The following is a 57,671-nucleotide window of genomic DNA, read 5'->3' as shown; positions in this document are numbered from 1 at the left end:
ACCGCCCGGGTCGCCCCGAACTCCACCGTCAACTGCCGCAGTCCGAAGCGGCCGGCGGCTGGCGGCACGGGTGGCGCCGCGAGGTCCTCGGCGCCGGTCTTCGTGGTCATCGCGTCCGCCAAAGCCCTACTTGCCCAGGAATTCGGCCGCGTTCTCCTTGGTCACGTGCGTCACGCCCACCAAGGTCGACTCGGCCGACTTGAGGGTGCCTTCGGCCGCCCCGATCAGCAAGGCGGCGTTGGTCTCAGCCAGCTCCTTGGGCGAGAACACGTAGGCCTCGCGCAGCATGTCCGTGCCGGAGAGGATCAACTGGTACAGCTCCTCCGCGCTGTCTGACGCGCTGACGTAGTAGTTCGGGTCGTCCGGGGCGGCGCCCGCGTCGATCGCCGCCTGCCTGGCGCCTAGCACCATGTCAGCGCCTATGCCCAGCCAGACTTTGACGTCCGGATGCGCCACCAGGGTCGACTGGGCGCCCTGGTAGCCGTCGTCGCGGCTCGAGGCCTCGATGTCGTAGATCACCACGTTCGCCCCCGCCGTCGCCAGGCCCTCTTTGATGCCTTCCGCTTGGACTCTGCCCAGGTCGGCGGTGGTGTCCGCGATCAGTCCGACCTCGACTTGCGCGTCGCCGTAGGTCTCGATGATCCAGGCGCCCGCCGCCTCGCCCACCTTTTGTCCAGCGCCCAACAGGTCGAGGGCCAGGTAGTGGGAGGTGCCCTCCCAGCCGCCGGCGTAGCCGATCACAGGGATCCCGGCCGCTTCGGCCTGCGCCGTCACGCCGACCATCGAATCGGCTTGCACTGGGAAGCCCATGATGGCCTTCACATCCCCGCGCGCTATCCAGGCCTCCCAGTCCGACACCTGGGTCTGGATGTCCCAGGATGGGTTGTCGGTCAGGAATTCATAACCAGCCTCTTCGATCAGGGGCCGCATCAGCTCCATCTGGTCGTTCCAAACGGCCACGTCGTTGGTTGGAAAACTCATGGCCAAGGCGCCCTTGGAGCCGCCGCCGCTGCCGGACGAGTCCCCGGAGGGGCTGTCTTTGCTATTGGAGCAGCCGGCCGTCAGTAACGCGCCGATGATCGCCAAGGAGGCGGTGAGGGTAAGGCTCTTCTTGTTCACGATGAACTCCCGTGTCAATTGAAAGGTGAAGGGGATGATCCTCCAATTGGAGAATATAATAGGGCTGCAAAGTTGCCTTCGGCCGCGTATCAGCCCCCTCGCGAACATCGTTACCCAGTTATTACACCTAGGCAACACGGCGTCCGGTTGTCGGGGCCCACATTACAGGCGCGAAACGCAACCGATATGCGTCCGAACTATTTCCTCCAACTGGAGAAGTACGGGGTCGGCGCGGCACCGGCGGGCTTGGTTCGCCAGGACCGCCCGTGCGCTACCCTGGCTTGGAACGGCCGCCAGCCGATGGTGCCGTCCGGGCGTCCACCCCGATCACCAACGTGCCAGCCGGCGTCCTCAAATTGGGCTCCGGGGCAGAAGGGAGAGCCGCATGCCCAAGGCCGTCGACCGGGAACGGCGGATCGCCGAGGCGATCGACGCCACTTGGGCGCTGGTCGTGGCCGGCGGGCTCGGCGCGGTCACCCTGCGCTCGGTGGCGGCTCGGCTCGGCTACGCCAACGGGGCGCTCAAACCGTACTTCCGCTCCAAATCCGACCTGTTGAAAGCCGCCTACATTCACGCTTTTGAGTCCACCACCGCGCGTGCCACCGCCCGGATCGGCGATTCGAGCGGCCTGGTGGCCCTGCGTCGGCTGTGCCTTGAGATCATGCCGCTCGACAAGGAACGCCGCACGGAATCCAGGGTCGTGATGGCCTTCTGGGAACAAGCTGCGGGCGCGCCCGAACTGGCCCGCGTCTTCCGCGACCACACCCGCCAGTGGGGCACCTTGATGGCCGGTTATGTGGCCCAGGCGCGCGCCGCCGGCGAGATCACCACCGCCGCCGAAGACCAGGCGATTGTGGACCAGATGCTTTGGGCCATGATGGGCCTCCAGTCGATGACCTGGCTGGTCCCCGATTTGACCACGCGGCGGCGCCAAGTCGCCGCGCTGGACGCATTCTTGGCGGCCTTGGAACCCGATAAGGGCTGACGGCACCCGCCTTCCGCGTTACTTGGGTCAGCGCTACGCGCTGACCGCGTCACCACGGCTGGACGCCGGTTGCCCACCGACGCCCTGGCGGATGCTCAGGAATCCCGCGCCGGACGCGGGTCGGCCTCCGCCAACGGGGGCGTGGTCGAAACGGGGAGGGCATAGGCGCCCATTGACAGGTTCACAACCTCGCCGGTGAATTGGTCCACTCCGAATTGCAGGCCGACCGACCTCAAAGTGTTGAAATCCACAAGAACCATGCCCTCGACCCCGAGGACTTTCTCCAGCCAGGAAAACAACACCACGCCGTCCCTCAGCCGCCACATTTGGCATTTGTCCGTGTCCCCCTCCCCCGCCTCGGCGCCGCTGACGCAAAACCAGGTGTAGCGGTCGCGCGAAAGGTAAATATGGTCATAGACGTCGTCCGAGGAATACCGGTAACGGACGCGCCGGCCAACCATTTCATCGGTCCGGAGCGCCAACGGTCCGCCCGGAACCCGGCCGTGCACCCAAACTTGTTGAACATGCGCCGGGCTGGGAGCCACCCCCAGCGTGCCGAGGCTTCCGACCAAAAGGCCCTGGACGGCATCGTAGGCGAAAGACAGGATCTGGCGTTCGGCGACGGTCGCGTGAACGAAGAACAACCCGACCGCCGACTCATAGGCTCGGTAGACGGCGTCGATCCGCGCCGTCCCGTCCGGCAAGCCACCGGGCACGGTCAGACTCAGCGAAGCCTCGCCGAACCGCAACTCGCCGCCGGCCCAGTGCCCCTGGTCGCCTGAGAACTCAAGGATCTGGCGGTGGCCGTTCAGGCCATTGCTCCTAGGCGGGCAGAACTCGTCGAAGCCGTCCGCCATCTCCTTCAGCGCGACCCATTCGCGTGGGTCCCCGGCCTGCCCCGCAACGGGGGCTGTCATGCAATGGCCCCGTCCGGGCGCAAACGGGAAACCACGGAGGCGATCGCGGCCGCGATCTGGTCCGCCTCTTCGGCCTGAAGCACCAAAGGCGGCGACAACACGATCATGTGCGGCGCGGGAACCCGGACAATCACGCTGGTCTCGTCGCGGATGCGGCCGGCCACGTCATCCAGCATTGGCAGCGGTTGGCGCGACTCCTTGTCCGCCACCAATTCAATGCCCACGCCCAAGCCAGAGTGGCGGACCTCGCCGACGTGCGGCAGATGAGCCAATTGCCGCGTGAGTTGCTCGTGGAGGTAATCGCCCATCGTCCCGGCCCGTTCGACCAGGCCCTCTTCCTCGATGATGCGCAGATTCTCCAAGGCGACGGCGGCGGCCACCGGATGACCCGAATAGGTGTAGCCCACGGGATGGCCCTCGCGTTCGTTGACCACGTCAGCCACCTCCTTGGTCATCATCACCGCGCCGAGCGGCAGGTAGCCGGAGGTGATGCCCTTGGCGACGGAGATTATGTCCGGTGATACACCGTACTTCTCGGCCGCGAACAGCTTTCCCAGACGGCCAAAACCGGTCACCACCTCGTCGAAGATGAGCAAGATGCCGTGCCTGCGCAACACCTGCTCAACCCGAGGCCAGTAATCGTCCGGGGGCGCCACCATACCGCCCACCCCCAGAATCGGCTCGCCGATCATAGCCGCGATGTTCTCAGGCCCCAGTCTCGCGATGGTCGCCTCCAATTCGGCGACGCAGAAATCGGTCAAGTCCCCCGTGTATTCCCAGGTCCGGTATGGGTGGGGCGCGGTGAGGTGGTGGATGTCCGGCAGCAACGGCCCCAAGCCGGCGTTCATCCCGGCGAACCCTGTGGCCGAACCGCCGCCGTAAGCCGCCCCGTGATAGGCGTTCCGCCTTGACAGGATCCAAGTCCGGGAGGGTTCGCCCCGCTCGGCGTGGTAGTAGCGGGCGGTCTTGAGCGCGGCATCGTCCGATTCGGACCCGCCTGAGGTGAACAAGAACTTCTCAATCCCCGGCGGCGTGATTTGGGCCAATTTGGCGGCCAACTCGACCGCCCGGTCGTTGGTGAACTCCCAGAAACTGGTGAAGTACTCGAGTTTCTTGATTTGCGCCGCCGCGACCGCGGCGATTTCCTCGCGGCCGTGTCCAATCTGCGCCAGCCACAGGCCGCCGGTCGCGTCAAGGTACTCGCGGCCGTTGACGTCCCACAGCTTCGAGCCCTTTCCCCGGGCGAAGATCGCGCTTGTCGGCGTGGCGGTGGGCAAGTGCGGATGCACCAAGTGGGCGCGGTCCGCCGCGTACAAATCCGACACGGTCATGCTTGGCCTCCTTCTCCGGCGGGAGAATCCCGCGATCCTGCGGCGCGGGGCGCGCCGCTCGTTCAATGTTGCAGAAGGGCTATTTCGCCGGGGTTACAGACCGATGAAGCCTTGGGTTTTCTCCGATTGGAGATTTTTCGCGGAGGTGTCGCTTGGTTCGGCCCAACCGTTTGCGGCGCGGAAGGGGCGCGGGCGGGCGGGATGCCCGAACTCGGGATCCCCGCCGGGGGATGGGCTCGCGCTGGGCTGGCGCTCGCGGGCCGTCGCCCGCGTGCTCGGCGAGATGGGTTTGCGCTGGACTCGCGCTGGGCCTTCGCTGGGCTGGCGCCTGCCGGGCTGAAGGCGGCCGACCACCCGGCCTGTTAAGATTGGCGGGTTGAGAGATTGCGGCCGAGGTTAGGACCCCCATGAAAAACGGTGCCATTTTCTTCAAGACATTGCCATTCGTTTTCTTCCGCCTGCTCGCCTCGCTCACCCTGGTTTCGGCGCTGACGGCCTACGCGGCGCTGGTGCTCCTCGGGGTTGGGCTGCTGGTCGGCAGCGGCGCCGCGCCGTGGATCTACCTGATTATCCTGTTGGTCTTCGGCGGGTTTGGCATTGGCATCTACCGCTTCTTGTCTCGCTACATCGCCTACATGATCAAGGCGGCGCACGTGGCGGTCATAGCGGAACTGGCCGAGCACGGGCGCATCTCTTCCAACGACGGCCTGATCTCCTACGGCGCCGGCAAGGTGCGCCAACGCTTCGCCTCCGCCAACGTGTTCTTCATGCTGGACGCCTTGGTCGCGGGGGCTGTCAAACAGATTCAGAACGGCATTTCGGCGGTGGCGGGGTGGCTCTCGGCAGTGCCTGGCGCCAAACAGGTGGCCTCAATTCTCAAACTGTTCGTCGGGATAGTGCTGAACTACGTGGACGAGGCGGTACTCTCCCACATCTTCCGTTCCAACGACCACAACGCTTGGAAAGGCGCCGCCGACGGCATAGTGCTGTATTTCCAGAACTGGAAAGCGGTGATCAAGAACGCCGCCTGGATTGTGGTCTTCCTACTGATCTGGTACTTCGGCGCCGGAGTGGGGCTGTTCTTCGCCTTCAGCTTGGTGTTCAAGGCCCTGATCCCGACCACCCAAATCGCCGTCTTCGTCTCCATTGTGGCGGCCGTGGCCGTTGTGCTGCTAGTCAAGGCCGCGATCATTGATCCGCTGATCTTGATCTCCATCATAAACAACTACACCAAGGTCACCGCTGGCCAGCCGCCAGCCATTGACATCTACGAGAAAGCCCGCAAGTTCAGCTCCAAGTTCCGGAAGATCGAGCAGAACTCCGGCCAGCGCGGCCCGGCGACCAGGACGACTGCCGCCGCGGGAACCGTTGCCGCCGCCGGCCCTGTGGCGGCGTCAAGCATTGCGGTCGACTCCGGGAGCGGCGCCGCAGGCGGGGCCGTGGCCGTTCAAGCAAGCGGCCCGCCGCCGGCCCAGCCGGACGGGTTGGGCGGAGTGGCTGCCCACGTCGGCACAACGCTGCGCCGCACCCGATTCAGGCCGATGGTGAGACTCAGCGACCCGGTCGGGACGATCCTCCACACCGTCAGGACCGACCTGGTCAACCAGGGCCTTGACCACCTCGACCGCACCATCACCGAATCCAGCAAGCGGCGGCGGGAGGAGCAAGGCCAACAGCAACAAGCGCAGACTCAAGCCCCGGAACCGCAGTCGGCCCAACAGCCGGAGCAGCAGGCCCAGCAACCCGCTTACCCGCCGGCGCAACAAGACCTGTACCAACCGCCTTACCCGCAGCCCGGCTATCAGCCGGAGCAGCAGGCCCCGTACCCGCCGGCGCAACAAGACCCGTACCAACAGCAGCCGCCTTACCCTCAACCACCTGATCAGGCCGGATACCAAGACGGTTCGCAAGGAGGAGAACGATGAGCGACTCACAGCCGCCCCAAGGGGCCTCCGGACCGGCGAAGGGCGCGCCAAAAGCCTACAAACCGCTCAACGCGGGCAAGATCGCCATGGGATTGATTGTCACTTTGCTGGTCTCCTGGGGGGTGATCGGCGGAGTCGTGGCCTACGCGGTGAACACCGACCTGGTGGACAAGACCAAGCAGACCGTCTCCGACGCCCGCGACAAGGCGAAGAAGCCCACCAATAACCAGACCCAGGGCGGCGGGTCTTCGAACGCCCCGGCCGAAGGGTTCGGGCACTACGTCGCGACGGCCGAGGTGTCCCGGACCTCGGTCACGCTGGGGGATTACACGGTCAGCCTGACCGGCGCAGCGGCCGAAGAATGGGAGTTCATCGACCAGCGCGCCCGGGCCGGGGCCGATTGCGTCAACAAGAACAACCTCGCCATCCTGTGCCGTCTGGGAAACCTAACCCTGCGGGACAACGGCACCGACGCCTCCATGATGTTCTTCGGCATCATGAAGAGCATTTCTGAGGGCAAGACGCTGGCCAACTTCGGCACGGGCACGGAAATCGACATCCCGGGCGCCAACGTGGCCTACATTTACAACAGCGACAACCTCTCGGATTATTCGAGGTACATCCAAGGCCATTCGGCCATGATCGAGCTGGACAACGATTTGACCTTCTTCGTCCGCCAAATGGACGACACGCTGCTCTTCAAGACCCAAGAGGACTTTGACAAGTACACCAAGAGCGACAAGTACAAGCTACTGCTGTCGGACGTTGATGACATGATCACCAGCCTCAAAGTGTCCAAGTAGCCGCCCGGCGGGAACCCAAAAACGGGGACGGTACCGATTTCCAGCGCGAAACGGGGACGGTACCTATTTCCGGCGCGGGAAACCGGGCGGAACGCGGAGCGTGGGGCTGGGACCCGTAGCACGGCATCGTGCGCGGGCGAGAACCCTGGTCACCGGGAGGCGCGGCGCAGGTCGGGCTCCAGGTAGATGGTCTGGGCGAACGGGACGGCGGCGCGGGCGCGGGCCTCGGCGGCGTCGATGGCGGCCGCCAACTCGGGGACGTCAAGCGACGGGTCGGCTTCGACCTTCGCGGCCACCAGCAGCTCTTCCGGTCCGAGGTGCATCACCCGCAGGTGGATCACCGAGTTGACGCCCTCGCCGACCAGCGCATCCTCAATCGCCTTGAGGTTCTCCGGGGAGGGCGACTCGCCCAGGAGCAGCGACTTCATCTCGACGGCCAGGATGATCGCGACAACCACCAGCAGCACGCCGATCGCGGCCGAGCCGGCGGCGTCCCAACGGCCGTCGCCGGTGAACAGCGTCAACCCAATGCCGGCGCCCGCGAACACCAGGCCCAAGAGCGCGGCGGTGTCCTCCAACAGCACCACGGGCAACTCCGGCGACTTGGAGTTCCGGATGAACCGGAACCAGCCCTGGCGCCCCTTGACCGGGCGGGTCTCGCGGATGGCGGTCCGCAGCGAGAACGACTCCATGACGATCGCGGCCACCACCACGGCGACCGGCACCCACTGCCACGCCTCGATCGCTTCGGGGTGTTTGAGCTTCTCATACGCCTCATACAGGGCGAACAGGCCGCCCAGGGAGAACAGCACCAACGCGACAATGAAGGACCAGAAATAGCGGCCTCGGCCGTAGCCGAAGGGGTGCTTGGCGTCAGCTTTCCGGCGCGCCTCCTTCCCTCCCCAGAGAAGCAGGACCTGGTTGCCCGAATCGGCCACGGAGTGCACCGATTCGGCCAGCATGGAACTGGAGCCGGTCAAAGCGAACGCGACGAACTTGGTCACCGCAATGCCCAAGTTGGCGCTGAGCGCGGCGATGATGGCCTTGGTGCCGGAGTGTGAGCTCATGGGGCAGCCTTTCATGTCAGCGGCGGCGGCGTCAGCCCGATTGGCCGGGCTGGCCGATCCATTATCGGTTACGCGTGCGGCCCCGCTCGACAATCGGGACCCGCCCGGCTTGATCGCCTGGGGCCGCCAAGGACCAAACTCTTACGTGATTCCAACATGCGATCACCGAGTGCGCCGTGGCCAACGCGGCGCCAAGCTCCTGCCGTGTCTGGCACGCGAGAACCCCAAGGTTGGGGCGTCTGGGTGCACGGCACCCAGCCCGTCGCCAAACTCGTCGAACTGGCCGTTCACGCGGAAAAGCGCGGCGCGGTCGTCCTGTTCATTGCCGACGAGCTGGTTGATCGGGACATCTACGTCACCCTCGCGGCCATCGCCGCGGCCACCGATTCGATCTACTTGTCCCCTGGCATCACCCAGCCGTATTCGCGCCATCCCGTGGCCACCGCCGCGGCCCTGGCAACCCTGGAAGAACTCGCTCCGGGGCGGATCGTGGCCGGACTGGGCGCCGGCGGCTCGTTGGTGTTGGGGCCGTTGGGCCTGCGGCCAGCCAAGCCTTTCACGGCGCTGGCCGAAACGGCCGACGTGGTCACCCGCCTGCTGGACGGCCAAACCGTCACTCATCGTGGCGTGGTCACCGCGATATCCGCTCGCCTCTCCTTCCCCGCACGTCGGCTGCCGCTGGCCGTGGCGGGCCGGGGCCCCAGGGTCGAGCGGTTCGCCCGCGAGCAGGCCGACTGGTTCTTGATCGGGGGGAAACCCATCGACCAGGTCGCAGAGGCGATCGCCTTGACGCGCTCCAGCGCGCGGTCCGTTCCCGGATCGCCGCCGGCCTTGGTTGTTTGGCACCCGTTGATCGCTTTCACGCCCCAGGGGATCGCCGAGTTGCGGGCCGCTTTTGGGTACATGAGCCTTGACATCCCCGCAGACTGGAAGGACCGCTTCGGCGTCACCCCCGAGTTGGCGGAACAACTCCGGGCCGCCCTCGCCAACGGTGGCCCCGAAGAGGCCGGCAAGTTGGTGCCGGACGCCCTGTTGGACGGCCTGGCCGTGGTCGGCTCCCCAGGCCAGATCGCGGACCGCCTGCGCGGCGTGGTTCGAGCCGCTTCCCCGGAGATTGTCGCGTTCGGCTTGGCCGCCTACACAGTCGAGGAGGTTGACACCCTCGCGGAGATCGCCCTGCTCGCCGGCGCCGCGCGGGTGCCGGCGCCGCGAAACTCGGCCGCGGGGGGCCACCTATGACATTCGCGCCGCGGGCCGCAGGGCCGGAATCAGGCTGGCGAGGATGAGCCCGGCCGCCGCCAGTCCCCAGGCCGCCGGGGATTCCCCTTTGCCCGATGCCGTCCGGGAACGTCCCAGCCCCGCCTTCCGTGTCGGGATCATGCCGGTAGCGTCTTCCCGGCGGGGGTTTCTGCGCGTGGTCGATTCCGCCGTGGCCGGCGGGATCGACGTGTTGGCGCTGGGCGAGGGATACCTGGTCGACCCGAACTACCCGCTGTGGGCGGGCGGTCAGGAGCCGATCACGGAGCTGGCCTTCCTGGCGGGCCGCCACCCCGGGGTCCATTTGCTGGTGAGCGCATCGATCCTGCCACTGCGGGACGCGGTTTGGCTCGCCAAACAGGCGGCCACCCTGGACAACTTGACGAACGGCGCCGCCGTCTTCGCGTTGGCGCCGGGCTATTGGGACAAGGAGTTCGAGTTCGCGGGTCTTGATTTCAAAGCCCGCGGCCGGTTGTTCGACCGCAACCTGGACCGCCTGATCGCGGCTTTCGACGGCAGTCTGGGCGGCGGCCCGGACCGGTTGAGCCCGGTCCCCCACACCAAACCGCACCCGGAGTTGTGGTTGGCGGGCGGCCCGGCCACCATGGCGAAAGCGCTGCGGCGCGGCCTGGGCTTCATCTCGCAGGGCGCAACCCCCGCCGCGCTGGCCGACCGGGCGAACCGGTGGTTCGCGCAGGGCGGCGCCAAGCTGGCGGCCCACGGCCCCCTCTTCCCGCCGGGCGAGCCGGCCACCGCCGCTGGCGTGCTGGAACGCCTGCGGGGCTTCGAAGCCCTGGGCGTCTCGACTGTGATCCTGATCCCGCCGGAGGAGGACAACGCGGGCTTGGCCGCCGTCGAGTTGCTCACCACCGAGGTGCTGCCCGCCGTTGGCGGCGGGAGCGGTTAGGGCTGGCGGGGCGCGGAGTTGTCCGCCGGGGCGGCGCCCTGGCGGAAAAGGTCCAGTTCGGGAGGCATGCGCAGGGCCGCCGCGCCTGGCCCGTCCGCGTCGGTCACAACCCCCGGCAGGCCGCGGATCAGGGCGGCGGCCACGTTGCCCGCTTTGGCGCGCACCAGTTCGGAGGCGGCCGCCAATTCGTCGGCCACCGCCACCGAGGTGGAGGTGAGCAGCCGCCCGCCCGCGTCCGGCTGGCCGCGCAAGTCCAACAGCGGCTCAAGCCCGGCCGCGCCGATGGCCACGTCGGTGACCCCGCGCCGCCAGGGCCGTCCGGAGGTGTCCGCGATCACCACCGCCAACTTCAGGCCGGTCAGCGCCTTGAGGCCGGCCCGCAGTTCGCGGGCCGAGCGGTCGGGGTCGACCGGCAACGCCAAGGCCGTCCCCGGGTCGGTGTTGGACAGGTCCACCCCGGCTGAGGCCATCACGAAGCCTTGGCGGTTCTCCACGATCCGCAGTCTCCCGGCGGGTCCCTCGCGGGTCGCCACGGTGCGGACGGTCTCGGCGTCGATCAGCGCGTCCCGCTCCTCAGCCGGAAAGACCCGCCCCTCCGCCTTGGACACCACCTTCGAGGACACCACCAGCACGTCGCCCTCCCGCGCCCACGGCTTCAGCGCGGCGGCCAACAGCCCGGCCAGGTTGTCGCCGGGTTTGACTTGCGGGACCCCCCGCACCGGCAGGACCTGAACGGTCCCCAGCGGCAGCCCGCAATCTGACACCCCGCCGGCCATCGCCTCAGGCCGCCAACTTCGGGAGCACGGAACGGGCGAACTCGTCGACCCATTCGCGCTGGTTGCGGCCCACGTTGTGGATGAACAGGCGGGTGAAGCCCGCGTCCACGTAGCGCTGCAGGGCGGCCCGGTGCGCGTCCGGATCGGCCGAGACGACCATCCTGTCGGCGAAGTCTTCCGGCCGCACTTGACGGGCCAGCTGGGCGAATTCGTGGGGGGAGCGGATGTCTCCCTTGGGGAAGCGCATGCCGCCGTTGGGCCACTGGTCAAGGGCGTTCGCCATGGCCTCCTCGTCGGTTTGGGCCCAAGACAGGTGGACCTGGATCACTTTGGGCATGGCGTCCGGATCCCGGCCCGCTTCCCGTGCCCCGGCGGCGAAAGCCTCTGCCACCCGTCCCAGCTTTTCGAGCGGGGCTCCCACCGTGATCAGGCCGTCAACGGTTTTCCCGGCCCGCCTGGCCGTGACCGGCCCGGACGTCGCGACCAGGATGGGCGGCGGAGCGGCCGGCATGGTCCACAGGCGGGTCGACTCAAGCGTGAACCACTGGCCCTGGAATTTGGTGTCCTTGCCTGCGGCGGAAGCCGCGAAAAGCTTCTTGATCAGGTCGATCGCCTCAAACATCCGGTTGATCCGGGTTGGCGCCTCGGGCCAGTAGCCGCCCACCACATGCTCGTTGAGGGCCTCCCCCGACCCCAGGCCAAGCCAATGCCTGTCCGGGTACATGGCCCCCAATGTGGCGGAGGCTTGGGCCACCATGGCCGGATGCCAGCGGAAGGACGGGCAGATGACGCCCGGCGCGATCTGGCCGGCGGTGCGTTCGCCCAAGGCCGCGAGCACGTTCCAGACAAAGGCGGCATGCCCTTGGGCGGGCACCCACGGCTGAAAATGGTCCGCGGCCATCACGCCGGCGAACCCCTTCGCCTCGGCGTAGGCGGCCGTTTCGACGATTTCGCTGGGGTGGAATTGTTCCAATGCGGCCGCCAGGCCAACGGTGACGGGTGACATGCGGACGAGTGTAACGACGCCGCCGCGCACGGGCGGTTCGACCGGTGCTAACCTCGGCGTGCCGGAGGGGCCTCGCATCAGTCTCCCGGCCGCCCCGGCGCCTTGGGGACCGAACAACGGCCGCATTGGCCGCGTCAATTCCCAATGACTGCCGAAGGCGGTGCCACGTGCCAATGTTTCGCGTTTCCTCAGCCCGCTCCACGCCGGCCAGACTGCCAATCCCCCGCCTGCGGCGCGCCGCGGCGGCCCAGAACCCGCGAACACCCTGGTCAGGGGCCGACAGCCGGAAACGCGCCAGATCCGCCTTTACAAACTTCGGTTTCCGGGCCATGCGGTTGGGCACCAAGGCCCCGCGCTTGGCGGCCAGGCTTCCGCGCTTAGACGCCAGGGGCCCGCAGTTGGGTCACAAGGGCCCGCGTGTGGGCACCAAGGCCCCGCAGCTGGGTGCCTGGCCTCCGCGTTTGGACGCCCGTGGCCATCAGGTGGGTCCCAGGGGCCCGCGCTTGGACGCCAAGGTTCCGCGCTTTGACGCCAGGGTCCGCCGGGCCGTTGGCCGGGTCCACGCCGGGCTGGCCGCCTTGGCCGTGGTGGCCGCCGGGGCCTGCGCCTCCCCGCCCCCGGCCGATTCGGCCCCGACCAGCGCCCCGACCAACGCTGCGGCCCCCACTCCCGCCTACCCCTTGACGGTTGACAACTGCGGGCATGAGGTGACGGTGGACGCGCCGCCCCAGCGGATCGTCGCGGTCAAGTCCGCCACCGTGGAGTTGTTGATTGCCCTGGGGCTGGGGGAGCGGATCGCGGGGAGCGCCTACTTGGACGGCCCCTTGCCGGAGTGGCTGGCGGATCAGCCGGGGGCCGCCGCCGCCGTGGCGCAGCCCCTGGCGGAAAAGGTGCCATCCCTTGAGGCCGTGGTGGGCTTGGAGCCGGACTTCGTCTTCGCGGGTTGGGAGTCCACGCTGACCGCGACCGGGATCGCCGAACGGGAGCGTTTGGAGTCCCTGGGGATTGGCACTTATGTGGCCCCGGCCGCTTGCCGGGCCGAAGGCTACGAGCCCTCGCCGCTGACTTTTGAGCACATCTTCGACGCGATCACGGAGGCGGGCGACGTGTTCGGCGCTCCGGACGCGGCTGCCCGACTGGTCGCCGATCAGCGGTCGGCCCTCGCGAGCATCGCGCCGACCGGCGGCGGCAACACGGCGCTGTGGTGGTCTTCGGCCACCGACACCCCGTACGTGGGCGCCGGCGCGGGCGCGCCCCAGTTGATCATGGACGCGGCGGGCCTGGCCAACATAGCCGCCGGGGAGCCCGGGTCCTGGACCTCCTATTCGTGGGAGGCAGTCGCGGCGGCCGACCCGGCGGTGCTGGTGTTGGTGGACTCGACTTGGAACAGCGCGGCGCACAAGATCGAGTTCCTCGAGGGCTCGCCGCTGACGCGGGACCTCGCCGCCGTCAAAGCCAAGCGCTACGTGACCGTCCCGTTCGCGGCCACCGAGGCGGGAGTCCGCACGGTGCAAGCCGCCCAGGACCTCGCCCAACAGCTAAGCGCGTTGGACCTGCCGTGACCGACACGCGCACCGGCCCGGCCGGGGCTCCACCGCTTGGCCGGCAAAACGGCGCCGATGCCGTCAAGGCCCCAGCGCCCGGCCCACGCCCAACTGCCAGCGCCAGCCCCGCCCCGAAACCCCATCCGTCCCGCGACAACGGCCCCGCCGAGGCGCCGGAGCCCACCCAGCATCCCGCTGGCGCCACCGGCCCTGCCGCGCCGATGCCCGCCCGGCGAGCCGGTGCCGGCTTGGGCCAGGCGCGCGAGCCCCGCCCGGCCCGAGCCGTCAGCGCAGGCGTTTCCCGCCGACCGGGCGGCGGTTCCAGCGCCCAGCCGCCCCGCCGTGGCCGCCGGGCCCTGAAGACACCCGTCTATTGGGCGCTCGTCCTGATCGCGCTGGCCCTGGCTTTGGCGGCGGCCGTGGCGCTGGGGCCGGTCCAGCTGGGCCCGGCCGAGTTGTGGGCGGCGTTTCTCGGGACCGGCGGCGAGGCCCCGGACGGCTCCACAGCCCACACCATCGTTTGGCAGATCAGGTTGCCGCGAGCGCTCACGGCGGCGGCGGTGGGCGCGGGCCTCGCCTTGGCGGGCGCGGTGACCCAGGGGCTGACGCGGAATCCGCTGGCCGATCCGTACTTGCTCGGCCTGTCCTCGGGCGCATCGCTCGGGGCGGTGTTGGTGCTGCTCAGCGGCTTGACGCTGCTTCTGCCACTGGCCGCCTTCGCAGGCGCGGCGGCGGCGCTCGCCGCCGCGCTCGGTTTGGCGGCGGCCATGGGCCGGTTGACGCCGACCCGCGCCATCCTGGCGGGCCTGGCCGTGGGCCAGGGGGCTTCCGCGCTGGTTTCCCTGGTGGTGTTCACATCCAGCCGGGGGGACGCCTTCCGCGAGGTCATGGGTTGGCTGATGGGTTCTTTGGCCGGGTCGACCTGGTATTCGGTGGCGATCACGGGCGGCGCTCTCGCGCTGGCGGCCCCGGTCTTGGTCCGGTTGGGGCCCACTTTGGCCGCCTTCGGTTTTGGCGACCAAGCGGCTGCCGCCTTGGGGGTTCGGGTGGGGGCGACCCGCCGCCTGATCCTTGTCGCGGTGGCCCTCCTGACGGGCGCCATGGTCTGCCAGTCCGGCGCGGTCGGCTTTGTGGGATTGGTGGTCCCCCACATTGTGCGCCTGACCATCGGGCCGTCCGCCCGCTCCGCCCTGGCCCTGGCCACCGCCACGGGCGCGGTCTTCCTCCTGGCCGCGGACACGTTGGCGCGCCTGGCCATCGCCCCGGCCGAACTGCCCGTGGGCATTGTCACCGCCGGGATCGGCGCGCCCGTGTTCGCCTGGATCCTCGCCCGCTCAAGAGGCGTTGTCCGATGACGTCCCCCACCCCCCAGCACCGCCAGCCGGCAACGCGGCCAGGCCTCGCGGCACGGGACCTGTCGGTCCGCGTGGACGGGCGGCATTTGCTTCACGCGACCGCCATCCACGCGGCGGCGGGCGAGGTCACGGCCGTGATCGGCGCCAACGGGGCGGGCAAGTCGACGCTGTTGCGCGCCGTGTGCGGCCTGGTCAAAGCCAACGGCCGGGTCCTCTTGGACGGCGACGACCTCTTGGCCCTCAGCCCGCGCCAGCGGGCCCAGCGCCTGGCGCTGGTGGCCGCCGAAGAGGAGCCGGATCCCGCTTTGCGCGTGCGCGCGGTTGTGGAGCTTGGGCGCTACCCGCACCGGCCGGCCCTCGCCCAGCCCAGCCGGCGGGATGACGAGGTGGTCCTTGGCGCAATGGCCCGGACGGGCGTGGCCGAACTGGCCGAAAGGGGCTTCGCGACGCTCTCCGACGGCGAACGCCAACGGGTGCGGCTGGCGCGGGCGCTGGCCCAAACCCCGGCGGTGTTGCTGTTGGACGAGCCGGACGCGCACCTCGACGTCAAAGCCCGCGCCGAGTTGGCGGCGCGGCTGCGCGCCCTGGCGGCCGACGGGCTGGCCGTGATGGCGGCGGTCCACGACTTGGCCTTTGCGGCGGCGGTGGCGGACCGCGTGGTGGCGCTGGCGGGCGGGCGGGTGCTGGCGGACGGCCCCGCCGACCGGGTCCTGACCAGCGCCTTGGTGGAGCGGGTCTATGGTTTGCCGTGCGAATTGGTGGAGCGGCCGGACGGCCGGGGGTTGCTGTTCGCGTTCCCGGCCGTGGCCACGGCAGAGCGGCCAGAATGCGGAGAATTGTAAAGACGGCCCTGACCCGCGTTTTCAGCCCGACCGGACTGGCTGTTCAGAGCCTCGCGTTGACGCCGAACGCCGGGGCCACCACACTCCTCCTGTGATCCAGAGCACAGCGATCCAGCGGCGTCCCCTGTCCGCCGCACGCTGTCCTGCCCGAATGTCCGGGCGAATGCGCTGACCTGGCTGAAGTCTCCCCCTCGCATTCCCACATTCGACCGCCGGCGGACCGCTGGCCCCACCTGAGATACGGATCATGACAACACAGGCCGCAGGCCCAAAGGCCCCTGGGTTCCCCTTCGAGCAACTGTTCGAGGCGGAAGACGCCGCGACCGGCGCCGCGCTCCCGGAGCCGTTCGCCGACGTCTACGGTCCGTGGACCCTGCCGGCCGATGAGCCCTACGTCTATTCGAATTTCATCGTCTCACGCGACGGCCGAGTCAGTTTCAACCAGCCCGGCGCCTACCTGCCGGACCAACTGCCGGTCGGGATTGACAACGACCGCTGGCTGATGGCGCTGCTGCGCGGCCGCGCGGACGCCTGCGTGCTGGGCGACGCCTCCCTGCTGATCGCGCCCGAGGTCGGTTTCACGGTCGGTTCGACCGAGCCGGCCCTGGCGGAGCCGCTGGCCGAACTCCGCCGCCAAGAGGGCCTGCGCCCCGAAATGCTCCCGGTCATCTTGTCCGCCAGCGGCCGGGTGCGCCCCGACGCGGACGTGTGGCGCCGCCCCGGCTCCAAGGCCGTGATCGCCACCACCCGCCGGGGCGCCCGCGCCGCCATCGAGTTCGCCAGTTCCGGGTCCCCCGCCGGACCGGCGCCCGACTCGGTCCCCGAGCCCGGCCTCAGCGATCCGCCCGCGCGGCCAACCCGCCGGGGCGCCCAGTCTCCGGCCACGCCACCGGCCGGCCCGGCCCGCGACGCCTCGGCTCAGGCGGGCCGCACCGACATCGCGGTGGAGGTTTTCGATGCCGACTGGGTGGATCCGAACGAACTGGTCGCCCGGCTGCACGCCAAGTACGGCGCCCGCCGGATCATTTGCGAGGGCGGGCCAACGGTCTACGCCCGGTTCTTGGCCGCCGGCGCGATCCACGAGGAGTTCTTCACCCTGTCGCCCCTGGTGATCGGCGCCGCCCCGAACGCCCACCGGCCCACGGTGGTGGAAGGCGTGGCGTTCCAGCCCGAGGCCGCCCCGGTCTCACAGTTGATCAGCGTGCGCAAGGCAGGCGACCTGCTGTTCCTCCGTTCCCGCTACAAGCCGATTCAGGGTGGTGCGTCATGACCGCGGTTTCCCAACTCGAAGGGCGCGCCGACGCCCCCGTCCAAGCCGGCGTGCTGGACTTTCAGGAGATCGGCCGGGTGTTCCCGGGCGGGGTGGAGGCCTTGGCGCCCACCTCGCTGACGATCAAGCCGGGCGAGTTCGTCGCCATTGTGGGGCCGTCCGGCTGCGGGAAGTCGACCCTGCTGCGGTTGGCCGCCAAACTGGACCGTCCCACCGCGGGCCGGATTGTGAGCGCGACCAACTCGATCGGCTACGTCTTCCAGGACCCGACCTTGCTGCCGTGGCGGTCGGTGGCGGCGAACATCGGCTTGGGGCTCGAGTTGGCCCACGCGCCCCGGGCCGAGCGGGCCGCCAAAGTCGCCTGGGCCATCGAGTTGACCGGCCTGGGCGGCTTTGAACAGGCTCTCCCGGCCACGCTGTCCGGTGGCATGCGCATGCGCGTGTCGCTGGCCCGCGCGCTGACCGGCGAACCGGACGTTTTCTTGTTCGACGAGCCGTTCGCCGCGCTGGATGAGATCACCCGTCAGAACCTGGGCGACGAACTGAGCGCGTTGGCGGCCCGCCAACGCTTCGCGGGCGTGTTCGTGACCCACTCCGTGGCGGAAGCCGTGTACCTGTCCAGCCGCGTGCTGGTGATGTCGGCTCGCCCCGGGCGGATCGTGGCGGAGATACCGGTGGCGGCGGCGCAACCTCGCGACCCGGAGTTCCGGCTCAGTTCGGCCTACGCCGGGGCGGTCGCAGAGGTCACCCACGCGCTACGTCACAAGGCCACGACGGCGGGCGCGTCATGAGCGCCCCGGCCGCCCCCGCGCTCCGGCGCAAACCGGACGCGAACCCAAAGAACGGCGGCCCCGCGCCGGCGGGGCGCGCGCCCTGGACCGCGCGCTTGCGCAAACGGGCCAAGAACCTGGCTCTGCCGGTGGTGACCACCGTCGTCTTGCTGGCCTTCTGGGAGTACTTCTCCACGCAAATCATGAGCCCGGCCCGCCGGTTCATCCTGCCTCCGCCCAGCGACGTGGTCCGGATCGGGTTCCTGGATGACCGCAACCGGGGCGAGTTGCTGGCGGGCTTGTCGCAGACGGCATCGGTCGCGGTGGTCGGGCTGGCCATAGCGATAGTGCTCGGGTCGCTCGTCGCGCTGGCGATGAGCCAGGCGATCTGGCTGGAACGGTCCATCTACCCGTGGGCCGTGATCCTCCAAACCATCCCGATCCTGGCTTTGGTTCCGCTGATCAGCTTCTGGTTCGGCTACGGTTTCGGCTCACGGGTCCTGGTCTGCGTGATGATCGCGCTCTTCCCCATCATCACCAACACGCTGTTCGGCTTGCAGTCCGCCACCGAGGCGCACCGCGACCTGTTCCGCCTTTACGGCGCCTCCTGGCGCGACAAGGTCCTCAAGCTGCTGATCCCGGGCGCCCTGCCGTCAGTGCTGGCGGGCTGGCGGATCTCCGCCGGGCTGTCCGTCACCGGCGCCATAGTCGGTGACTACTTCTTCCGGCACGGCCAGGCCGGGATCGGGCGCCTGTTGGACGCCTACACCCAGCACCTGCGTTCCGCGCAGTTGTTCGCCGGGGTGATCTTGGCCTCAAGCTTCGGGATCGCCGTGTTCTGGGCGTTCGGCCTGCTGTCGCAGGCGGTGGTGGGCAAGTGGCATGAGACCGGCCGGCGGGCCGGCGCGGGGCGCGAAGCATGAGCGGGCCCGGGGACCCAAAGCCGTCCGGGCCGGCCGGCGAGCAGCCGTCGCCGGTACCGGCGCGCGCCGCCAGCGGGCCGGTCGGCTCCGGACAGCCGCAGTCGGCTCACCCCGGCGGCGCCGCCCCAGCCCAGAGCGGGCCGCATGCGGCTCGAACCCCGCCCGCCGCAGCACCAGCCCCAGCCCAAGGTGGGCCGCATGCGGCTCGAACCCCGCCTGCCGCGAGCGTTGACCACGCCGAGCGCGACTGGATCCTGCGCGGGGTCCGGCCCGTCCGGGGCCAACTCTTGGACGCCCCCAGCGACGTGGTGATCACCGGGGGGGTGGTGGAGCGGGTCGCGCCCCAGGGCGCGGCGAAGGCCGGGCGCCACACCGTGCTTGAACTGCCCGGCTATGTGGTCCTGGCCGCCTTGGCGGAGCCCCACACCCACCTTGACAAGGCGCTGACGGCAGACAGGGTTGCCAACCCGCGCGGCGACCTGCCCGGCGCCATCGACAAATGGATGGCCGTGGGCCCCCGCGAGCGCTACCACGACCTCGAAGAACGCGCCCTGCGCGTGCTGGCGGACGGCCTGGCCGCCGGCGTGACCGCCTTCAGGACCCATGTGGACACCGGGGCGGCCACCGGGCTTGACCCGTTGGAGCGCCTTCTGGCCGTCAAGAAGGCCGTGGCCCCCTGGGTTGACCTGCAAGTCTTCCCCTCCTTCGGGCTGCCGGTCACCGGCCGGGACGGACTGTCCCAGCGCCGTTTGATCGAGCGCGCCATCGAAGCCGGGGCGGACGGGATCGGCGGGGCGCCGAACTTCGACCCGGCGCCCGGCGAGGCGCTCGCCATAATCCTGGACACGGCCGCGCAAGGCGGCGTCCCGCTGGACCTGCACCTGGACGAGACGCTGGACCCGGCGCACTTCCTGTTGGAGGACGTGGCCGAACGGGCCGGCGCATTGGGCGTACCGGTGACCGTGGACCACGTCTGCTCGTTGGCGTTGCAACCGCCCGAACGGATCGCCGCGACCGCTGCGAAGCTCGCGCAGGCCCGCGTCAACGTGGTGACATTGCCGTTGACCAACCTCTACCTGCAAGGACGGGAGGCCGCCTCGCCCGTTCAGCGCGGCATCACCGCCGTGCGGGACCTGCTGGACGCCGGAGTCAACGTGGCCGGCGGGGCTGACAACCTCCTGGACGCCTTCAACCTGGTGGGCCGCCCCGACCCCCTGGAAACAGCCGCCCTGCTGGTCGCGGGCGCGCACTTGACCATCGCCGAGGCTTTGCACGCCGTCACCCAGGCCGCCCGGTCCACGCTGGGCCTGGGCCCGGCCGGCCCCGCGCCCGGCGCCGCCGCCGACCTGCTGGTGGCCCGCGCCCGCTCGCCCCAAGAACTGGTCGCCTTCGCGCCGCCCGAACGGCTGGTGTTCAAGGGCGGTTCCCTCGTCGCCCGTACCGAAACCCAACGTGAGCCGGTGCCGTGGGCGGGGGCGGACGGCATCGGGCACCTAGCTTGCAAAACCCCTACCCCAACCCAAGTAACGACCTAACCAATAGGCAAAGGAGAACATCATGTCCAAGGCCGCTCTGGCCGCGCCCCTCCTGATCGCGGCGTTGACGCTGACCGCTTGCTCGGCGGAGAAGGAACCACCGCCCGCAGTCGGCGCTTCGGCCGATGGGCCCTCCGCGGGCGTTTACGCGACCGACTTGAAGGGCGTGTGCCCCGACACGGTCGACGTGCAAATCGACTGGTGGCCGCAAGCCGACTACGGCTTCCTGTTCCACCTGATCGGGCCCGGTGGCGACGTGGACGCGAACACCTTCACCTACTCCGGCCCGTTGGGCGAAACGGGGGTGAACCTGGCCGTCCACTCCGGCGGGGCGGCAGTCGGGTTCCAATCCACCACCTCCCTCCTCTACAAGGACGATTCGGTGCTGCTGGGGGTGACCTCGACCGAACAGTCCATTGAGAACGCCAAAGAGTTCCCAACCGTCGCCGTGTTCACGCCGTTGCAGCGCGTGCCGCTGGTCCTCTATTGGGGCAACCAAGACTGGGACTTCGACAACTTGACGGACATCAAAGAGGCCGGGGTGACCGTCCTGACCGTCGAATCGGCGCCGTACCTGAAGGTGCTGTTGGCGGAGGGCCTGTTGGATCAGGCGCAAATCGACAACTCGTACAGCGGCGACCCGGCGCGGTTCGTCATCGAGGAGGGCAACGTGGTCCAACAGGGCTATCTGACTTCCGAGATCTACCAATATCAGAACGACCTGCCGGAGTGGAACAAGCCGCTGAAGTGGATCAACGTGGGCGAGGAATACCCGGCTTTGTACCACCAGCTGTCGATCCGCTCGGACCGGTTGGAGGACAACCGCGAATGCCTCGCGGGGCTGGTGCCGATCTTCCAGCAAGCCGGGATCGACTACGCCAAGGACCCGTCCGCCGGCAACAAGGCGCTCGAGGAGACGGCCGCCGGGTTCACCGGCTCGGGCTGGGAACTCAGCGACGGGCTGCTCGACTGGGCGGCCAAGACCCTGGTCGAAGAGAGGTTGATCGCCAACGGGCCGGACGGCGCCTACGGGTCGCTGCCGCTGGACACGTTCGCGGAGTTCATCGACACCTACCGCGACGCGGTGGCCGCAGACGGCATTGAGGTCAGCCAGGACCTGAAGGTGGGCGACTTCGCCACCAACGAGTTCATCGACCCGGAGTTGAAGCTGTGAGCGCGGCAATTCGGCCGGTGGCATGGGTCAAGACCATCGCCCCCGAGGACGCCACGGGCACGCTGAAAGAGGCTTACGACTGGCAGGCGGCGCGCCTGGGCGAACCGACCGAATACACCCAGCTTGGCTCGCTGCACCCGGAACTGGTGCTGGAACGGCTGCGGCTGTACAAGGTGGTGGAAGGCTCGCTGGGCGGTTTGACCGCGTTGGAGCAGAAGCTGGTGGTGTACGTGACGTCGGTGGTCAACGCCACCCCGCATTGCGCCTCCGGCGCCCGGCTCGCCTTGGAGCAGCTTGACGCCGACTCGGACTTGGTTTCGCGCGCGGCCGCCACGCCGTTGGATCCGCAAACCGGGGATTCCCGCCTGGACGCCGTCATCCGGTACACCGGATTGCTGGCCGCCACGCCCGGCGCCGTCACCGAGGCCGACATCCAGGGCCTGCGCGCTGTTGGACTGGGCGATGCGGACATTGTCGCCCTGAACAACCTGGTCGCCTATTACGCCTACACCAACCGCGTGGCCACCGGCCTGGGGCTTCGCTCCGCGATCCCGGAGCGGCACGCCCTTCACGCGGTGCCGCGATGAGCCCGCCGGTGGCGGGCGGAGGGCGGATGCGGATCGGCATCTCGCCTTTCGCCTCCACCCGCGCCGGGATGCTGGCCGTCGCGGACGCGGCGTTCGCGGGCGGGATCGACAGCTTCTGGCTGGGCGAGGGCCTGCTTTACGTCGAGGAGTTCAAGCCCTGGTCCGGCGGGATGGAGCCGATCACTTGGCTGGCTTTGCTGGCCGGGCGCCATCCCGGCGCGCGGGTCGGTGTGTGCGCCTCTGTGCTGCCCCTGCGGGACGTGACTTGGCTGGCCAAACAGGCGGCCACGTTGGACCAGCTGACGGAGGGCAACTTCGTCTTGGCGTTGACGCCCGGCATGTGGGAACGCGAATTCGCTTTCCTGGGGCTGGACTACAACCGGCGGGGGCGGCGGCTCGCCGCCTCGCTGGACGCGCTTGAGGCCGCCTTCGCCGGAAGGGCGCACTCCTCCGAGGTGGCGACCTATCCGGACTGGGGCCGGCTTTCGCCCGTTCCCCACAACGGGGTGGCGCCGGAGTTGTGGCTGGCGGGAGGACCCGCCACCACCAGGCAGGCGCTCCGCCGGGGCTGGCCGGTGCAACTCCAGTTGAAGCCGGTCGACCAGATCGAGGCGGCGGCGGCCGATTGGTACGCACGGGGCGGCAAGGGGCTGGCGTTGAGAATGCCGCTGCGGCTGGCGGGTTCTGTTGGTTCTGCTGGTTCTGCGGGTTCTGGCTCCGGGCCGACCGGCGTGGTTGACGGCCCCTACGGCGGTTATGAGGCGGTCGGATCGCCCCAAGAGCTCGCGGAACTCTTCGCCGCCTACGAACGCGCGGGCATAGTTGACCTGTCGATCATCCCCGGCCAGTCAGACCAGGCTTCGCTCGCGGCGGTCGAGGCCCTGGTGGAGACGATCATCCCCGCGTACCACGCGCTAGCCGCGTAGGCGGGCGGCAAGCCGCCGACCCGCCATCCACCCCGTCCGGGCCCGGTCCAGGCCCCAAATGCAACCTCCGAGCTCTTCGTGATCCACCTGCGGATCAGGATCGTGATTGGAGTTGCACTTGGCCCCTCAACGGGCGCGCTTCAGGCCCCAAATGCAACCCCCGAGCCCTTCGTGATCCACCACCGGATCACGATCGTGATTTCAGTTGCACTTGGCCCCCCAACGGCCCGTCTCCAAGCCCCAAATGCAACCTTCGAGCCCTTCGTGATCCACCACCGGATCACGATCGTGATTTCAGTTGCACTTGGCGCCTCAACGGCCGGTCTTCAAGCCCCAAATACAGCCTCCGAGCTCTTCGTGATCCACCACCGGATCAGGATCGTGTCTTGGGTCAAACTCGCCGCTGGCCTTGTTGGAAACGGCGCCCATGTGGGCAGATGATGTGGCCTGCGCCAGATAGGGACGGCGCCTGGTGAAAGGCGGGAGGGTCCCGTCTCGGCCCGCCGGCCCCGTGCGTCATTGGCGTTCTAGGAACTCGTACACGTCCGTCAGGTCCACGCCCGGGAACGCCCCGGTGGGCATGGCCGCCAGCACCGAGGAGTGCGGGCGCGCCGCCGGCCAGGCCCAGCCTTCCCACTCTTCGGCCAGGTCAGCGGGGGGCGTGGCGCAGCAGGACGGGTCGGGGCAGTCGGAGCGCATGCGGACGCGCGTGTCCGCGCCCGCGAACCATTTGGCGTCCTCAAGGCGGCACCCAACTGAGACCGAGAAGATCCCGTCCCGCGTTTGCTTCAAGTGGGCGGTGGCCCAGAACGTCCCGCGCGGGGTGTCGGTGTATTGGCAGTAACGATCTCGCGGCCGGGACGCCTCGAACACGGTCCTGCCCGCCCAGTAGCGGCACATGAACTGGCCTTCGATGGCCCCTAGGGGGTCGGTCGGGAACAGCGACCCGTCGTTCTCATAGGACTTGTGGATCACCCCGGAGGAGTGGACCTTGGCGAAGTGCACCCGGATCCCCAGGTGCCGGGTCGACAGGTTGACGAACCGGTGGGCGGCCATCTCATAGGAGACGGTGAACGCGTCCCGGAACTCCTCGATTCCCAGCGCACGGCGCGCCTTGGCGCTCCCCAGCGCCAGCACCGCCGCGCTTTCCGGCATCAAGACCGCCCCCGCCAGGTAGTTCGCCTCCACGCGCTGGCGCAGGAACGCCATGTAGTCCTCCGGTTCACCGTGCCCCAGCACATGCGAGGCGAGCGCCTGCAGCACCGTAGACCGGTGGTCGCCGGTGACCGCCTCCGCTTGCCGGGGCAGGTAGAGCCGGTGGCGCTTGGTGTCCAGCACGGACCGCGTGGTCTGCGGCAGATCGTCCACGAACCGCAGTTCGAACCCCAGCTTGCCGGTCAAAGTGGCCAGGTCGGCCTGGTTCATCGGCTCGCCCGGCTCATGCCCGGCCAGGTCCAGCAGCCGGGCGGCGGCCCGTTCGAGCTCCGGGAAGTAGTCGTCCTGTTCCCGCATCTCCAAGCGCAAGGCGGCGTTCGCGCGCCGCGCCTCCTCCGGCGTGGCCACCCTTTCCTCCCGCACGCGGTAAAGCTCGCGGGACAATCCGACCAGCGCCTCCAGCACCTCCGGCGAGGTCGTCCGGGTCACCTTCACCCTGGGCAGCCCGCGCGCCGCGTAGGCCGGGTCCCGCTGCACCCGCTCCCATTCGATTTCGAGGGCGTCCCTTTCGGTGGGCGGGCTCGGGTCGAACAGGGCCCGTGGGGCCACCCCCAACGCGGCCGCGATCGCCCCGATTTGCGCCAGCGTGGGGCTCCGCAGCCCGTTTTCGATCGCCGATATGCCCGATGCCGCCCGCCCCGCCACCGCCGCCAGTTCCTCCAGTTTGAGCCCCTTTTGGAGCCGGAAGAATCTGATCCGCCGCCCAATCACCAAGGGGTCGATCCCGTCCCTGGGCATGCGCAGCGCCTTGGGCGGGGGTTGGATGGGGACCGGCTGGCCGCCCGAGCCCGGCGCAGCGGACGGGGAAACGGCGGCCTTGGCGACGGCATCACGCATGCCCCAATGGTACTACGCTCAAATTTCCGCGAGCTGGAAATTTCCGCCATTTTTCACCAAGGTGAGCTGGCGCCAAGCCGGGAAATATCTTAAGGTCAAATAAAAGCGGCACCGCAGAAAGGCTCGGAGCCGCGCAAACACCTTCAATGGAGAGGCAGACCACATGACCATCCGTCCCGGAGACCAGACCCAAACCGCCGCCGAACTCGCCCGTTCGTGGCAGACAGACCCCCGCTGGGCCGATGTCAAGCGCACGTACAACGCCGAAGACGTGATCGCTCTGCGCGGTTCGTTCCAAGAAGACCACACGCTCGCCAAGCGCGGCGCGGAGAAGCTCTGGGAGGCGATCCACGCCGACGGCTACGTCAACGCGCTCGGCGCGCTGACCGGCAACCAGGCCGTCCAGCAAGTCAAGGCGGGCCTCAGGGCCATCTACCTGTCCGGCTGGCAAGTCGCCGCGGACGCGAACCTGGCCTCGCAGACCTACCCGGACCAGTCGCTCTACCCTGCCAACTCGGTCCCGGCGATCGTGCGGCGCATCAACAACGCCCTCGAGCGGGCCGACCAGGTCGAGTTCATCGAGCAGGGCAAGGCCGTACGCGACTGGTTCGCGCCAATCGTGGCGGACGCGGAGGCGGGCTTCGGCGGCGAACTCAACGCCTACGAGCTCATGAAGGCCATGATCGAGGCCGGCGCGGCGGGCGTGCACTGGGAAGACCAGCTGGCCTCGGCCAAGAAGTGCGGCCACATGGGCGGCAAGGTGCTCATCCCGACGCAACAGCATGTGCGCACCCTCAACGCCGCCCGCCTGGCGGCGGACGTGGCCGGCGTGCCCACCGTGGTAGTGGCGCGGACCGACTCGTTGGGCGCGGACCTGATCACCTCGGACGTGGATGATCGCGACAAGCCGTTCCTGACCGGCGAGCGGACCTCGGAGGGCTTCTACCGGACCACTCCCGGCCTGGACGTGATCATCGCGCGCGGCAAGGCGTACGCCCCCTACGCGGACCTGCTGTGGGTTGAGACCGCCACGCCGGACCTCGAGCTGGCTCGCCAGTTCTCCGAGGCGATCCACGCCGAGTTCCCGAACCAGCTGCTCGCGTACAACTGCTCGCCGTCCTTCAACTGGCGCGCCAAGTTGGACGACGCGACGATCGCCAAGTTCCAGCGCGAACTGGGCGCCATGGGCTACAAGTTCCAGTTCATCACGCTGGCCGGCTTCCACGCCCTCAACTACGCCATGTTCGACCTGGCGGACGGCTACCGCGACCGCGGCATGACCGCCTATGTTGAGCTCCAGACCAAGGAGTTCGAGGCGGAGTCCCGCGGCTACACCGCCACGCGCCACCAGCGCGAGGTCGGCACCGGCTACTTCGACAAGATCGCCACCACCCTGAACCCGCAGTCCGCCACCACGGCTCTGAGCGGTTCGACCGAGGCCGCGCAGTTCTGACCCGAACGCCGCAGCGGTCCTTCGGGACAAGGCCCGTGCGCAACCCGTCTTGTTACCATCAAGGGGTTACGCACGGGCCTTCAAGGCACCTACGCACTTTGTCCGATGCCGTGCATCTGGGTTCACCGGAGCACCCCCGAACGGTTCTTGGTCACTTTGGCGGCGGCGCTCAACAACGGTTTGACGAACACACACATCTTTTGCTTTCTAAGGAGGCAACCCCGCAATGACACACGAGACCAACACCACGCCGCGCGGACACATTGAGGTCAAGGGGGCGCTCGGACAGCGGTATGACGAGATCCTGACCCCCGAGGCCATGGCTTTTCTGACGGTGCTTCACGAGAACTTCGCGTACCGGCGGCTCGAGCTGCTGGAGCGCCGCCAGGCGTTCCAGGACGCGATTGACGGCGGCGCCATGCCGAAGTTCCTGGCGGAGACCGAAGCCATCCGGGGCGACTTGACTTGGCAGGTGGCACCTTTGGCGCCCGGGTTGGAGGACCGCCGGGTGGAGATCACCGGGCCGACCGACCCCAAGATGACCGTCAACGCCTTGAATTCGGGGGCCAAGGTCTGGCTGGCCGATTTCGAGGACGCGCTCTCCCCGACCTGGCGGAACGTGGTCGAGGGCCAGCTTTCGCTGAAGGACGCGATCCGGGGCGAACTGCACTACGTCAGCCCGGAGGGCAAGGCCTATGAGGTCAAGTCGCCGGACATCAAGGAACTGCCGACCATTGTGGCCCGCCCGCGCGGCTGGCACCTGTTGGAGAAGCACCTGCGCTACTTCGCGCCGAACGGGTTCTCCCAGTCGGTTCCGGGAGCGTTGGTGGACTTCGGCCTGTACTTCTTCCACAACGCCAAGGAACTGCTCGCGCGCGGCCGTGGGCCGTACTTCTACCTGCCGAAGCTCCAGTCCCACAAGGAGGCACGGCTCTGGAACGACATCTTCAACTTCGCCCAGGATTTCATCGGCATTGAGCGGGGCACCATCCGCGCGACCGTGCTGATCGAGACCCTGCCGGCGGCGTTCGAGATGGATGAGATCCTTTACGAACTGCGGACCCATTCCGCCGGGTTGAACGCCGGGCGCTGGGACTACCAGTTCTCAATCATCAAGACCCTGCGCAACAAGGGGGTCAAGTACGTCCTGCCAGACCGCGCCCAGGTCACAATGACCCAGCCGTTCATGCGGGCGTACACCGAGTTGCTGGTCAAGACGTGCCACCAGCGCGGGGCGTCCGCTATGGGCGGGATGAGCGCGTTCATCCCGAACCGGCGCGACCCGGAGGTGACCGAGCAGGCGTTCGAGCAGGTCCGCAAGGACAAACTGCGGGAGGCCACGGACGGGTTTGACGGCACTTGGGTGGCGCACCCCGACCTCATCGCGATCGCGCAGGAGGAGTTTGACAACGTGTTGGGCTCGGCGCCGAATCAAATTTCGCGCCAGCGTTCGGACGTGAAGGTTTCCGAAGCGGATTTGCTGGACGTCGACTCGGCGCGCCGGGCCGGGGCCACCATCACCTCGCGGGGGCTTCGGACCAACATCTCGGTCGGCATCCGGTACATGGAGAACTGGCTGCGCGGAAACGGGGCGGCCGCCATCGACAATTTGATGGAGGACGTGGCCACGGCCGAGATCTCGCGTTCGCAGATTTGGCAGTGGATCGCGGCGGGCGCCACCACCGATTCGGGCTCCCCGATCACCCGCGAGCGGGTCGAATCTCTGGTCAAGGAGATCGTGGACGATTTCGAGAAGTTCCCCGGCAACCGCTACCAGGAGGCCACCGAGGCGTTCAAGGCCGTCGCCATTGACGACGACTTCCCGGCCTTCCTGACGGTCGGCACGTACGTGTCATACCTGGTCGGGTCGGACGTGGACCAGCCCACCAACCCGATCTGACAGAAATGGGGACGGTGCCTATTTCGCGAGCGAAATAGGCACCGTCCCCATTTCTTTTCCGTTCGTCAGGCGGCCGCGTAGGTCAGGCAGTCGGCGCTGGCCGCGCCGCGCAGGCCGACCTGGATGGCCGGGGCGCCGCATTCGAGTTCGCTGTTGTAGGTGCACTCGAAGTGCTGGCAGGCGCCCACCGCGGCGACCGCGTCGCCGAAGCCGCCCTTAATGGTCAGCGGGATGAAGGTGGCGCAGCCCGCCTCGCCCTGCGGGCCAGCTATGGTGACCGCGCCAGCGTGGCAGGCGTCCGCCTCGTTGTAGGCGCAGCCCGCGACCGAGCATTCCGAAACCTTCGACAGTTCATCAAGCGTCATCATGGTTCGCTCCTTTTCCAATTGCTTGTTGGCTTTGATATTGGCGTTTGATTAAGTGATACAACGATTTCTCCCGCAATGCAAGCGCGGCCTGCGGATGACGCCATTTTCATAAGCAGAGGTTTGGCTAGCCTAATTCCGCCCCAATTGCGATATGCGGATATTTCGATAAATCGATGTGGCGTTATTTCACTATTTCGCCAAGCGGCCGGCCGCTCAATTCGCGGCGCGTCCCGGACCGGGTGGCCTGGTCGCCCCCGCACGCCCAGCGCGGCGGGGATGAGGCTGGGGGGCGGGCGGACGGCATCGGGCGCGGCGGCGGACCCCTCACCCGACAGGCTGGTCCGGCCCGTTAGGATTGGGGGGTGCTGCTTTCCGACCGCGACATCGCGGCCCAAATCGAATCCGGGCAAATCAGCCTGGATCCGTTCGACGCGGCGATGATCCAGCCGAGCTCCATCGATGTGCGCCTCGACCGGTACTTCCTCCTGTTCGACAATCACCGCTGCGCCGTGATCGACCCGGCGGAGGAGCAACCCGAACTGACGCGCTCATTCGACGTGCCCCCCAACGAGCCGTTCATCTTGCATCCCGGCGAATTCGTGCTCGGCTCGACCTACGAACAGGTGCGTTTGGCGGACCGGGTCGCCGCGCGGCTGGAGGGGAAAAGCTCGCTGGGGCGTCTCGGTTTGCTGACGCATTCGACCGCCGGGTTCATCGACCCCGGCTTCCAGGGACATGTCACTTTGGAGTTGTCGAACGTGTCGACCCTGCCGATAAAGCTCTGGCCGGGCATGAAGATTGGGCAAATGTGCTTTTTCGAATTGTCCAGCCCGGCGCTGCACCCCTACGGTTCGGGCGCGACCGGATCGCGCTACCAGGGGCAGCGGGGGCCAACACCGTCCCGTTCGCATTTGAACTTCCACCGGACCGCCATCTGAGCCGACCATGCCCCAGAACCTGACCAGCGCCCTCGCCCAGACCCACCACCTGCTGGTCTTGGCGCCGGACATCAACGCCAGCGAGATCGCCATCTTGGCCGCGACCCGCTGGCGGGCGGTGGAACAGGCGATGGGGGAAATCACCTTGTCGAGGTATTCGTCGCTGTTCGGCCCGTACACGGTTGGCGCCGGCCTGGCGCCGTCGCTGGGCCTGCCTCGGGGCCTCAACCAGGCCTGGATGGCCACAACCCTGACAGAGCGCGGCGACCGGCCCTTCCCCGGCTCGCTTGACCCCACGGGCATCTCCCGCGCCTTCCCCGGCGGGCTCCCCGTGCGCGAGGAGCGGCGGGTGGTCGAGTTCCTGGTCGCCGTCGCCCGCCGACTGGGCGGCGTGGTCCGCTTCCACGACTCCGGTCTGATGGTGGCGCCCGTGCCGGACGGCGCCCTCGATTTGACGGTCTTCTCGCCGCTCTGGCTGGAGCCCGATGCCGCCTTGGCCACCGCCCGCTCGGTTGTTCCGTTGTTCGACCTGGCGATCAACTGGCACGACTTCGCGCCCGTGGCGCCTCCCGCCGAATCCGGCGACTCCTACGACGACTGGTCTGAACCCTCTACGGCCGGGGGGGCGGGCGAATTGTCCGCTTCCCGCCGCGCCGAATTGCACGAACGCGCCGACCGACGCGACCAGGCCGCGTTGGCGGAGCCGCCCAGCCTGGACCGGTACGCCCTCGCGGCGGACCTCGGCCCGGCTGGCGGCCTGGTGATCGAGATCGCGGGCGTTGACCCGCCGCCGCTGGCGCTGCGGGGGGTCGCCTGGGCCGCCGAGGGCGCCGTCGCCTACACCGTCCGCTGGATCCCGGACGAACCAAAGCACTTGTTGATGGAGTTCCCGCCCGCCGACCACTGCCGCACCCGGTCCCAGATGGCGAACCTGCTGGCTTCCCTGGCCCGCGTCATCCACCACACGGTGGGCGGCGAGGTCCTGGACGCGGACGCCTTCCCGATCGACCCGACCGACCTTTGATCTCTGGCCGCCGGGGTGCGCGGTCTGCCCCTGGACACAACCAATCCAGACGATTTCGCCGACCTCGAGGGTCCGGTGGATGTCGTCCCCGTCACGCGCATTGGCACGGGTGCCGCCCGCCGTCCGTTTGCCCGTGGTCAAGGCGCCAGGTAGACTGTCCCCTCGGCCCTTCCCCCCGAAGGGCCAAATGCGCCTGTAGCTCAACGGATAGAGCATCTGACTACGGATCAGAAGGTTGGGGGTTCGAATCCCTTCAGGCGCGCACTGTGATGTCTCGGGCGCCTGTTTGGTTGGTTGGGACCGTTGATTCGCCGAGTCGATAGCACAATCCCCTTTTCACCGCGCTATCGCGATTCCGCCTGCACGGATGCCTGTGGATGGCCCTGAGAGTATTGGGCGTTGCCCGGAGAGATTGACTCCACTTGGCAACAGGCTGCTTGGGCCGCTTCCGCGAAAAGGTGGCGGCCATCCAGGTTATGTGGCCGCTCACGATCAGGCAGGACGTGTCAGCGAACGGTGTCGCGACCGGTGGTACTGCGACGAACTCGTGGCTTTGGGGAGATTGGGTCGCGCCGGAACTGTTGATGAGATATGACGACGTGATGCGAATGCGCTCGGACTCCACGCGCGGTTCTGCGCGAGGACTTGCCGGGCGGGTACCGCTGTCCCAAGGGTCTATTGGGGCGGGCGTCAGCCCTATGGGCTTGATCGGCACGGGGGTCAGGGCCGGTTTCGCAGGAGGGAGCTTCCGAAGCGCGGCCTTGAGTGTGGTGCCATAGAGCGGCAGAAGGTCAAAGTCAATCTCATGGAGCGCATGCGCAAAAAACCGGCCGCCCGGCCCTTGGGAGACGGGGAGGGCCGTCGGTTCGGATTGGGGTGCTCTCCTTTCAGGCCTGAGGGCTGACCGCCCGGAACTACCTACAGGAGCCGATGATTGTGGCTCATTCACTGACTGGCTCCACGCTTGCGCCGACCAATGCGGCGACGTAGGGCTCGATCCTTGGGGCCAGGTCCGGTCTCGCTTTGATCAGGTGCCTCAAGGTGGAGATCGCGATAGGCGCGCGGTCGGGTCTGATCGTTTCCGCGATCGCTTCCGGTGTCAAGCGGGGACCGCCAGGAGTCTCTGCCTCATCGTCTGTTTCGTGTCCATCGCCGGGCAACAACCAGGTAAACGCGAGCGGCAGAAGTGCGCCGGTCAGCGTCCCCGGAACGCCGACGGCCGGCGCCGCCATAACGATAGCGACCAACATGCCGCCGTCGGCTTGCCGAAGGGCGTTCATGGCACGGTCTGATGCGGTCGATCGGTCTTCGACCATGTCATACACATCGGCTGCGGCTACACCCGCGTCCAGCAGCGTCAAGATACCCAAATGGCGAGTGGCTTCCAGCGTGATCCGCGACGGTTCATCAGTGTGGTTGCTCGCGAGTTCGGCCAGCACACGCCGGGCGGTCGGCGAGTCGAGTTCCTGCCGATGGCGCTTCAAGTACTCTTCGGAGTCAGCCCAAGACTCCGTCCTGAACCAGCCATTAAGCAACGCGACGGCCGCTTCTTGTTCAACCAATCCCTTGAGCGTCTCCCGAAGGCTGCCTTCTTCGAAGGGCTGCTTGAGCGCGATGAGCGCCTCAAGCCACCGCTGGTCAGGGTGGAGCTGGCTCAACGCCTCGAGCGTCGCGGCATCGTTGAAAACAGGACCGGCCTGGTCGAGGATCAGTTCCGCCCGGCGGCTCCAGGTCGCCTCGCTTGCCCAAGCTTCCAAGGCGGCCACTGTCCGCTCGTCAATCGTGGCGACCAGCCAGGCCGGCGGATCGTCTGGAGCGATTGAGGATGGATCAAGGCGGAGTTGGCTGGAGACCGCCCTGACAACCTGGCGTGACCGGGCCGCCCACATCGGGTCCGCTTCGCGGGATGCTAAATCAATGGCCAGGCTAAGAAAACCCCAGCTGACAGTGGTGCGTGAGCCAGAATCCGCAAACCTGGCGCCGCAAAGCACCAACAATTCGGCAGCCGGTCCGGGAGCTAGGCCGCCCATGAGGGCCCCCATGTTGACCAGCGAAAGGTCACCGCCGAGCATTCGCATCCAGTTGCAAGTGACGTCAACCAAGTTCGGCAAGAACGCCGCCGGGTTCGCCTCGGCCAACCGGGCATACAGGTCACGCGCCTCGCGGGCCACCTGTACCGCTTCTGTACGTGAGCCGACGTCGGCTAGCCGCACCGCACGTTCAAGGCTGGCTTTCGCGCGGCGAGCGTCGTCATATTCCCTTTCGTCGCGGTTGGCCGCCATGTGGCCGAGTAGGGCCAACTGACGCAGGTAGGCATGGCCCTGGGGAATCTCGTTCGCGATTTGCTCCATCGGAAGCTGGTCCGGGCTGTCCGTGGCGACGCGCTCCAACGCCGACGCGAAGGGACCACCGGCTTGTAACGCGATTTCGAAGGCTTCTCGCCAGCGGCCTGGGTCGGTGGCCAAGACAGCCTGGGCTAGGCGGGCGGCGGCGACTGAGTCTGATTCGGCCATGCGGTGGATCGTCATCAAGGCGGTTGACCGCTCAGCGTCATTGGTTCGAGCGAGCAGCCGGGTGATCAGCGGCTCGCTGTCTTCGCCCGCAGAGCCCGTCCGGTCCTGTTGAAGGTCGGCGTAGAACACGTCCAGGGCGAGGCGTTCAGCCACACGATCGGGGCGGATGGAAAGACCGGAGGTGTCCGAGCCGAGGGCTGGTCCACGCCACGAGCACTGCGCCAACTCGGGTTTCCCGTGTTCCCCGCCCGCCTGCTCTGTCAGCAGCGCGTCCATGGCGGAGGCCACCGCCAGTTTGCGCTCCACCACTGCCTGCCCGCGCAGGGCGGTGCAGGATTCAAGGAGGAACCGCAGGCGGCTCGTTTTGGGTGCCGTCAACGCGATGCAGGCGGCGACTTCCCTGAGCAAACCGATCGGGACTCGCAAGTCAAAGGTAGTGTCCAGCGTTCGCCGCCAGTACTCCAATTCGTGGTCGATCACCGTGTCATACAACTCGGAACGCGATGGGCGGGCGGCTGGCGCATCCGGGCGGCTCGCGGCCCAAGCTGCCAGCATGATTTCCAGAGCCGACCATCCCGGGTCGACTTCCCACTGACGGTCAGAAGCGCCTCCCTGGCCCGCGAAGGCCCTCAGCGCACGTCGGAACAGCGAACGGTGTGAACTCAGACGGGCTGGCAAAGGAACCGACATGGGGGTGGCCGCCGGGGTCTCCGTAAGCGACTTGCGGATTGTGTCCCACCACTCGGCTGTCGCCTGAAAGTTGTCTGAATGATGACGAGACGTCAGCAAGACGCATGTGCGGGTGCCGACAGGTCGTTCGCCCAGGATAGCCACTAGAGAGCGCCCCGAGCCGCTCAGCACGTCCGAGGCCTCCGCGTAGTCCACCACGACCAGGAGGTTCGCCGTAGTCCAGGAGAGCCATTCGCGCTGCTCAATGGCGGAGTCTTCGCGCGCGAATCCCGTCAGCCAGCCGCACCGGCTCAGATCGTCCGCCAGTTCCGAGGCCAGCCGGGTCTTCCCTGCGCCGCCCGGCCCGTAAAGCACCGCCACGCGAAGCAACGATTTGTCCGCCTCGGCCGGCTCGGCGAAGAAATCCCGCAGCGTGCCGTATTCGGGCCGGTCGACAAACGGCACCAGCGGTCGCCGCGGGTCGAACAGCCTGAGGTCTCCGCGCTCCACCCAGCGGCTGAACTGCTCCGTTTCCCGGTAAGGCGCTTCGATCGGTGATCGAGCCGGGGGTTCGACATTGAGGTGGCACTGTTCAGGGTCAAAGCCGCGCCCGATGTCGACGCCCGACAACCAGCGCCAACCTTCATTTAGGTACTCCCGGCCCCGCTCCACCGCACGCTCGAAGTCCCCGGACTGGCCTTCAGCGCCCCGACGGCGCAGCATGGTGGCCACATCGACCGGCAGCCAACGGGCCATGACCGCGCCAGGCTGGGAGCGGACTTGTTCGAGTAGGCCAGCAGGCGGCTCATCCAATACCAAGCGATCGGCCCGTTCAACCCATTCAATCTCATTCGGTGGCCAGTCCGCCAGGAGGTCAACCAGCACCAAGGCGTGCTGAGCGTCCTGGTCAGCGGATTCAACCACCACCAGCCAGGGGTGTAGCCGGGCGTCCAGGCAGGCAGCCGCGTAGATCAGCGACACGTCGAGGCAGTTGCCTCGCTTCAGCGCGTGCAGCAATTCCCACGGCGTCGCTATGTCTTGGCGGGAATCGACCCGAAAACGCTCATCAGCGTAGCGAATCTCGACTGATCGCAAGCCGTCGAAGCATTCCCGCGCCCGGTCTAGTCGTGCGCTGCCTTGCTCGCTCCCGGGCAGGCCTGCGCGCCCGGCTCGGGCAGCGCCGGCCAAGCTGCGCACGGTGACAGGTGACACGTAACGCGCAAGGTCGAGCGGGTGGTCAGGGTTCCAAGGCGGCCAAGCGCCGCTCCCGTGCGTGGAATCCGAAGCGTTCATGGGGCCGGTGCTCCGCTCTGATCTTGGGGCTGTGATGATGCGCTGGCACCGCAGATCCCGCTGCTATTCGGGCGCGGGAATGGCGACCACCAGTTGCGTGTCTTCGATCAGGTTACTCCCCGCAGCGACGCGGCAGGTGACCAAGTAGACACCCTCGTCACGCAGCGCGGGAAACTCGCCTCTCCAACGACCCTGACCGTCGGCGCACAGGTTGACGATGCACGGCTGGGACGCCGGATTCACACGACATATTTCCAGTTGCGCGGCAGATCCTTCCAGTCCTTCCGCTTTTTCGCTGGGGTTACCAGACCCGAGTGGCGCCACACCGCCGCTCGAACAATGCGAACTGCGGCCAACCTTGGCGCGGATTTGTTGGGCCTGACCCAACGGCAGCTCATCCGGTAGGTCGGTATCCAACACCCACCCCGGCCGGGCCGCCGGCTCGCCGCGAACATGCCCGAGCCGGGGGACGAGAGGCGCCAAGGCCTTCGAGGCGACCGCCGATGTGTTCCAAAGGGGCGCATGTCGGTCCGGCAAGGTCTCAGGCATCACCTGGTCGACCTCTATCCAAGATGAGTAATGCGGGACGGTGTGGTCCCCGCCGTGAAGCACAGGACCGTCGACTTGCGCGGGAGGCGGTTGATTGGAAATCGCCAGCCTCAATCGGCCGCCCGATCCACGTACGCCCGCCGACGAAGGCGTCGCGTGCCCAAACCCCAGCAGACAAGTGAGCTTGCGCTGCTGTTCAAGGTCCAAGTCCCGCCAGGCGCTGTCAAGCATCCGATGAAACTTCAACGCCCGCCGCGCCCGCCGCCCGAAACCATCGAATGTCAAGTCGTCGATATTCGGCACCTCGGCCGGAATCCGCCACTGTCCGTCAGACTCCAACATGGGATAGTCCGGCAGCAGTTCCCACATTGAGTCCCAGGTCCGGAAAACCTCTGTTACGGCCGGTCGGCGCAGTGGCGACCGCGTCGGGTTGACCAGCCAATCGAGCGCTTTGGGAGCGCCCCGATGAGGTGTGCCGACCGTGATCAGGCTGCGGCAACGCCGCCAACCGCCAAGCACCGCAAACCAATAGCTGGCCACCAAGCCCCCCATCGAATGAGCCACCACTGTGACATGGTCCTCGCTCGAAAGGCACTCGTTCACAACTCGCGCCAGCCATCGGGCCGACTCGGCGTTTGAGCGCCGGAAATCGTACGGGACAATAATCACCTGCGCTTGCCGGTCGAAATCGTCGGCGGGGTTCGGACCCTTGGCCACAGTAGCCCGCCCAGCAACCCCTGCTTTGCTCATCCTCCGCGCCAGCAGATCGTAGCCCGGCACAACGGCCAAATGCTGCACGCCGATGCACCGATTGAGGACTCCGACCGGTTGGAGCGGGTTGTCATCGGCCAGCGCTAGACGGTCCGGGCTGATCACCGCTCCCGCCGGCAGACCAGGACCGAAACGCCACCGTCCATCCGCCGGCTCAAGACACGAAGCCCCGATCCCCGGCAAGATCAACACCTTTTCCACGAGCACAATCAAACCCGTCTTGCCGCCAGCGCCGCAACCAAGAGTGCCGGGCACGCCGAAGCGGGAGCGCCGGAGATCAGGCCGGTTCCTGCTCAGCAGGCCGCCGACCGACCGCGGGCGTCGGTGGGCGATCAACGGAGCGGCGAACTGCGGCCGTGTAGCGGGGAAACAGCGCCAGCAAGGCAAAGCCCCCAAGGCAGATGACACAGCGACGGCTGTCCGCGGGCAAAGCCCGACTTGTCTTGCGTCAATCGGTTGCTCGTTGTTTCGCGGGAACCGTGGGGCCGGGAAGGGATTCGGCGTCATCCAACACGTTTAAGGCATGTCGCGTGCGCGCATACGCCGCCTGCTCCCCAGATAGCGCCACCCGCGCCAAGTTTGCACCGGCCATATCCGCACCGGCAAAGTCGGCGTTAGCCAAAACCGCGTCAGCGAGATCCGCCTGTGTGAGGTTCGCGCCACGAAGATCCGCGCCGGTCAGATCCGCCTGGTGAAGTCTTGCGCCGCGCAAGCTTACGCCGGTCAGGTCCGTCCCGGCCAGGTCCGCCCGGGCCAGATTCGCGCCGCCCAGGCCCGCACCGCTCATGTTGGCGCGGGAACACTTCGCACGCCGCAGGTCCGTTCCGTGCAGATCCGCTTCGCGCAGGTCTGCCTCACGTAAGTCCGCTTCGCGCAGGTTCGCCCCACCCGCATCAGCGCGCGACAAGTCCGCGCCGCCCAAACACGCGTGGGACAGATCCGCACGCATCAGGTTGGCATTGCGGAGACTTGATCGGGAAAGGTCCGCCCCGCGCAGGTTCGCTTCACGCAAGTCCGCACCGAATAGGTTCAAATTCGCGATCGTGAACTCGGGCAGGTCGGCTCTTGACAGACTGACGTGGCTCAAATCACCCGGGGGTGCGCCGCGTTTGCTGGCCAGACGCGAGAGGACAGTAAGGGCCGCTTTGACGTCCGTTGGGATTCTCGCAAGTGCTTCGTGGGTCGGTTCGCAGCAGGCTGTGATTGGGCCATTTGACACATCCTCCCTTTGCCAATGGGTTTCCGCAGTTTCCGCCATGCGGTTGCGCGTAAAGCCAGCAAGTACCTCCACGATCATCTGCTGATTCGGCGTCGAGTCTTTCGCCAGGTGCTCCAGGGCGTAGATACCGCCCAGTCGGATCGCGGCGGCAGGGTTGCCGAGTTGGTCGACCGCGCGGGCATACCGGTCGGTTTCCGATCGAGTTTGGTCAATTCGGTTCTGCGCTTGGTCGAGTTTGTTCTGAGCTTCAATAGAGCGCTGGCGCCGATAGGCGATGAACGCCGCCCCGCCCCCAGTCAGCACCCCGACTGCGGCAATGGTCGATCTCACCAGGTTGTAGAGCCACTCGTCGGCACTAACTCCAACCGGGGAGGGGAAGGCCCACCGGAGCGCGAAGAACACACCGCCTGCGACGCCCAGGCCGACCAGCGCAGTCGCTATGGCCCCGGCGAGCAGCCATTTGTGGGGCGTGAGCGAACCGTCCACTCCCGACTTGGGTACAGCGGGTGGATTCTTGCCGCGCCTGCTCATCATGCAGTCTGTCTTACCGTGAACCGCGACGCTCTGCCACTCACCAGCCGGCGTCAGCTTCCGGGAGACCAGCCCCACACCGCCCATGGGCCAACCGGGTTACGGCGATCCATGAACAACCTGGGGACACGACACCCGACCCTAAGTGAGGGCCGACAGCGCTTCGTGCCGAGGCGTTCAGACGGGACGAGGCCGGGCTGATCCGGTTCGCCGGACTCGACTCGTCCGTGCGGTCGGTCGCGTCCGTCGCCTCCCCGGTCGTGGCCGGGTTGGTCATTTTCCGCGTGCCCGTGTTCGAGGCGCTCCTGGTCGTGGACGTGTTCGCGACACTGGCGTTGTCCACCGTGCTCCTGCTCTCGTATTCGCTGTTCACGCACGAGTTCGGGCTGAGCCCTCGGGAAGCCGGGGTCATGCTCGGAACGCTGGCGGTCGGCTCGTTCGCCGCGGCGCTGCTGGTGGCGCGCGGCGCCAAGGCTGGGCTGTCCAAGCTGTTCGGGATTGGCGCGCTGTGCGCCGGGGGCGGAACGCTCTTGCTCGCCCTGTCAAACGGCCGGCCTCTGGTGGGCGGCGCGGGCCCGGTCCTAATCGGCTCGGGCGTCACCTGGACATGGATACGCAAGACCGCCTGGCGACCCGCCGCGAAGGCGCCCCAACCCGACCGGTAGGTACTGGCCGCCACGACAACGGCTGGCGAACCGCTCGCCGCGAGGAGCCGTGGCGGACTTCAGGGGCTCTGGGCCAACAGCATTCGGATGACGCTGGCACGCAGGTGGCAGCGGTTGGAATCGCCAATCTGGACGAACCCAAAGTGCCGGCAAAGGTCTGCGGCGGCCGCGCTGGCGGCGTCCACCACCAGCAGTCGGCCACCGGCCTGGGCGACCGCGCCGTCGACTCTCCGGAGGGCATCCAATAGCAGAGCCGCGCCCAAGCCGCGCCCCTGCAGCGACTGGTCCAACGCCAGTCGCGCCAGCAAGTAGGAGGGCAGGTTCGTGTGGCCGCCTCTGACGGACCGCGGCACGCCGGTCTTGCGAACTGTGGTCGGAGCGATCGCGTAGTAGGCGCGAACGATGGTCGAGTTCTCTTGGGTCCACACATAGGTCCGGGCCGTGTTCTGCCTGTCGGCCCGAAGCGCGTCCCGCCGGAGCCACGCGTTGAGCGCCGTGACGCCGCAATCGAAGGAATCGAGTTCGTGACCCCGGTTGACGCGTTCAGAAACCCAGGCTGTCACCGCTGGACAACCCGATGCGGCCGCCTCAAGGCCCGCTCCAACGCTTCCGGAACGGGACCCGGATCATCCAGTGCCGCCACCAGGGCGTCGAATTGCTCTGCGGGCATCAGCGTGACATCTGCCCGGCCTAACACGCGGTCTGCCTCGGCGCGTGCCGCAGCCACCATGAAGGCGCCCTTGGACTGGCCAACTATCCTCGCCGCCTTGGTGATGGCCTCATCAGACTCTGGATCCAATCGACCTTCGAAGCGGCTTGTTCGGGCGCTCACTGGCGACATGTTTCGATTGTACGTGACTTGCACGGTCGCGAGAATCTGCCGGCGGTCCTTCCCGCATCGCCAACACAAGGCCGGGCGGAAACGGCGCTTGACGTTGTCTCCGCCCGGTCGGGGGTGGGGGCGCGTGCCCTTTTTTCAGTCGGCGGGGCCGGAGAGCGGGCACCTGCCCCGCTCGCGGAAAAAGAACCGCACGAAGCGCCGCCGCGAAGCTCGCGGGGGCACCCCGGAGCGGGGAGCCGCCGGCGGCAGGGCGCGGTCCCGGACGGCGCTTAGCCGCCTACACCCAGGTCGAGGCCACCTCAAGGAAGCGTTCCGCGCCTTCTTGCTCGCCCACCGAAACGCGCACGCCCTGGTCGGGGAAGGGCCGCACCAGCACGCCCGCCCGCCGGCACGCGTCGGCGAAAGGCGCCGAGTCCACGCCCAGGTCAAGCCACACGAAGTTGCCTTGGGGCTCCGGCAGGTCCCAGCCTTGCGCGACCAGGCCCTCGTACATGAACGCGCGGCGGGCCACCACCTCGGCCACCCTTCGGCGCATTTCGTCTTGCAGTTGCAACGACGTGATCGCGGCCAGCTCCGCCATCGCCGAAACCGAGAACGGCGTTGTCACGGCCCGGATCGCCTCGATCACGCGCGGCCGTCCCAGCGCGTAGCCGACCCGCAGCCCGGCCAGCCCATAAGCCTTCGAGAAAGTCCGCAACACCACCAGGTTGGGGTGTTTGGCCAAGCCGCCGATGCCGTCCACCGCCTCCGGGTCCGTCACGAACTCCACGTACGCCTCGTCTAGGACCACCAGCAAACTGTCCGGCACTGACGCCATGAAGGCGTCGAACTCGTCCTGGCGGACGGCCGGCCCGGTGGGGTTGTTGGGCGAGCAAACCAGAACGGCCCGCGTGCTCTCATCGACGGCCTTGGCCAATGCCGTCAGGTCGAGGCGGCCGCCCGCGCCCAGCGGGACCTGGACGGATTGGGCGCCGGTGACGCCGGTCAGGATCGGGTAGGCCTCGAAGGAGCGCCACGGGTAGGCGACCCGGTCCGATTCGCCGGCCACGGCGGCCAGAATGTGCGCCAGGACGGAGACGGATCCGGCCCCGACCGCCACCTGGCCGGGCTCCAAGTCGTGGAAACGAGCCACGGCGCCAACCAGTTCGTCCGCCAACATGGTGGGATACCGGTTGAGGTCGACCGCCGAATCCGCCACGGCGGCTATCACTCCGGGCAGCGGCGGATAGGGCGACTCGTTCGACGAAAGCTTGTAGACCAGCCGGCCGGAGGGCCGGGCGCCCGGCTGATAGGCCGGCAACGCGGCGACGGCGGGACGAATCGGAACTTTGGTCATGCCTTCAATGTTTCCACGGCCGGGGCTGGACGGGCGTCCGCGACGCGGGTCCCGCGCCTGAATGGGATGATCGACTGGTGGTCTCAAGCTATCAACCGGACGGCCCCCGCCCGGCGCGCCGGCGCGAAGGATGGGATGATCGGCCCATGGTTCCATTCGGGTGGCGGATCGTCATCAACGCCGTGGGCCTTTGGATCGTGGACGGGCTTTGGGACTCGATGCGCCTGGTGCCAGACCCCGAGTCGATCCTGGCCCAGGTTGTCTGCTACCTGGTGATCGGGTTTGTCTTGGCGGTGGTCAACGCGGTGGTGAAGCCGCTGCTCAAGGTGCTGTCCCTGCCCCTGTACATCCTCACGCTGGGGCTGTTCGCGCTGATTCTGAACGCCGCCATGTTGGAGTTGGTGTCTTGGATAACCTCGCTGACCAGCTTTGGCCTTGAAATCGACTCGTTCGGGACGGCGATCGGCGCCGGCCTGATCCTGGCGCTGGTCACCGCGATCCTGTCGGCGCCGGTCAAGAGGCGGGCAGGTCGCGCTTGACCTGGTAGACGGTGGTCTCCACTTTGGCCTTCGGGTCGAAGACCGGGCTGGCCGCCTCCCGCCAGGCCTCGATCGAACCGTCCCCGGACTGGTCCACCTGCTTGGCCGTGTCGGCGTAGATCGGCAAATGGTGGGCCCACAGGATGTCGTCGTCCCGAATCGCGGGGTCGGTGACCCCGCTGACGTCGCGGACAATTGTGGTCTGGTTGGGGCCGCGCGGATTGCCGCCGCCGGACAGCGTGGGAATGATGTCCTGGGTGTGCTCCAGCGACAGCCATTGGGCCGAGCCGGAGTGTTTCAACTGGGAGACCGGCGACCCGAGCGTCAGAACGGCCGCCACCGAGAACTGCTCGGCGAAGGCCGGGTCGGCGGCCAAAGCCGCGGACACAATCCCGCCTTGGGAGTGGCCGCTCAGCACCACCGGCTCGCCTTTCTTAATCCCCGCGTCGATCATCGCGGCGGCGGCCGCCAAGCCCATGGCGTTGACGTCGCCCGGGACCGCCCGAACGTTGGTCCCCATGTCGCTGGCGTTGGGGTCGGAACCCAAGCTCATTGACTGCGTCCCCGGAACCGACACCAGCCAGCTGACCGAGCCGTCGGGGGCGGTGACCTTGGTGACGCCGATCTGACTGTCGGACTTGTCGTTGTCCGCCAGGCCGGCGATGCGCCAGATCAGGCTCTCCACCCCGGTTGGCGGACGGTCCCGCTTGGTTTTGCCCCGCGTGATGGTCACATCCAGGCCCGGCCCGTAGGCCATGGTGGCCACGCCGGTGATTCCCCTGGTCACCTCGGTGGTCGATGGCGTCCTGAACAGCGGCGTTGGGCTTAGGGCGGCACCCAGGACCCCGCGCACCTCCTCATGGTGCGAGCGCAGCAGCTCGGCCCAGGACGGGGGCTCGCCATTGATGATCAGACGGCCGGCGGCGTCCAGCGCCACGTTGATGGCCAAGCCGCCCAGTCGCCCAAGCACCGAGAACGGCCAGGGCAGCATCCAATCGGCCAGGCTGAAGCCCGGATGGCGGATTGAGGCGAACATCGTCTCCGCCTCTTCCTCCGCCTGCTGGTAGGCGGTTTGCGCCGCCAGCACCCGACGGGACAGCTCCGCCAACTGCTCAACCAGGTGGCCGGTGCCGACCTGTCGGTAAAAGCCCTCCAGGGCAGCGCCCGTCAAGGCGTAGGCCTGCTGCTCAATCGGGTCGCAAACCACTCCGAAAGTCTTGTTGGTCAGCGGCAACGGGCTGCTCGCTCCGCAAGCCACACGCGAGGCCGCGTCGGCCTCTTCGGCTTTGGCCCTGGCCAAATCTAGCCGCAGAGCCAAGACGTCCAGGTCTTGGAGGCAGGAGATGGCGCCCGCGGCACCGCCGAAGACGCTGATGGAGCCGTCGCTCATGCCAGACCCATCCGGTGTGCGACCATCGCCCGGTAACCGTTCACCTGCGCCAACGTGTCTTCGGCGTGACACGCCCCGACGCGGCACCGCCGCTCCAGGTCCTCCAGCCGCTCAAGGTAGGCGTCCGCCGCAGGCGAGCGCCAACCCGCCGGGTCGGCCAGGTTGATCAGGGGCGCGGCTTGGCGCAGGCCGGCCACGACGCCGACCAGCGCGGAGCGGTAGCGGTCCAACAACTCAAGCGTGTGCCAACCCGAACACGGGGTTGGCTGCCAGGCCGCGTTTGGAATCACGCCATCGATTCTGGCCGCGAAGATCTCGCGCCGGCTTCCGGAAACGAAAAGCCTGTGGACAGCCCGGTTACTGGCCGCCGCCGAAGACGCGAGACAATAGAGGGGTGCCGCGCACCTTCAAGAAGACCTACCGCCGTGGCCAGCCCGGTTCGCCCAAGCTTGAGGCGTTGGCACTGGGTTGGCTCGGCGAGGCGCCCGGCGGTGTGCGCACGCCCCAAGTCAAATCGTTCAGCGACAGCCACCTCGAGTTGGAGTATCTGCCGACGGTGCCCCCGGCGGACGGCGCCGCGGAGGCGTTCGGCCGCGCCCTGGCCCGGACCCATGCGGCCGGGGCACCCCACTTCGGGGCCGCGCCGCCGGGCTGGGCCGGTCCCGGCGGCATTGGACTGGCACCTTTGTCGTTCACCGCCAAAGGCGGCCTGACATGGGGCGAGTTCTACGCTTCAGAGCGGGTGGCGCCTTACGCGCGCGCGGCGGAACGCCTTGGCGCGCTGCCGCCGGGCGGACTCGCCGTGTTCGGGCAACTGGGCGAGCGACTGGCCGGCGGCGTCTTGGACGCCCCTCAGCCGGGTCTCCTAGAGCCGGCGGCGGCGGCACGGGTGCACGGGGACCTGTGGACGGGCAACATCATTTGGACCGATCCGTTCTCACGCGCCGGGGGGCCCTGGACGGGCGCCGCGGTGGTGGATCCGGCCGCGCACGGCGGCCATGCCGAAACCGACCTGGCCATGCTGGCGCTGTTCGGGCTGGCCGGCCTGGCCACGGTGCTAGACGCCTACAACGAGGTCTCGCCGCTGGCGGACGGCTGGCGCGAAAGGGTTGGGCTGCATCAGCTTTTCCCGTTGCTGGTGCACGCGACGCTCTTCGGAGGCTCGTACGGGCCAAGGGCGGTCGACCGCGCCCGCGAGTATCTTTGACGCCGCCCCCGGGCACCGCGCGCCCGGCCGCATGGGCGCTTTGTCCACGTAGCCGACCCAGAGCCCCGGCCCATTCGCCTGTCATAACCAGCGGGTATGTTGGTAGCCATGACCAATCCTTCGGACCAGCCCCAGTATCAATCCCAACCGCAGAACTATTCGCCGCCGCCCCCGGCTCCTCCGGCGGCGCCTTCCGCGCCGCCGGCCCAACCGCAGCCGCAGGGCTCATACCCGCCACCGGCGTACCAGCAAACAGGGCCGCAGCCTTACGCGCCATACGCGCCCCAGCCCCGGCAGTCCACCAGTTTGGCGGGCGGCGTCTGGGGAATCCTGCTCCTGGCGGTTGGCGGCGCCTTGACCGCTATCGGCCTGATCGCGCTGATCGTGGCGCTGATAGTGGACTACCCGCAGAAGTCCGCCGTGGTGTATGACGCCTTTTTGCTCCCCGGTCTGCTCCTGAGCGGCACGTTCCTGGCCCTGCAGGCTTGGGCCACCGTGGCGGGCAAGGACAAGTAGGGCTCGCCCGGCAAACGGGCCCGCACGCGGCGCCTTTGGCGGGCCTCAAGGCCGACGGGCCTGCGGGCCGCGCCTTCCCCCGGCGCCACACTGCACCTCCCGCCGCGCCGTCCTCCGCGCCACGCTCAGTCGCGGCGGCCTGCCTTTGGCAGGCCCTCTAAACTTGGGCCGTGCCAATCTCCTTTGCCGCGCTTGAGCCCCGCCTGACTCTCAGCCCCCTGGACGGGCGCTACGCCGGGGCCACCGCCCCGCTGCTCGACTACTTCTCCGAGGCGGCGCTCAACCGGGCCCGGCTCCTGGTCGAGGTGGAGTGGTTCATCTATTTGCTGGACCAGCAGGTGCTTCCCGGCGCCCCCAGCCTTAGCGAAGCCGACCGCGATTACCTGCGGAGCCTGCCCAAGAACTTCGGTCCCGGGGAGATCGCGGAACTCGCCGGGATTGAGCGGCAAACGGTCCATGACGTCAAGGCGGTCGAGTACTTCCTGCAGCGCCGCCTGGCGGACGCGGCCGCAGTGTTGGGCCCGGACACGGTCCTCACGCCAGCTTTGAACCCGGTCATTCATTTTGCGCTCACCAGCGAAGACGTCAACTCGTTGAGCTACGCCTGGGTTATCCAAGGCGGTGTGGAGGACGTGTGGGTGCCAGCCGCCCGCGCGCTGGTCACGGACCTGAGCCTGCTGGCTCTTGAGCATGCCGGGCTGGCCATGCTGGCGCGCACGCATGGGCAGCCGGCCACGCCGACCACGCTGGGCAAGGAGTTGGCCGTCACCGTGACGCGGCTGCGCCGCCAGTTGGGGCGGATCGAGAACGCGGAGTACCTGGGCAAGCTGAACGGCGCCAGCGGCACCTTTGGCGCCCACACGGCCGCCGTCCCGGACGCCGACTGGCCAAGAATCAGCCGCGAGTTCGTGGAGGACCGCCTGGGCCTCACCTGGAATCCGCTGACCACGCAAATCGAGTCCCACGATTGGCAGGCCGAGCTGTATTCCGACCTGGCCCGTTTTGGGCGGATCGCCCACAATCTGGCCACCGACATGTGGACGTACATTTCGCTGGGTTATTTCGCGCAGGCGCGCGGCCAGGGCACGGTCGGATCCTCGACCATGCCCCACAAGGTCAACCCGATCCGGTTTGAGAACGCCGAGGCGAACCTGGAAATCTCGGGCGCGCTGTTCGACACGTTGGCCGCCACGTTGGTGACCTCCCGCCTGCAGCGCGACCTGACCGATTCGACCACGCAGCGGAACATTGGGGTGGCGATGGGCCATTCACTGCTGGCGATCGACAACCTCCGCAGGGGCCTGGACGGGCTGGACGTGAACCCGGAGCCGATCGCGGCCGACTTGGCCGCAAATCCGGAGGTCCTGGCCGAACCGATCCAGTCCGCCATGCGGGCGGCCGCGATAGCCGGCGTGCCGGGAATGGACGACCCGTACGAGCGGTTGAAAGAACTGACCCGCGGGCGCCGTGTGTCGCTGGATGAGATCGGCGAGTTCGTGGCCGGCCTTGGCCTGCCGCCGGATGTGACACTGCGTTTGCGGGAGCTCAGCCCGGCGACTTACACGGGCTTGGCTGAGGAACTGGTCGGGGAATACCTTTGACCAGGACTTCTGAGGCGCGGCGGAAAGCGCTGACGCGAACGACACGAGGAGAGGCATCATGACCGTCACCACCTACAAGGTCGAGGGTATGACCTGCGAGCATTGCGTCAAGGCAGTCAAAGAAGAGGTCGGCGCGCTGCCCGGGGTCACCGGCGTTGAAGTCGACCTGGCGCCCAGCGCGACCTCGACCCTGTCCGTCACCTCGGCCGCCCCTTTGGACCATGCCGCCGTCGCCGCCGCCGTCGACGAGGCCGGTTATCAGCTGGTCCCATGAGCCCCGACGTCGAGGCGCCCCGACTCGACGGTTCCGGCCCCGTCGCCTATGACTTCGCGATTGGCGGCATGACTTGCGCCTCCTGCGCCGCCCGCATTGAGAAGAAGGTCGGCAAGCTGCCCGGCGCGACCGTCAGCGTCAACCTGCCGCTTGAGACCGCGCACGTTACCGGCCCCGACACGCTGACGACCAGCGCGATCATCGCGGCCGTCGAATCCGCCGGCTACACGGCCCGCCTGCTGCGCCCCGCGACCCGCTCCCGACCGGCGGCTCCGGGCGGGCGCGACCAGACGGCATCGGCGGTCGGCTCGGCGGTGCCCGGCCCAGCAGGCGAACGGTTGGAACGGGAGCGCACGGCACCGTCCGCGCGGCCCCCGGCACCGTTGCCGGGTCCGCACGCCGACCGGTCTTGGGCGCGGCCGATGCCGTCCCCGACGCCGGGAGCGTCCGCCGGCGCCACGGACGGCATGGAGCCGGCCGCCTCGCTGGAGCCGGCAGACCCGATGGGCCAAATGAACGCTATGGAAGTCGAAACGCCTCCCGGCAAGGACCGCGAGCAGATGTTGCGGAGCCGGTTGGTGGTGGGAGCGATCCTGGCGGCGCCCGTGCTGGCGTTGTCCATGATCCCGGCCATCCAGTTTCCGGGCTGGCAGTGGGTGGTGGCGCCGCTGGCCACGGTCGTGGCGGTCTGGTGCGCCTGGCCGTTCCACGCGGCGGCTTGGCGGGCCGCGCGGCATTTGAGCTCCACCATGGACACACTGGTGTCGCTGGGCGTGCTGGTCTCCACCTTGTGGTCTTGGTGGGCGCTGGCCTTGGGCGGCGCGGGCGCGATCGGCATGCGCATGGAGTTCACGCTGTTCCCCTCCCAGGCGGTGGGACGCCACGGCATGCCGGAGCTGTACTTTGAATCGGCCGCCGTGATCACGGTGTTTCTGCTGGCCGGGAAGCTGATGGAGTTCAACTCGAAGAAGCGGGCCGGGGACGCCCTGCGCCACCTGCTGGACATGGGCGCCAAGGAGGTGACGCTGGTCGAAGGCCCGCCGGGCGACCGCACGGAGCGGACCGCGCCGATCGGCGAGTTGCGGATCGGGGAGCTGTTCAGGGTTCGTCCGGGCGAGAAGATCGCCACGGACGGGGTCGTGATGGAGGGCGACTCGGCGGTGGACACCTCGCTGTTGACCGGTGAACCCGTGCCGGTGGACGTGCATCCCGGCGACCAGGTCACGGGGGCCACCGTCAACGCGTCGGGGTCCTTGATCGTGCGGGCGACGGCCGTGGGCGAAGAGACCCGGCTGGCCGCGATCGGCCGCCTTGTGGCGGCGGCGCAAACCGGCAAAGCCCCGGTCCAGCGGTTGGCGGACCGCATCTCCAGTTGGTTCGTGCCGGCGGTGCTGGTGTTGGCGCTGGGCACGCTGATCGCCTGGTTGGCGGCGGGCGCGGGGCCGCAGGCGGCCTTCATGTCCGCGTCCGCGGTCCTGATCATCGCCTGCCCGTGCGCGCTGGGGCTGGCGACCCCGACCGCGATCCTGGTGGGCACCGGACGCGGCGCGCGTCTGGGCGTTTTGATCAAAGGCCCCCAGGTGCTCGAATCGACGCGCCGCATCACGGCCATCGTGCTGGACAAAACGGGCACCGTGACCCAGGGCAAGATGGCGTTGGTCGAGGTGCTGACGCCGCGCGTGGACGGGCGGGCGGCGGCCAGGCCCACGGCCCTGGCGGTGGCGGGCGCGGTCGAAGCCGCCTCGGAGCATCCGATCGCGGTCGCCGTGGCGGCCGGGGCGCGCAAGGCCGGGACCCTGCCCAAATTGAACGGCTTCGCCTCGAAACCCGGCGGGGGCGCCTCAGGGCGGGTGCGCCTGGCCGGCGCGGAAGAGGCGCTGGCGGCCGTCGGCAAACCGTCATACCTGATCAGTCTGGGCCTCGCGGTGCCCGCCGAGATCGCGGAGGCCTATGAGGCCGCCGCCGAATCGGGCGGCACCGCCGTCATGGTGGGTTGGGCCGGGCGGGCGCGGGCGGTCCTGCTCCTGCGTGACGAGCCGAAGCCGGACGCTGGGGACGGCATCGGGCAATTGCGGGCGTTGGCCGTGACGCCGTGGCTGGTGACGGGCGACTCGCGGGGCGCCGCGTTGGTGGCGGCGAAGGCGGTCGGGATAGCGGCGGCGAACGTGCGGGCCCAGGTGCTGCCGGCCGACAAGGTCAGGGTGGTGCGGGAACTGCAAGCGTCCGGCCAGGTGGTCGCCATGGTGGGGGACGGCGTGAACGACGCGGCCGCGATCGCGGCGGCTGACCTGGGGTTGGCCATGGGCTCCGGGACGGATGTGGCCAACAACGCGGCCGACATCACGCTGATGCGCAACCGGGTGACCGCGGTGCCGGAGGCCATCCGGCTGTCGCGCGCCACGCTGCGCGTGATCAAACAGAACCTGTTCTGGGCCTTCGCGTACAACGTGGCCATGCTGCCGCTGGCGATGCTCGGCTGGGCCAGCCCCATGCTGGCGGGCGCCGCCATGGCGCTGAGCTCCGTGATCGTGGTGACGAACTCGCTCCGCCTGGCGCGTTTCGGCGACGTGGCAGTGTGAGACACGCCGGCGTGGTTGTGTGGTCGCGGCGCGGGCGGACTAGCTTTGAGGGGAATACAAACCGCGAATTCGCACCCCAAGGAGGGCATCATGGCCGAACCCGTGGTGGTTGTCGCCACCTTTTTCCCGCGCGAAGGCATGCATGACTCGGTCCACGCCGTGATCAAAGCCGCCCAGACCGACGTCTACCAGGAGCCGGGCTGCCTGCTCTATTCGCTGCACGAGGCCCCCGACCGATTCGTCTTGATCGAGAAATGGTCCTCGGTCGACGCGCTCAACACGCACGGCGAGGGCAAGGCCTTGGGCAAGCTGACCAAGGCCTTGGAGCCGCTCTTGGCCAAACAGGTCGAGATCACGGAGCTGCAGCCCGTCAAGGACGCGTCGTCCCACCCGGCCTCCCAGGTCAAAGGCGCCGACGCCTAGCCGGAAACGGGGACGGTACCTGTTTCCGGCTGGCCGGAAATAGGTACCGTCCCCGTTTCTGTTACTTGGGGGCGTAGTAGCGGGTCCAGCCTGCCGTGGCGTATTGGGGCGGGGACCAGGCGGCCGGCTCCAGGCCCAGTTCGGTGGCCCACTTGACGGCCGTGTGCGGGTCGCGGAGGAAGGGGCGGCCCAGCATGACGGCATCGGCAGCGCCATCTGCGATCAAGGCCTCCGCCTGCACGGGCGTTTCGATGACCGCCACCGTGTTCGCGCTCAGGCCCGTGCGCCCGCGGATCGCCTCCGCGAACGGGGCCTGGTAGCCGGGCCCCACCGGGATCTTCGCGTCCGGGACCAGGCCACCGGTCGAGACGTCGATGTGGTCCAGCCCCAACGCTTTGGCCTGGCGCGCCAATTCGACGGACTGTTCCAGGTCCCAGCCGCCCTCGGCCCAGTCGGTCGCGGAGATGCGCATGAACAGGGCCCGGTCCGCGCCGATCGCCTCCCTTGCCGCCGCCACCACCGCGAGCGGGAAGCGGAGGCGGTTTTCCAGCGAACCGCCGTATTGGTCCGCCCGGTGGTTCGACAGGGGCGACATGAACTGGTGCAGCAGGTAGCCGTGCGCGCCGTGGATTTCGATGACGTCGAAACCGGCTTTGGCGGCGCGGGCGCCGGCCGCGGCGAAGGCCTCGACCAGGTCCGCGATCTGCCCCGTTGTGAGTTCTTGGGGGACGGGCATTTCGCCGAAGGCGATGGGGGAAGGAGCAAACGTCTGGTAGCCGCCTTCGGCGACCGGCAGCGGGGTGCTGCCCGCCCACATTTGGCTGGTGGAGCCCTTCCGCCCCGCGTGGCCCAGTTGAATGGCGGGGACCACACCCTGGGCCTTGATGAAATCGGCTATTCCGGCCAGGCCGCCAATCTGGGCGTCATCCCACAAGCCCAGGTCCCAAGGCGTTATCCGCCCCTCGGGGACAACGCCGGTCGCCTCCAACGCGATCAGGCCCGGCCGCCCTTGGGCCAGCGCGCCGTAATGTGCGATGTGCCAAGGGTGGACCCGGCCGTCTTTTGTCTCCGACGAATACTGGCACATCGGCGAGACCCACAGCCGGTTGCGGGCGGTGACCGGGCCAATGGCGATTGGGCTGAAGAGTTTGCTCACAGCCCCCAAGCTTAGGACGCCGGTGCAGAACCGGCGTCCGGCCGGGTTGACGCCGGCAGCGTGAAACGCCGACCCAAGGAAACACTGAAGGCGAACGCAGCCCTCAGCCCAAGACGGCTGCTTCTTCGCCACCGTCCCGGATCACAAGAGGCCAGCGGCCTTTGGATTCGGGCGGGAGGACAAGGCTGTGCCCAGGGAAAGGTCCTAGGCTGAAGCGATGGCCACCACACCGAGCCCCGCGTCCGTTGACACGGGCCGGCGGCGCGTGCGCGCCGAAGTGTGGATTGTGCTGGGGCTGTCGCTGGGGCAGTCCGCCGTTTACGCCATCCTGCGCCTGGTGGACCGGCTGACCGAGGCGGTGCCATTGGCGGAGCAGACCGCCGCCCTGAACACCTCCGACTCCCCCAAGCCCTGGCTCGACCTCCTTTACCAACTCGCCGGCATCGGCTTCGGCGTGCTCCCGGCGGTCCTGGCGCTGTACCTGCTCGCCGGCGGGCTGAGCCAAGACCGCGCCGGAGCCGGCCACTGGCCAGGCCCCCGGCGAATCGGGCTGACGCTGGGCCGACCACTGCGGGACTTGGGCTGGGGCGCGGCGCTGGCGGGCGGCATCGGGCTCCCGGGCATTGCCTTTTACCTCCTTGGACGCCAACTGGGCTTGACCGTCCACGTTTCCACCGCCTCCTTGGGCCAGTACTGGTGGACCGTTCCCGTGCTGATCCTCGCCGCCGCCCAAAACGGGGTCATCGAAGAGGTCGTCGCCGTGGGCTACCTGGGCGAACGCCTCACCGAACTCGGTTGGAGGCCGTGGGCGTGGATCGCCGGGTCGGCCCTGCTGCGCGGCTCCTACCACCTCTATCAGGGCTTTGGCCCGTTCCTCGGCAACGTCGCCATGGGGGTGGTCTTCGCCTGGTTCTATCAGCGCCGGCGGCGGGTCATGCCGCTGGTGGTGGCCCACACCTTGATCGACGTGGTGGCGTTCATAGGGCCCAGCCTGGTCGATCCGTCCTGGCTGACTTGAGCGACCCCGCGCGCTGAGCGCGGAGCGTGTTATTCGGCGCGGCGAGCAGGGCTGTTCTAGGCTGGGCGGCGTGGCTGCGCGAGGCAAAGGCAAGGACGCTGACCGCTCGGCCACGCGTTGGTTCCGCGGCGTCGAAGTGGTGGACGCCCCCGCCGGGCGCGTCCGGCAGTCCCGCGACCTGGTCGGAATTGTCTTCGCGTGCCTGGGGTTGGTCGCGCTGCTGGGCCTGTCGATCTTCGCCCAAGGCACCGCCGCCGGGGTGACGGAGGACATCCGCTCACTCGCCCATCCGGTCACCGCGATCTTGCAGGCCATTGTCAACGTGCTGATGAATCTGGCCACGCTCCTGCTGCCCGCCGTGGTCATGGTGACGGCGCTGTTCCGCCGCCAGTTGCTGTTGGTTGTGCAGGGCGCCGCCGGCGGAATTGGCGGGATGGCGTTGGCTTGGCTCGCGGCGTGGGCAATCACCGCGACGGGCTACAAGCCGCTGATCCAAGGCATGTCGATCATCACGGACGGCCGTCTGATGGTGGCGATAGCCCCGCTCGCCTCCTTGATGGCGGGTGTTTTGACGGCCATGGGCCCCAGGTCGCGCCGCCCCATCATGTCCTTCTCATGGAACGTGCTGTGGGTGGCGCTGGCCGCCTGGGTGCTGACCGGCGGCCCGACCTTGCCGGCGGCCTTCGTAACGGTCCTGGTGGGCCGCCTGGCCGGTCTGGCCGTCCGCTACGCCATTGGCGTGGCCACGGACCGCGCGACCGGCTCGGCCCTGGTCGCCGGCATCCGCGGGGCCGGCCTGCGTCCCGTCCGCATTGTCCGCATCCGCGACATCTCCGACCCGGAGAACCCCACCGAGCGTTTGGACGTCCGCGCCATCCGCGATTCCACTTACGTTCCCCCCGCGCCCGATGCCGTCCGCCCCCCCACCAGCACCTCCCCCGTCTCCGGAGCCGGGCCCGCGCCCGCCGTCGAGTCCAACCGGGCCGCCAAGCGCGGGGGCGGCGTCCGGCGGGATTCGGCGGCAACGCCCGACGCGAAGACAGTGAAGCTGCCGCTGGCCGGGGCCGAGCGGGCGGCGGATCGGACGGGAAACGGCCGGACGGCATCGGCGGAAACACCGCCGGACGGCAAGACGGCGGCGGGCGGGGCTGGGGCCGGGCGGACGGCACCGGCGGCGGGGGCCGGGCCTGCGGGCGCGTCGGATTCGACCTCGCGGGCGCTGGAACGCCAAGGCGGCAACCGGATCTACGCCGTTTACGACGCGGACGGGCGGCGTTACGACGCGATTGTGCTGGATGGCGACCGGCAGGTGCTGGGCTTCCTGCAGGCGACCTGGCGGACGCTGCGGCTGCGGGGAATGGACCGGCGGTCTGTGCGTTCGCTGCGTCAGGCGGCGGAACGGGCGGCGCTGCTGGCCTACGCGGCGACGGCGGCGGGCGTGCGGACGCCTAAGCTGCTCGGCGTGGGCGAGGCGGCGGACTCGATGATGCTGCTCCAGAGCCACCCGACCGGGCTGCGGGCGCTGGTCGACATGCGGCCGGGCGAGGTTTCGGACGCGGCTTTGATCGACGTGTGGCGGCAACTTGACCGGGCGCACCAGGCGGGGCTGGCGCACCGTAACATCACGTCCTCTTCGGTGCTGTTCGGGCCTGACACGGGGGACGCCCAACAGGTCTGGCTGATCGGGTGGGAGGACGGCGACATCGCCTCTTCCGAGCTCGCCCGCTCAATGGACCTGGCCCAAATGGTGGCTGTGCTGTCCTTGAAAGTGGGGCCGGAGCGCGCGGTCGCGGCGGCTGCGGCGGTCTTGCCCGCGGCGACTTTGACCGCCGTGTCGGGGCTTTTGCAGCCGGTGGTGTTCCCGTCTTCGACCCGTGAGGCGGCGCGGGCCGCCCGTGACGTGATCGACGCGACCCGGCAGGAATTGGCGGAGTTGACTCCGGCCGAAGGCACCGCCGTGCCTTTCCAACTGGTCCGGTTCGGCTGGCGATCCGTGCTGGTCGCGGCCATGACCTTGGTGGCGATCTGGGCTGTGGTCACCAAGTTCAACTTCGATCAAATGGTGCAGGCGGTCAGCCACGCCAACCCCTGGTGGATGGCTCTCTCCTTCGGGCTGTCAATGGTGACCTATGTGGGCGCCGCCATGACGCTGGTCGGCTTCCTGCCCGTCCGGATGTCGTTCCGCAAGGCGGTGCTGACCCAGGTGGCCGGGTCGTTCGCCGCCATCACCATGCCCGGCGGGGTCGGCCCGATCGCCATCAACATGCGGTTCCTCAACCGGCAAGGCGTGAAGACCTCGCTGGCCGGGGCGACGGTGGCCCTGAGCCAGGTGGCGCTGGTCGTCTCGACCGCCGTGTTGCTGGTGGGGGCCGCTCTTGTGACCGGCGAGATGGGCGTCCTGTCCAGACTGCCGGTGACCGGGATTGTGGCCGTGGTGTGCGTTGTGGCCGGGCTTGGCTCGCTGTTGCTGATCCCGAAGCTGCGGAACTGGATCTGGGGCCGGATCGGTTCGACTTTGGCGCAGGTTTGGCCGCGCCTGGTTTGGGTGGTGGGCCGCCCCAAGCGCATGGTTTTCGCCATGCTGGGAACGTTTGTCCAGTTCGGGGGCTATGTGGCGTCATTTTGGGCGGCTCTGGTGTCCTTCGGCCTGACGGACCTGTCGCTGGCCGCGATCACTTTGGTCTTCTTAATTGGCAACGCGGCGGGGTCTGCGGCGCCCACGCCCGGCGGCCTGGGCGGGGTCGAGATCGCTTTGACGGCGGGCCTGCGCACCGTGGGGGTCGCCACCGCCACCGCCGCCTCGGCCGCCGTCCTGTTCCGGGCCATCACTTACTGGGCGCGCGTTCCGCTCGGCTGGATCGCGTTCCGCCATTTGGCCAAACATAATGATCTCTAGCGCGCGGCGGACGCGGCGGACCTGAGCGAGGGCCCGCGCCACGGGGATCGGCGGGGTGGCGCGCGGTTGGGGGAATGAACGTTCGGGAGGCGCGCCCGGCGCCCCGCCAGGATGGGCGGCGCGGACAATACCCAGAGGTTTGTCCACAGGCTGTGGATTCAGCTGTAAAGGTCGCGCGGACGAATCCGCAGACGAGCCGTTGGTTGCAGGCACCCAGGCTGACGGGCTGCCTGACAGAATCCACAGAGTGCCCCCGCGAATCCACAGAAAGACGCCAAAATCCCCAGGCCATCCCCAGCTTTATCCCCAGAAAAACGCCGGTTGACCTGCAAAGACGCATGTTGCGACGGGCTTCGGGCTGGCCTAGACTGATCGAGCCGACAGGCCGTATCGCTAACGCTGTCAGACCCCTGCTTTAGGGTCGGGGATGTGAGCGGATGAGTGGCGACCGGGCGCTTAGGCGCCTTCGCCGCCGGCCCAAGGAGAACCGCCGGGCGACCGGCGGTACCCCTGAGTCCGGCCCGGCGGACCTCGCGGCGCGGGGACCGCCGGGCTGGGCTTGCCCAACCGTGAACGTAGAGATGGACCATGCGATACGGCACTGCAGGAAGGCGGAGACACGTTGTCTGTGGCTGAGTTTGACACGGGCGTTGTCGACAGGACCCAGTTCGACCGCCTGCCGCCCCAGGACATTCAGGCAGAGGAATCGGCGCTTGGCGCCATGCTGCTGTCGAAGGACGCCATCGCGGATGTGGTCGCGGTGCTCAAAGGCGACGATTTCTACCGCCCGCAACACGAGATGATCTTCCACGCCATCACGGACATCTACTCGCGCGGCGAGCCGGTTGACGCCGTGACCGTGGCGGCGGAGCTGACCCGCCGGGGCGAGATGGGGCGGATCGGCGGCGCCCAGTACCTGGCGGGGCTGATGGCGGCGGTCCCGACCGCCGCTAACGCGGGCTATTACGGACAAATTGTGCGGGACCGGGCGGTGTTGCGCCGCCTGGTGGACGCCGGAACGCGAATCACCCAGCTTGGCTACTCGAATGACGGCCAAAGCGTGGAGGACGTGGTCAACTCGGCTCAGTCGGAGGTGTACGCCGTCACCGAGCGCGGCGCGGCCGAGGACTACATGCACATCAAAGACATCATCGACCCGGTGGTGGGGGAGATCGAGCGGATGTCGGCCACGCCCGGGCATGTCACCGGCATCCCGACCGGGTTCCACGACCTGGACGCCTTGACCGGCGGCCTGCACGGCGGCCAAATGGTGATCGTCGCGGCCCGTCCCGGCAAGGGCAAGTCGACGTTGGCCCTGGATTTCGCCCGGTCCGCGTCCATCCGGCACGGGGAGGCGTCGGTGCTCTTCTCCTTGGAAATGTCACGCGAGGAGATCACCCAGCGGTTGCTTTCCGCCGAATCCGGCGTGATGCTGAAGCACCTGCGGTCCGGCACGGTCCAGAACGAGTGGTGGCCCAGGATTTCCGCCCGGATCGGGGAGATCAAGCAAGCGCCCTTGTTCATTGACGACTCGCCGAACATGTCGCTGATGGAGATCAGGGCCAAGTGCCGGCGCCTCAAGCAGCGCAACAATCTCCGACTGGTGATCATCGACTACCTGCAGTTGATGAGCTCCGGCAAGCGGGTCGAGTCGCGCCAACAGGAGGTCTCCGAGTTCTCGCGCGCCCTCAAATTGCTGGCGAAGGAGTTGGACGTGCCAGTGGTGGCGGTCTCCCAGTTGAACCGCGCCGCCGAGCAACGCGAGAACAAACGCCCGGAGCTTTCAGACCTGCGCGAATCCGGCTCTTTGGAACAGGACGCGGACGTGGTCATCCTGATCAGCCGCATGGACTCCAAAGAGGATGAGCGCGCCAAGGGCGAAGCCACCCTCATTTTGGCCAAACACCGCAACGGCCCCATCGGCGACATCAACGTGGCCTTCCAGGGCCACCTCTCCCGTTTCGCCAACATGGCGGACGGCTTCTGAGAACCCGCCCGGCGGTTGTCAGACGCCCAAGTAGTGCCCCAAGAAGCGCAGCGTCTCCTCGAACACGTCGTCAATGTACCCGGCCGCATGGCGCTGGCCCTCGAACAGGATTGTGCGCGTGGGGACGCCCGCGCGCATCATGACCGTGGCGGCTATCAACGCCTCCTCCGGCGGCACCAGCTCATTCAGCGAGTTGGCGAACAACATGGGGCCCGCCGCAGGCGTGACGCGGCCGATCGGGGTGGCCACGTCCAGGCCGTCAAGGTCCGGCCCCAGCAGGTTGAACACCAGCCATTTGTAGTAGCCCGGGTCCGCCCCGCCCTGGTCGAGCCTAGCGCTGGGCGCCGAACCGTCCATCGCCACCTTGTGCGGCGTGGCGTCTCCGTGCCGGGCCATGAAGCCGGCCAGATCCAGCAGACCCGACCACGACACGCCGGGGACGCCCAGCGACAGCGCCAACTCGAAGGCCAGGTTCCCGCCCGAAGACCCGCCGACCGCCCCGATCTTCGACCGGTCGAACGCCAAAGCGGCCTCCCCCTTGAGCCAGTTCACCGCCGCCAGCATGTCGTCGACCTGGGCCGGATAAAGGTTGGCGCCCGCCCCGCCGTCCGCGAAACGGTAGTTGGGGGCGGCGACCAGGTAGCCGGCATCGGAAAACCGTGCCGCCAAAGCCTCCTCTTTGGACTTGTCGCCTTGGAACCAGCCGCCCCCGTGGATGTCCACGAGCAGCGCGCCGTTCGGTTCGGCCGGGTGGTAAACGTCTAGACGATGCCGTGGATCCGGCCCGTAAGCCAAGTCAAGGTCCCGTGCGGGCGGCGTCAGAGTCGCGGCGGTGTCGCTCATGGCGACCAGGGTCGCACGGGCGGGCGGCCTTGTCTCGCGGCGCGGGCCGCCGTCTCGCGCCCAACCCGCGCCGGCCGCGGGGCGTCGGCTCACGGTCGGCA

General features: G+C 68.3%; 50 protein-coding genes and 1 tRNA gene (1 of these 51 running past the window's edge). 32 read left to right on the top strand and 19 right to left on the bottom strand.

Annotated elements, in window-relative coordinates:
- Positions 1 to 110: the 5' portion of a sugar ABC transporter ATP-binding protein gene (locus LBC97_03935; GenBank protein MDR2565207.1), read on the bottom strand. 1,408 nt of this gene lie to the left of the window's left edge; the window shows 110 of its 1,518 coding nt (coding positions 1-110); the start codon lies at positions 108 to 110; its stop codon lies beyond the left edge, outside the window.
- A gap of 16 nt (positions 111 to 126) precedes the next feature.
- On the bottom strand, positions 127 to 981 hold the full coding sequence (locus LBC97_03930; protein ID MDR2565206.1) for a substrate-binding domain-containing protein: 855 nt from the start codon (positions 979 to 981) through the stop codon (positions 127 to 129).
- Here LBC97_03930 and LBC97_03925 point away from each other — a divergent pair.
- A complete protein-coding gene (locus tag LBC97_03925; protein ID MDR2565205.1) occupies positions 980 to 1,141 on the top strand; it encodes a hypothetical protein in 162 nt (53 codons plus the stop codon). The two genes, LBC97_03930 and LBC97_03925, sit on opposite strands and share 2 nt — an antisense overlap.
- Before the next feature lie 363 nt (positions 1,142 to 1,504).
- Positions 1,505 to 2,104, top strand: a complete 600-nt coding sequence (locus tag LBC97_03920; GenBank protein MDR2565204.1) for a TetR family transcriptional regulator C-terminal domain-containing protein — start codon at positions 1,505 to 1,507, stop codon at positions 2,102 to 2,104.
- A 95-nt stretch (positions 2,105 to 2,199) separates the two neighbouring features.
- On the opposite strand, the gene LBC97_03915 is transcribed toward LBC97_03920, so the two are convergent.
- Both LBC97_03915 and LBC97_03910 read right to left on the bottom strand, forming a co-directional pair.
- Complete coding sequence (locus LBC97_03915; GenBank protein ID MDR2565203.1) at positions 2,200 to 3,021, bottom strand: molybdenum cofactor biosynthesis F family protein; 822 nt, start codon at positions 3,019 to 3,021, stop codon at positions 2,200 to 2,202.
- Positions 3,018 to 4,352, bottom strand: a complete 1,335-nt coding sequence (locus LBC97_03910; GenBank protein ID MDR2565202.1) for an aspartate aminotransferase family protein — start codon at positions 4,350 to 4,352, stop codon at positions 3,018 to 3,020. Before LBC97_03910 ends, LBC97_03915 begins: the two co-directional genes overlap by 4 nt.
- 407 nt (positions 4,353 to 4,759) lie before the next feature.
- On the opposite strand from LBC97_03910, the gene LBC97_03905 reads away from it, so the two are divergent.
- Together LBC97_03905 and LBC97_03900 are read left to right on the top strand one after the other, a co-directional pair.
- Complete coding sequence (locus tag LBC97_03905; protein ID MDR2565201.1) at positions 4,760 to 6,277, top strand: hypothetical protein; 1,518 nt, start codon at positions 4,760 to 4,762, stop codon at positions 6,275 to 6,277.
- Complete coding sequence (locus LBC97_03900) at positions 6,274 to 7,080, top strand: hypothetical protein (GenBank protein MDR2565200.1); 807 nt, start codon at positions 6,274 to 6,276, stop codon at positions 7,078 to 7,080. Before LBC97_03905 ends, LBC97_03900 begins: the two co-directional genes overlap by 4 nt.
- A gap of 149 nt (positions 7,081 to 7,229) precedes the next feature.
- Here LBC97_03900 and LBC97_03895 read toward each other — a convergent pair whose 3' ends face one another.
- The gene (locus LBC97_03895) at positions 7,230 to 8,147 is read right to left on the bottom strand and encodes a cation diffusion facilitator family transporter (protein ID MDR2565199.1); all 918 of its coding nucleotides are present in this window, start codon (positions 8,145 to 8,147) and stop codon (positions 7,230 to 7,232) included.
- A 204-nt stretch (positions 8,148 to 8,351) separates the two neighbouring features.
- Between LBC97_03895 and LBC97_03890 the strand changes: the two genes are divergently transcribed.
- Positions 8,352 to 9,386, top strand: coding sequence for an LLM class flavin-dependent oxidoreductase (locus tag LBC97_03890; protein ID MDR2565198.1), 1,035 nt, complete (start codon positions 8,352 to 8,354; stop codon positions 9,384 to 9,386).
- A gap of 43 nt (positions 9,387 to 9,429) precedes the next feature.
- Positions 9,430 to 10,311: an LLM class flavin-dependent oxidoreductase gene (locus tag LBC97_03885; protein ID MDR2565197.1), complete on the top strand. Its 882-nt coding sequence runs from the start codon at positions 9,430 to 9,432 to the stop codon at positions 10,309 to 10,311.
- On the opposite strand, the gene cofE is transcribed toward LBC97_03885, so the two are convergent.
- Positions 10,308 to 11,075 (bottom strand): coenzyme F420-0:L-glutamate ligase, encoded by a 768-nt coding sequence (gene cofE, locus LBC97_03880; protein ID MDR2565196.1) that lies wholly within the window; start codon positions 11,073 to 11,075, stop codon positions 10,308 to 10,310. The two genes, LBC97_03885 and cofE, sit on opposite strands and share 4 nt — an antisense overlap.
- Before the next feature lie 16 nt (positions 11,076 to 11,091).
- Positions 11,092 to 12,093 (bottom strand): TIGR03557 family F420-dependent LLM class oxidoreductase, encoded by a 1,002-nt coding sequence (locus LBC97_03875; protein MDR2565195.1) that lies wholly within the window; start codon positions 12,091 to 12,093, stop codon positions 11,092 to 11,094.
- 503 nt (positions 12,094 to 12,596) lie between these two features.
- Between LBC97_03875 and LBC97_03870 the strand changes: the two genes are divergently transcribed.
- The 10 genes from LBC97_03870 (at position 12,597) to LBC97_03825 (ending at position 23,019) form a co-directional block, all read left to right on the top strand.
- Entirely contained in the window at positions 12,597 to 13,655 is a 1,059-nt protein-coding gene (locus tag LBC97_03870) for a putative F420-0 ABC transporter substrate-binding protein (protein ID MDR2565194.1), read from the top strand.
- Positions 13,652 to 14,992: an iron chelate uptake ABC transporter family permease subunit gene (locus LBC97_03865; protein ID MDR2565193.1), complete on the top strand. Its 1,341-nt coding sequence runs from the start codon at positions 13,652 to 13,654 to the stop codon at positions 14,990 to 14,992. Before LBC97_03870 ends, LBC97_03865 begins: the two co-directional genes overlap by 4 nt.
- The gene (locus LBC97_03860) at positions 14,989 to 15,834 is read left to right on the top strand and encodes an ABC transporter ATP-binding protein (protein ID MDR2565192.1); all 846 of its coding nucleotides are present in this window, start codon (positions 14,989 to 14,991) and stop codon (positions 15,832 to 15,834) included. The genes LBC97_03865 and LBC97_03860 overlap by 4 nt, the downstream gene beginning before the upstream one ends.
- 247 nt (positions 15,835 to 16,081) lie before the next feature.
- Positions 16,082 to 17,104, top strand: a complete 1,023-nt coding sequence (locus tag LBC97_03855) for a dihydrofolate reductase family protein (protein ID MDR2565191.1) — start codon at positions 16,082 to 16,084, stop codon at positions 17,102 to 17,104.
- Positions 17,101 to 17,895, top strand: coding sequence for an ABC transporter ATP-binding protein (locus tag LBC97_03850; protein MDR2565190.1), 795 nt, complete (start codon positions 17,101 to 17,103; stop codon positions 17,893 to 17,895). The genes LBC97_03855 and LBC97_03850 overlap by 4 nt, the downstream gene beginning before the upstream one ends.
- Complete coding sequence (locus tag LBC97_03845; GenBank protein ID MDR2565189.1) at positions 17,892 to 18,797, top strand: ABC transporter permease; 906 nt, start codon at positions 17,892 to 17,894, stop codon at positions 18,795 to 18,797. Before LBC97_03850 ends, LBC97_03845 begins: the two co-directional genes overlap by 4 nt.
- On the top strand, positions 18,794 to 20,332 hold the full coding sequence (locus LBC97_03840; GenBank protein ID MDR2565188.1) for an amidohydrolase family protein: 1,539 nt from the start codon (positions 18,794 to 18,796) through the stop codon (positions 20,330 to 20,332). The genes LBC97_03845 and LBC97_03840 overlap by 4 nt, the downstream gene beginning before the upstream one ends.
- 22 nt (positions 20,333 to 20,354) lie before the next feature.
- Positions 20,355 to 21,506 (top strand): hypothetical protein, encoded by a 1,152-nt coding sequence (locus tag LBC97_03835; GenBank protein ID MDR2565187.1) that lies wholly within the window; start codon positions 20,355 to 20,357, stop codon positions 21,504 to 21,506.
- A complete protein-coding gene (locus LBC97_03830) occupies positions 21,503 to 22,093 on the top strand; it encodes a peroxidase-related enzyme (GenBank protein ID MDR2565186.1) in 591 nt (196 codons plus the stop codon). Before LBC97_03835 ends, LBC97_03830 begins: the two co-directional genes overlap by 4 nt.
- Positions 22,090 to 23,019, top strand: coding sequence for an LLM class flavin-dependent oxidoreductase (locus tag LBC97_03825; protein MDR2565185.1), 930 nt, complete (start codon positions 22,090 to 22,092; stop codon positions 23,017 to 23,019). Before LBC97_03830 ends, LBC97_03825 begins: the two co-directional genes overlap by 4 nt.
- A gap of 516 nt (positions 23,020 to 23,535) precedes the next feature.
- Here LBC97_03825 and LBC97_03820 read toward each other — a convergent pair.
- Entirely contained in the window at positions 23,536 to 25,071 is a 1,536-nt protein-coding gene (locus LBC97_03820; GenBank protein MDR2565184.1) for a helix-turn-helix domain-containing protein, read from the bottom strand.
- 163 nt (positions 25,072 to 25,234) lie between these two features.
- Between LBC97_03820 and aceA the strand changes: the two genes are divergently transcribed.
- The gene (gene aceA / locus LBC97_03815) at positions 25,235 to 26,524 is read left to right on the top strand and encodes an isocitrate lyase (GenBank protein ID MDR2565183.1); all 1,290 of its coding nucleotides are present in this window, start codon (positions 25,235 to 25,237) and stop codon (positions 26,522 to 26,524) included.
- Positions 26,525 to 26,750: 226 nt separating this feature from the next.
- Entirely contained in the window at positions 26,751 to 28,424 is a 1,674-nt protein-coding gene (gene aceB / locus LBC97_03810) for a malate synthase A (GenBank protein MDR2565182.1), read from the top strand.
- Between the two features lie 65 nt (positions 28,425 to 28,489).
- On the opposite strand, the gene LBC97_03805 is transcribed toward aceB, so the two are convergent.
- The gene (locus tag LBC97_03805) at positions 28,490 to 28,792 is read right to left on the bottom strand and encodes a DUF1540 domain-containing protein (GenBank protein ID MDR2565181.1); all 303 of its coding nucleotides are present in this window, start codon (positions 28,790 to 28,792) and stop codon (positions 28,490 to 28,492) included.
- Positions 28,793 to 29,154: 362 nt separating this feature from the next.
- On the opposite strand from LBC97_03805, the gene dcd reads away from it, so the two are divergent.
- The 3 genes from dcd (at position 29,155) to LBC97_03790 (ending at position 31,016) form a co-directional block, all read left to right on the top strand.
- Positions 29,155 to 29,730 (top strand): dCTP deaminase, encoded by a 576-nt coding sequence (gene dcd / locus LBC97_03800; GenBank protein ID MDR2565180.1) that lies wholly within the window; start codon positions 29,155 to 29,157, stop codon positions 29,728 to 29,730.
- Between the two features lie 7 nt (positions 29,731 to 29,737).
- Positions 29,738 to 30,754, top strand: coding sequence for a hypothetical protein (locus tag LBC97_03795; protein MDR2565179.1), 1,017 nt, complete (start codon positions 29,738 to 29,740; stop codon positions 30,752 to 30,754).
- Positions 30,755 to 30,943: 189 nt separating this feature from the next.
- Positions 30,944 to 31,016 (top strand) — tRNA-Arg (locus tag LBC97_03790).
- 679 nt (positions 31,017 to 31,695) lie between these two features.
- On the opposite strand, the gene LBC97_03785 is transcribed toward LBC97_03790, so the two are convergent.
- The 3 genes from LBC97_03785 to LBC97_03775 all read right to left on the bottom strand — a co-directional run bounded on the left by LBC97_03785 (position 31,696) and on the right by LBC97_03775 (position 38,302).
- Positions 31,696 to 35,031: a hypothetical protein gene (locus tag LBC97_03785; GenBank protein ID MDR2565178.1), complete on the bottom strand. Its 3,336-nt coding sequence runs from the start codon at positions 35,029 to 35,031 to the stop codon at positions 31,696 to 31,698.
- 261 nt (positions 35,032 to 35,292) lie between these two features.
- Complete coding sequence (locus tag LBC97_03780; protein ID MDR2565177.1) at positions 35,293 to 36,804, bottom strand: hypothetical protein; 1,512 nt, start codon at positions 36,802 to 36,804, stop codon at positions 35,293 to 35,295.
- Positions 36,805 to 36,997: 193 nt separating this feature from the next.
- Positions 36,998 to 38,302 (bottom strand): pentapeptide repeat-containing protein, encoded by a 1,305-nt coding sequence (locus tag LBC97_03775; GenBank protein MDR2565176.1) that lies wholly within the window; start codon positions 38,300 to 38,302, stop codon positions 36,998 to 37,000.
- A 224-nt stretch (positions 38,303 to 38,526) separates the two neighbouring features.
- On the opposite strand from LBC97_03775, the gene LBC97_03770 reads away from it, so the two are divergent.
- Positions 38,527 to 38,964, top strand: coding sequence for a hypothetical protein (locus LBC97_03770; GenBank protein MDR2565175.1), 438 nt, complete (start codon positions 38,527 to 38,529; stop codon positions 38,962 to 38,964).
- A 59-nt stretch (positions 38,965 to 39,023) separates the two neighbouring features.
- Here the strand turns inward: LBC97_03770 and LBC97_03765 are convergent, their stop codons facing one another.
- From LBC97_03765 to LBC97_03755, 3 genes are all read right to left on the bottom strand, one after another.
- On the bottom strand, positions 39,024 to 39,527 hold the full coding sequence (locus tag LBC97_03765) for a GNAT family N-acetyltransferase (protein MDR2565174.1): 504 nt from the start codon (positions 39,525 to 39,527) through the stop codon (positions 39,024 to 39,026).
- On the bottom strand, positions 39,524 to 39,796 hold the full coding sequence (locus tag LBC97_03760; protein ID MDR2565173.1) for a DUF1778 domain-containing protein: 273 nt from the start codon (positions 39,794 to 39,796) through the stop codon (positions 39,524 to 39,526). The genes LBC97_03765 and LBC97_03760 overlap by 4 nt, the downstream gene beginning before the upstream one ends.
- 286 nt (positions 39,797 to 40,082) lie before the next feature.
- Positions 40,083 to 41,141, bottom strand: a complete 1,059-nt coding sequence (locus LBC97_03755) for a histidinol-phosphate transaminase (protein ID MDR2565172.1) — start codon at positions 41,139 to 41,141, stop codon at positions 40,083 to 40,085.
- 146 nt (positions 41,142 to 41,287) lie between these two features.
- Between LBC97_03755 and LBC97_03750 the strand changes: the two genes are divergently transcribed.
- Positions 41,288 to 41,680, top strand: coding sequence for a phage holin family protein (locus LBC97_03750; GenBank protein MDR2565171.1), 393 nt, complete (start codon positions 41,288 to 41,290; stop codon positions 41,678 to 41,680).
- On the opposite strand, the gene LBC97_03745 is transcribed toward LBC97_03750, so the two are convergent.
- Positions 41,655 to 43,070: a hypothetical protein gene (locus tag LBC97_03745; GenBank protein ID MDR2565170.1), complete on the bottom strand. Its 1,416-nt coding sequence runs from the start codon at positions 43,068 to 43,070 to the stop codon at positions 41,655 to 41,657. The genes LBC97_03750 and LBC97_03745 overlap by 26 nt on opposite strands.
- On the bottom strand, positions 43,067 to 43,360 hold the full coding sequence (locus LBC97_03740) for a hypothetical protein (GenBank protein MDR2565169.1): 294 nt from the start codon (positions 43,358 to 43,360) through the stop codon (positions 43,067 to 43,069). The genes LBC97_03745 and LBC97_03740 overlap by 4 nt, the downstream gene beginning before the upstream one ends.
- 104 nt (positions 43,361 to 43,464) lie before the next feature.
- On the opposite strand from LBC97_03740, the gene LBC97_03735 reads away from it, so the two are divergent.
- The 6 genes from LBC97_03735 (at position 43,465) to LBC97_03710 (ending at position 49,670) form a co-directional block, all read left to right on the top strand.
- Complete coding sequence (locus LBC97_03735) at positions 43,465 to 44,277, top strand: fructosamine kinase family protein (GenBank protein MDR2565168.1); 813 nt, start codon at positions 43,465 to 43,467, stop codon at positions 44,275 to 44,277.
- A 108-nt stretch (positions 44,278 to 44,385) separates the two neighbouring features.
- The gene (locus LBC97_03730) at positions 44,386 to 44,793 is read left to right on the top strand and encodes a DUF4175 domain-containing protein (GenBank protein ID MDR2565167.1); all 408 of its coding nucleotides are present in this window, start codon (positions 44,386 to 44,388) and stop codon (positions 44,791 to 44,793) included.
- Between the two features lie 176 nt (positions 44,794 to 44,969).
- The gene (purB, locus tag LBC97_03725; GenBank protein MDR2565166.1) at positions 44,970 to 46,394 is read left to right on the top strand and encodes an adenylosuccinate lyase; all 1,425 of its coding nucleotides are present in this window, start codon (positions 44,970 to 44,972) and stop codon (positions 46,392 to 46,394) included.
- 58 nt (positions 46,395 to 46,452) lie between these two features.
- The gene (locus tag LBC97_03720; GenBank protein MDR2565165.1) at positions 46,453 to 46,668 is read left to right on the top strand and encodes a cation transporter; all 216 of its coding nucleotides are present in this window, start codon (positions 46,453 to 46,455) and stop codon (positions 46,666 to 46,668) included.
- Entirely contained in the window at positions 46,665 to 49,247 is a 2,583-nt protein-coding gene (locus LBC97_03715; protein ID MDR2565164.1) for a heavy metal translocating P-type ATPase, read from the top strand. The genes LBC97_03720 and LBC97_03715 overlap by 4 nt, the downstream gene beginning before the upstream one ends.
- Before the next feature lie 90 nt (positions 49,248 to 49,337).
- Positions 49,338 to 49,670: an antibiotic biosynthesis monooxygenase gene (locus LBC97_03710; protein ID MDR2565163.1), complete on the top strand. Its 333-nt coding sequence runs from the start codon at positions 49,338 to 49,340 to the stop codon at positions 49,668 to 49,670.
- Positions 49,671 to 49,731: 61 nt separating this feature from the next.
- Here the strand turns inward: LBC97_03710 and LBC97_03705 are convergent, their stop codons facing one another.
- Entirely contained in the window at positions 49,732 to 50,826 is a 1,095-nt protein-coding gene (locus tag LBC97_03705; GenBank protein MDR2565162.1) for an NADH:flavin oxidoreductase/NADH oxidase, read from the bottom strand.
- A gap of 217 nt (positions 50,827 to 51,043) precedes the next feature.
- Here LBC97_03705 and LBC97_03700 point away from each other — a divergent pair, with 217 nt between their 5' ends.
- The 3 genes from LBC97_03700 (at position 51,044) to dnaB (ending at position 56,727) form a co-directional block, all read left to right on the top strand.
- The gene (locus LBC97_03700; protein MDR2565161.1) at positions 51,044 to 51,844 is read left to right on the top strand and encodes a CPBP family intramembrane metalloprotease; all 801 of its coding nucleotides are present in this window, start codon (positions 51,044 to 51,046) and stop codon (positions 51,842 to 51,844) included.
- A gap of 70 nt (positions 51,845 to 51,914) precedes the next feature.
- Entirely contained in the window at positions 51,915 to 54,740 is a 2,826-nt protein-coding gene (locus tag LBC97_03695) for a flippase-like domain-containing protein (GenBank protein ID MDR2565160.1), read from the top strand.
- 628 nt (positions 54,741 to 55,368) lie between these two features.
- The gene (dnaB, locus tag LBC97_03690) at positions 55,369 to 56,727 is read left to right on the top strand and encodes a replicative DNA helicase (protein ID MDR2565159.1); all 1,359 of its coding nucleotides are present in this window, start codon (positions 55,369 to 55,371) and stop codon (positions 56,725 to 56,727) included.
- Positions 56,728 to 56,745: 18 nt separating this feature from the next.
- Here the strand turns inward: dnaB and LBC97_03685 are convergent.
- Positions 56,746 to 57,671: alpha/beta hydrolase (locus LBC97_03685; protein MDR2565158.1), on the bottom strand; the 926-nt coding region annotated here is incomplete at its 5' end.

The sequence above is a fragment of the Bifidobacteriaceae bacterium genome (assembly GCA_031281585.1).
Taxonomy (GTDB): domain Bacteria; phylum Actinomycetota; class Actinomycetes; order Actinomycetales; family WQXJ01; genus JAIRTF01.
This window is presented reverse-complemented; position numbering and strand designations above follow the sequence as displayed.

Bases quoted from the DNA above. Each gene is read 5' to 3' on its own strand.
- LBC97_03885 (MDR2565197.1), top strand. From the start codon at position 9,430: ATGAGCCCGGCCGCCGCCAGTCCCCAGGCCGCCGGGGATTCCCCTTTG.
- LBC97_03820 (MDR2565184.1), bottom strand. From the start codon at position 25,071: ATGCGTGATGCCGTCGCCAAGGCCGCCGTTTCCCCGTCCGCTGCGCCG.
- LBC97_03915 (MDR2565203.1), bottom strand. From the start codon at position 3,021: ATGACAGCCCCCGTTGCGGGGCAGGCCGGGGACCCACGCGAATGGGTC.
- aceB (MDR2565182.1), top strand. From the start codon at position 26,751: ATGACACACGAGACCAACACCACGCCGCGCGGACACATTGAGGTCAAG.
- LBC97_03910 (MDR2565202.1), bottom strand. From the start codon at position 4,352: ATGACCGTGTCGGATTTGTACGCGGCGGACCGCGCCCACTTGGTGCAT.
- LBC97_03775 (MDR2565176.1), bottom strand. From the start codon at position 38,302: ATGATGAGCAGGCGCGGCAAGAATCCACCCGCTGTACCCAAGTCGGGA.
- LBC97_03845 (MDR2565189.1), top strand. From the start codon at position 17,892: ATGAGCGCCCCGGCCGCCCCCGCGCTCCGGCGCAAACCGGACGCGAAC.
- LBC97_03805 (MDR2565181.1), bottom strand. From the start codon at position 28,792: ATGATGACGCTTGATGAACTGTCGAAGGTTTCGGAATGCTCGGTCGCG.
- LBC97_03730 (MDR2565167.1), top strand. From the start codon at position 44,386: ATGACCAATCCTTCGGACCAGCCCCAGTATCAATCCCAACCGCAGAAC.
- LBC97_03855 (MDR2565191.1), top strand. From the start codon at position 16,082: ATGACAACACAGGCCGCAGGCCCAAAGGCCCCTGGGTTCCCCTTCGAG.
- LBC97_03905 (MDR2565201.1), top strand. From the start codon at position 4,760: ATGAAAAACGGTGCCATTTTCTTCAAGACATTGCCATTCGTTTTCTTC.
- LBC97_03875 (MDR2565195.1), bottom strand. From the start codon at position 12,093: ATGTCACCCGTCACCGTTGGCCTGGCGGCCGCATTGGAACAATTCCAC.
- LBC97_03900 (MDR2565200.1), top strand. From the start codon at position 6,274: ATGAGCGACTCACAGCCGCCCCAAGGGGCCTCCGGACCGGCGAAGGGC.
- LBC97_03795 (MDR2565179.1), top strand. From the start codon at position 29,738: ATGCCCCAGAACCTGACCAGCGCCCTCGCCCAGACCCACCACCTGCTG.
- LBC97_03835 (MDR2565187.1), top strand. From the start codon at position 20,355: ATGTCCAAGGCCGCTCTGGCCGCGCCCCTCCTGATCGCGGCGTTGACG.
- LBC97_03925 (MDR2565205.1), top strand. From the start codon at position 980: ATGGCCAAGGCGCCCTTGGAGCCGCCGCCGCTGCCGGACGAGTCCCCG.
- LBC97_03840 (MDR2565188.1), top strand. From the start codon at position 18,794: ATGAGCGGGCCCGGGGACCCAAAGCCGTCCGGGCCGGCCGGCGAGCAG.
- LBC97_03715 (MDR2565164.1), top strand. From the start codon at position 46,665: ATGAGCCCCGACGTCGAGGCGCCCCGACTCGACGGTTCCGGCCCCGTC.
- LBC97_03930 (MDR2565206.1), bottom strand. From the start codon at position 981: ATGAGTTTTCCAACCAACGACGTGGCCGTTTGGAACGACCAGATGGAG.
- LBC97_03860 (MDR2565192.1), top strand. From the start codon at position 14,989: ATGACGTCCCCCACCCCCCAGCACCGCCAGCCGGCAACGCGGCCAGGC.
- LBC97_03755 (MDR2565172.1), bottom strand. From the start codon at position 41,141: ATGACCAAAGTTCCGATTCGTCCCGCCGTCGCCGCGTTGCCGGCCTAT.
- LBC97_03850 (MDR2565190.1), top strand. From the start codon at position 17,101: ATGACCGCGGTTTCCCAACTCGAAGGGCGCGCCGACGCCCCCGTCCAA.
- LBC97_03920 (MDR2565204.1), top strand. From the start codon at position 1,505: ATGCCCAAGGCCGTCGACCGGGAACGGCGGATCGCCGAGGCGATCGAC.
- aceA (MDR2565183.1), top strand. From the start codon at position 25,235: ATGACCATCCGTCCCGGAGACCAGACCCAAACCGCCGCCGAACTCGCC.
- LBC97_03720 (MDR2565165.1), top strand. From the start codon at position 46,453: ATGACCGTCACCACCTACAAGGTCGAGGGTATGACCTGCGAGCATTGC.
- LBC97_03745 (MDR2565170.1), bottom strand. From the start codon at position 43,070: ATGAGCGACGGCTCCATCAGCGTCTTCGGCGGTGCCGCGGGCGCCATC.
- LBC97_03825 (MDR2565185.1), top strand. From the start codon at position 22,090: ATGAGCCCGCCGGTGGCGGGCGGAGGGCGGATGCGGATCGGCATCTCG.
- LBC97_03750 (MDR2565171.1), top strand. From the start codon at position 41,288: ATGGTTCCATTCGGGTGGCGGATCGTCATCAACGCCGTGGGCCTTTGG.
- LBC97_03895 (MDR2565199.1), bottom strand. From the start codon at position 8,147: ATGAGCTCACACTCCGGCACCAAGGCCATCATCGCCGCGCTCAGCGCC.
- LBC97_03700 (MDR2565161.1), top strand. From the start codon at position 51,044: ATGGCCACCACACCGAGCCCCGCGTCCGTTGACACGGGCCGGCGGCGC.
- LBC97_03710 (MDR2565163.1), top strand. From the start codon at position 49,338: ATGGCCGAACCCGTGGTGGTTGTCGCCACCTTTTTCCCGCGCGAAGGC.